The 57,671-nt window shown below is 57.0% G+C and carries 48 protein-coding genes (1 of these 48 only partly in view); 24 read left to right on the forward strand and 24 right to left on the reverse strand.

Going from position 1 to position 57,671, the window contains the following annotated elements:
* From ptsP to JI62_RS16025, 9 genes are all read left to right on the forward strand, one after another.
* The coding region (gene ptsP / locus JI62_RS22955; protein WP_240513269.1) for a phosphoenolpyruvate--protein phosphotransferase at positions 1 to 1,630 on the forward strand (1,630 nt) is incomplete at its 5' end.
* 1 nt (position 1,631) lies between these two features.
* Positions 1,632 to 3,347 (forward strand): N-acetylglucosamine-specific PTS transporter subunit IIBC, encoded by a 1,716-nt coding sequence (nagE, locus tag JI62_RS15990; RefSeq protein ID WP_088701088.1) that lies wholly within the window; start codon positions 1,632 to 1,634, stop codon positions 3,345 to 3,347.
* A gap of 123 nt (positions 3,348 to 3,470) precedes the next feature.
* The gene (locus JI62_RS15995; protein WP_088701089.1) at positions 3,471 to 4,268 is read left to right on the forward strand and encodes a Cof-type HAD-IIB family hydrolase; all 798 of its coding nucleotides are present in this window, start codon (positions 3,471 to 3,473) and stop codon (positions 4,266 to 4,268) included.
* A 116-nt stretch (positions 4,269 to 4,384) separates the two neighbouring features.
* Complete coding sequence (locus tag JI62_RS16000; protein WP_088701090.1) at positions 4,385 to 5,110, forward strand: response regulator; 726 nt, start codon at positions 4,385 to 4,387, stop codon at positions 5,108 to 5,110.
* Positions 5,107 to 6,618 (forward strand): ATP-binding protein, encoded by a 1,512-nt coding sequence (locus tag JI62_RS16005; RefSeq protein ID WP_088701091.1) that lies wholly within the window; start codon positions 5,107 to 5,109, stop codon positions 6,616 to 6,618. Before JI62_RS16000 ends, JI62_RS16005 begins: the two co-directional genes overlap by 4 nt.
* Before the next feature lie 111 nt (positions 6,619 to 6,729).
* On the forward strand, positions 6,730 to 7,989 hold the full coding sequence (locus JI62_RS16010) for an ABC transporter substrate-binding protein (protein WP_088701092.1): 1,260 nt from the start codon (positions 6,730 to 6,732) through the stop codon (positions 7,987 to 7,989).
* 93 nt (positions 7,990 to 8,082) lie between these two features.
* Complete coding sequence (locus JI62_RS16015; protein ID WP_088701093.1) at positions 8,083 to 9,009, forward strand: carbohydrate ABC transporter permease; 927 nt, start codon at positions 8,083 to 8,085, stop codon at positions 9,007 to 9,009.
* Complete coding sequence (locus tag JI62_RS16020; protein ID WP_088701094.1) at positions 9,002 to 9,880, forward strand: carbohydrate ABC transporter permease; 879 nt, start codon at positions 9,002 to 9,004, stop codon at positions 9,878 to 9,880. Before JI62_RS16015 ends, JI62_RS16020 begins: the two co-directional genes overlap by 8 nt.
* 180 nt (positions 9,881 to 10,060) lie before the next feature.
* Positions 10,061 to 11,182 carry an ABC transporter ATP-binding protein gene (locus tag JI62_RS16025; RefSeq protein WP_088701095.1) on the forward strand — a complete coding sequence of 374 codons (1,122 nt, stop codon included), beginning with the start codon at positions 10,061 to 10,063 and terminating at the stop codon, positions 11,180 to 11,182.
* Between the two features lie 92 nt (positions 11,183 to 11,274).
* Here JI62_RS16025 and JI62_RS16030 read toward each other — a convergent pair whose 3' ends face one another.
* The 5 genes from JI62_RS16030 to JI62_RS16050 all read right to left on the reverse strand — a co-directional run bounded on the left by JI62_RS16030 (position 11,275) and on the right by JI62_RS16050 (position 16,612).
* Entirely contained in the window at positions 11,275 to 12,915 is a 1,641-nt protein-coding gene (locus JI62_RS16030; RefSeq protein WP_088701096.1) for a BCCT family transporter, read from the reverse strand.
* A gap of 107 nt (positions 12,916 to 13,022) precedes the next feature.
* Positions 13,023 to 14,060, reverse strand: coding sequence for a YcjF family protein (locus JI62_RS16035; RefSeq protein WP_088701097.1), 1,038 nt, complete (start codon positions 14,058 to 14,060; stop codon positions 13,023 to 13,025).
* Positions 14,057 to 15,460, reverse strand: a complete 1,404-nt coding sequence (locus JI62_RS16040) for a YcjX family protein (RefSeq protein ID WP_088701098.1) — start codon at positions 15,458 to 15,460, stop codon at positions 14,057 to 14,059. Before JI62_RS16040 ends, JI62_RS16035 begins: the two co-directional genes overlap by 4 nt.
* Before the next feature lie 29 nt (positions 15,461 to 15,489).
* Positions 15,490 to 15,681 (reverse strand): hypothetical protein, encoded by a 192-nt coding sequence (locus JI62_RS16045; protein ID WP_022520445.1) that lies wholly within the window; start codon positions 15,679 to 15,681, stop codon positions 15,490 to 15,492.
* 61 nt (positions 15,682 to 15,742) lie between these two features.
* Positions 15,743 to 16,612, reverse strand: coding sequence for a D-hexose-6-phosphate mutarotase (locus tag JI62_RS16050; RefSeq protein WP_088701099.1), 870 nt, complete (start codon positions 16,610 to 16,612; stop codon positions 15,743 to 15,745).
* A gap of 138 nt (positions 16,613 to 16,750) precedes the next feature.
* On the opposite strand from JI62_RS16050, the gene JI62_RS16055 reads away from it, so the two are divergent.
* The 4 genes from JI62_RS16055 (at position 16,751) to JI62_RS16070 (ending at position 21,568) form a co-directional block, all read left to right on the forward strand.
* Positions 16,751 to 16,993, forward strand: a complete 243-nt coding sequence (locus tag JI62_RS16055; RefSeq protein WP_008958536.1) for a GlsB/YeaQ/YmgE family stress response membrane protein — start codon at positions 16,751 to 16,753, stop codon at positions 16,991 to 16,993.
* Between the two features lie 165 nt (positions 16,994 to 17,158).
* Positions 17,159 to 19,624, forward strand: a complete 2,466-nt coding sequence (locus JI62_RS16060) for a YbeU/YbeR family protein (protein WP_088701100.1) — start codon at positions 17,159 to 17,161, stop codon at positions 19,622 to 19,624.
* Between the two features lie 199 nt (positions 19,625 to 19,823).
* Entirely contained in the window at positions 19,824 to 20,351 is a 528-nt protein-coding gene (locus tag JI62_RS16065; protein WP_088701101.1) for a C40 family peptidase, read from the forward strand.
* Between the two features lie 26 nt (positions 20,352 to 20,377).
* The gene (locus JI62_RS16070; protein WP_088701102.1) at positions 20,378 to 21,568 is read left to right on the forward strand and encodes an MFS transporter; all 1,191 of its coding nucleotides are present in this window, start codon (positions 20,378 to 20,380) and stop codon (positions 21,566 to 21,568) included.
* Between the two features lie 10 nt (positions 21,569 to 21,578).
* Here the strand turns inward: JI62_RS16070 and JI62_RS16075 are convergent, their stop codons facing one another.
* Genes JI62_RS16075 through JI62_RS16095 form a run of 5 tightly spaced genes read right to left on the reverse strand, consistent with a single transcriptional unit; the run spans position 21,579 to position 26,389 of the window.
* Positions 21,579 to 22,193, reverse strand: coding sequence for an ABC transporter ATP-binding protein (locus JI62_RS16075; RefSeq protein WP_088701103.1), 615 nt, complete (start codon positions 22,191 to 22,193; stop codon positions 21,579 to 21,581).
* Positions 22,186 to 23,022 carry an ATP-binding cassette domain-containing protein gene (locus tag JI62_RS16080; RefSeq protein ID WP_088701104.1) on the reverse strand — a complete coding sequence of 279 codons (837 nt, stop codon included), beginning with the start codon at positions 23,020 to 23,022 and terminating at the stop codon, positions 22,186 to 22,188. The genes JI62_RS16075 and JI62_RS16080 overlap by 8 nt, the downstream gene beginning before the upstream one ends.
* 9 nt (positions 23,023 to 23,031) lie before the next feature.
* A complete protein-coding gene (locus JI62_RS16085; RefSeq protein ID WP_088701105.1) occupies positions 23,032 to 23,832 on the reverse strand; it encodes an ABC transporter permease in 801 nt (266 codons plus the stop codon).
* Complete coding sequence (locus JI62_RS16090; protein WP_088701106.1) at positions 23,829 to 24,809, reverse strand: ABC transporter permease; 981 nt, start codon at positions 24,807 to 24,809, stop codon at positions 23,829 to 23,831. The genes JI62_RS16085 and JI62_RS16090 overlap by 4 nt, the downstream gene beginning before the upstream one ends.
* On the reverse strand, positions 24,800 to 26,389 hold the full coding sequence (locus JI62_RS16095) for an ABC transporter substrate-binding protein (RefSeq protein ID WP_088701107.1): 1,590 nt from the start codon (positions 26,387 to 26,389) through the stop codon (positions 24,800 to 24,802). The genes JI62_RS16090 and JI62_RS16095 overlap by 10 nt, the downstream gene beginning before the upstream one ends.
* 107 nt (positions 26,390 to 26,496) lie before the next feature.
* Between JI62_RS16095 and nikR the strand changes: the two genes are divergently transcribed.
* Entirely contained in the window at positions 26,497 to 26,898 is a 402-nt protein-coding gene (gene nikR, locus JI62_RS16100; RefSeq protein ID WP_088701108.1) for a nickel-responsive transcriptional regulator NikR, read from the forward strand.
* A 71-nt stretch (positions 26,899 to 26,969) separates the two neighbouring features.
* Here the strand turns inward: nikR and JI62_RS16105 are convergent, their stop codons facing one another.
* On the reverse strand, positions 26,970 to 27,452 hold the full coding sequence (locus tag JI62_RS16105) for an FKBP-type peptidyl-prolyl cis-trans isomerase (protein WP_007111084.1): 483 nt from the start codon (positions 27,450 to 27,452) through the stop codon (positions 26,970 to 26,972).
* A gap of 176 nt (positions 27,453 to 27,628) precedes the next feature.
* Here JI62_RS16105 and JI62_RS16110 point away from each other — a divergent pair, with 176 nt between their 5' ends.
* Positions 27,629 to 27,910 carry a hypothetical protein gene (locus JI62_RS16110; RefSeq protein WP_088701109.1) on the forward strand — a complete coding sequence of 94 codons (282 nt, stop codon included), beginning with the start codon at positions 27,629 to 27,631 and terminating at the stop codon, positions 27,908 to 27,910.
* A gap of 84 nt (positions 27,911 to 27,994) precedes the next feature.
* Here the strand turns inward: JI62_RS16110 and JI62_RS16115 are convergent, their stop codons facing one another.
* From JI62_RS16115 to JI62_RS16155, 9 genes are all read right to left on the reverse strand, one after another.
* The gene (locus tag JI62_RS16115) at positions 27,995 to 28,465 is read right to left on the reverse strand and encodes a glycine zipper 2TM domain-containing protein (protein ID WP_088701110.1); all 471 of its coding nucleotides are present in this window, start codon (positions 28,463 to 28,465) and stop codon (positions 27,995 to 27,997) included.
* A 321-nt stretch (positions 28,466 to 28,786) separates the two neighbouring features.
* A complete protein-coding gene (locus JI62_RS16120) occupies positions 28,787 to 30,385 on the reverse strand; it encodes an isocitrate lyase (RefSeq protein ID WP_088701111.1) in 1,599 nt (532 codons plus the stop codon).
* A gap of 433 nt (positions 30,386 to 30,818) precedes the next feature.
* Positions 30,819 to 31,259 (reverse strand): GNAT family N-acetyltransferase, encoded by a 441-nt coding sequence (locus tag JI62_RS16125; RefSeq protein ID WP_088701112.1) that lies wholly within the window; start codon positions 31,257 to 31,259, stop codon positions 30,819 to 30,821.
* The gene (locus JI62_RS16130) at positions 31,259 to 32,446 is read right to left on the reverse strand and encodes a cupin domain-containing protein (RefSeq protein ID WP_088701113.1); all 1,188 of its coding nucleotides are present in this window, start codon (positions 32,444 to 32,446) and stop codon (positions 31,259 to 31,261) included. Before JI62_RS16130 ends, JI62_RS16125 begins: the two co-directional genes overlap by 1 nt.
* Before the next feature lie 47 nt (positions 32,447 to 32,493).
* The gene (purB, locus tag JI62_RS16135; protein ID WP_088701114.1) at positions 32,494 to 33,879 is read right to left on the reverse strand and encodes an adenylosuccinate lyase; all 1,386 of its coding nucleotides are present in this window, start codon (positions 33,877 to 33,879) and stop codon (positions 32,494 to 32,496) included.
* 65 nt (positions 33,880 to 33,944) lie between these two features.
* Positions 33,945 to 34,586, reverse strand: a complete 642-nt coding sequence (gene hflD, locus JI62_RS16140) for a high frequency lysogenization protein HflD (RefSeq protein WP_088701115.1) — start codon at positions 34,584 to 34,586, stop codon at positions 33,945 to 33,947.
* A complete protein-coding gene (gene mnmA / locus JI62_RS16145) occupies positions 34,583 to 35,755 on the reverse strand; it encodes a tRNA 2-thiouridine(34) synthase MnmA (protein WP_430750724.1) in 1,173 nt (390 codons plus the stop codon). Before mnmA ends, hflD begins: the two co-directional genes overlap by 4 nt.
* 82 nt (positions 35,756 to 35,837) lie before the next feature.
* Positions 35,838 to 36,278, reverse strand: a complete 441-nt coding sequence (locus JI62_RS16150; protein ID WP_088701117.1) for an NUDIX hydrolase — start codon at positions 36,276 to 36,278, stop codon at positions 35,838 to 35,840.
* A complete protein-coding gene (locus tag JI62_RS16155) occupies positions 36,278 to 36,910 on the reverse strand; it encodes a pseudouridine synthase (protein ID WP_088701118.1) in 633 nt (210 codons plus the stop codon). The genes JI62_RS16150 and JI62_RS16155 overlap by 1 nt, the downstream gene beginning before the upstream one ends.
* 244 nt (positions 36,911 to 37,154) lie before the next feature.
* Here JI62_RS16155 and JI62_RS16160 point away from each other — a divergent pair, with 244 nt between their 5' ends.
* The 3 genes from JI62_RS16160 to clpA all read left to right on the forward strand — a co-directional run bounded on the left by JI62_RS16160 (position 37,155) and on the right by clpA (position 42,409).
* Positions 37,155 to 39,392 carry an NADP-dependent isocitrate dehydrogenase gene (locus JI62_RS16160; RefSeq protein ID WP_088701119.1) on the forward strand — a complete coding sequence of 746 codons (2,238 nt, stop codon included), beginning with the start codon at positions 37,155 to 37,157 and terminating at the stop codon, positions 39,390 to 39,392.
* 292 nt (positions 39,393 to 39,684) lie between these two features.
* A complete protein-coding gene (gene clpS, locus JI62_RS16165; RefSeq protein ID WP_088701120.1) occupies positions 39,685 to 39,993 on the forward strand; it encodes an ATP-dependent Clp protease adapter ClpS in 309 nt (102 codons plus the stop codon).
* A gap of 139 nt (positions 39,994 to 40,132) precedes the next feature.
* On the forward strand, positions 40,133 to 42,409 hold the full coding sequence (gene clpA / locus JI62_RS16170) for an ATP-dependent Clp protease ATP-binding subunit ClpA (RefSeq protein ID WP_088701121.1): 2,277 nt from the start codon (positions 40,133 to 40,135) through the stop codon (positions 42,407 to 42,409).
* Positions 42,410 to 42,521: 112 nt separating this feature from the next.
* Here the strand turns inward: clpA and infA are convergent, their stop codons facing one another.
* The 3 genes from infA to aat all read right to left on the reverse strand — a co-directional run bounded on the left by infA (position 42,522) and on the right by aat (position 44,413).
* The gene (gene infA / locus JI62_RS16175) at positions 42,522 to 42,740 is read right to left on the reverse strand and encodes a translation initiation factor IF-1 (protein ID WP_007111068.1); all 219 of its coding nucleotides are present in this window, start codon (positions 42,738 to 42,740) and stop codon (positions 42,522 to 42,524) included.
* A gap of 131 nt (positions 42,741 to 42,871) precedes the next feature.
* Positions 42,872 to 43,606, reverse strand: a complete 735-nt coding sequence (locus JI62_RS16180) for an arginyltransferase (protein ID WP_088701122.1) — start codon at positions 43,604 to 43,606, stop codon at positions 42,872 to 42,874.
* Between the two features lie 60 nt (positions 43,607 to 43,666).
* Entirely contained in the window at positions 43,667 to 44,413 is a 747-nt protein-coding gene (gene aat / locus JI62_RS16185; protein WP_088701123.1) for a leucyl/phenylalanyl-tRNA--protein transferase, read from the reverse strand.
* 131 nt (positions 44,414 to 44,544) lie between these two features.
* Between aat and JI62_RS16190 the strand changes: the two genes are divergently transcribed.
* Positions 44,545 to 47,769: a DNA translocase FtsK gene (locus JI62_RS16190; RefSeq protein WP_088701124.1), complete on the forward strand. Its 3,225-nt coding sequence runs from the start codon at positions 44,545 to 44,547 to the stop codon at positions 47,767 to 47,769.
* Positions 47,770 to 47,948: 179 nt separating this feature from the next.
* Complete coding sequence (gene lolA, locus JI62_RS16195) at positions 47,949 to 48,614, forward strand: outer membrane lipoprotein chaperone LolA (protein WP_088701125.1); 666 nt, start codon at positions 47,949 to 47,951, stop codon at positions 48,612 to 48,614.
* 82 nt (positions 48,615 to 48,696) lie between these two features.
* On the opposite strand, the gene JI62_RS16200 is transcribed toward lolA, so the two are convergent.
* On the reverse strand, positions 48,697 to 50,031 hold the full coding sequence (locus tag JI62_RS16200; protein ID WP_088701126.1) for a replication-associated recombination protein A: 1,335 nt from the start codon (positions 50,029 to 50,031) through the stop codon (positions 48,697 to 48,699).
* Between the two features lie 226 nt (positions 50,032 to 50,257).
* Here JI62_RS16200 and JI62_RS16205 point away from each other — a divergent pair, with 226 nt between their 5' ends.
* From JI62_RS16205 to JI62_RS16220, 4 genes are all read left to right on the forward strand, one after another.
* Entirely contained in the window at positions 50,258 to 50,803 is a 546-nt protein-coding gene (locus JI62_RS16205) for a hemerythrin domain-containing protein (protein ID WP_088701127.1), read from the forward strand.
* A 102-nt stretch (positions 50,804 to 50,905) separates the two neighbouring features.
* Complete coding sequence (locus JI62_RS16210) at positions 50,906 to 51,757, forward strand: glutamate racemase (RefSeq protein WP_088701128.1); 852 nt, start codon at positions 50,906 to 50,908, stop codon at positions 51,755 to 51,757.
* A gap of 46 nt (positions 51,758 to 51,803) precedes the next feature.
* Positions 51,804 to 52,916, forward strand: coding sequence for a tRNA (uridine(54)-C5)-methyltransferase TrmA (gene trmA / locus JI62_RS16215; protein ID WP_088701129.1), 1,113 nt, complete (start codon positions 51,804 to 51,806; stop codon positions 52,914 to 52,916).
* A 158-nt stretch (positions 52,917 to 53,074) separates the two neighbouring features.
* Positions 53,075 to 57,671 carry the 5' portion of an NAD-glutamate dehydrogenase gene (locus tag JI62_RS16220; RefSeq protein ID WP_088701130.1) on the forward strand. Its footprint extends 227 nt past the window's final position, so 4,597 of the gene's 4,824 nt are visible here — the first part of the coding sequence; its start codon is at positions 53,075 to 53,077; the stop codon falls past the right edge of the window.

Here is a 57,671-nt window from a genome sequence, read left to right on the forward strand (position 1 = left end):
GTCCCCACGCCTTAAACAGGCACTGAACCGTATCAGTGACGATTTAGCAAAGGCCGAGGTGCAGGCGACACACCAAGGGCAGGTCGCCGAGGCGGAAATCTTTGCAGCCCATGGCGCCTGGCTTGAAGATCCGAACTTAGTCGCGGCGGCAGAGGCGCGGATTAGTGATGGCCGCAGTGCTGGCCAAGCCTTGCGGGAAGCATTAGACGCTGAAGCAGAGCGGCTTGCTGCTAACGGTAACGACTTGCTGGCTGCCCGTGTCGCGGATCTGCGCGACCTGCAGCGTCGTGTGATGGTGGTGCTGAGCGACGACCATCAAGAGGCAGCTCCTGAGCTGCCTGAAGACGCCATCTTGGTGGCGGAGGACTTAACACCGTCGGAGTTGGTAGCCGTGGCTGACCAGCACCCCGCGGGGCTTTGCCTTGCTGGCGGTGGCACCACTTCTCATGTGGCTATCCTGGCGCGGGCACGGGGTATCCCTTGTCTCGTGGCAATGGGACAGGAGCTATTGGAAGCAGCTCATGAGGTCTCTTCTGAAAGCGTCATGCTAGATGCCGAGGAAGGCTGCTTGGCACTGAAGCCAACGCCGATACAACTGGCCGAGATGGCCGAGCGGATTGAGGTTCGCCGACAGCAAGCCGAGACGGCGCGGGAGGCCGCTCATGAGCCAGCCACCACCCTAGACGGACGCACTATTGAAGTGTGTGCCAATATTGGCGGTGCCGAAGAGGCGCGCTTAGCGGCAGCGTCAGGTGCCGATGGCGTAGGCTTACTGCGCAGCGAGTTCCTGTTCTTGGGACGTGATAGCGCCCCCGATGAGTTCACTCAGCGCGAAGAATACCAGGCCGCTTTAACGGCCTTGGGCGGTAAGCCAGTGATTATTCGCACGCTGGATATCGGCGCCGACAAGCAGCTTCCTTATCTACGTTTGCCAACCGTGCCTAATCCAGCGTTAGGAGTGCGCGGCGTGCGCCTTTGGCAAAGCCAGCCCAATCTCTTGGAGACACAGCTACGAGCGTTACTGGGCGTTACCCCATTGAAAGCGCTGCATATCATGCTGCCTATGGTGAGCGAAGCCTCCGAGCTACGCGAAGTGCGCCAGCGTTTAGAGGCGCTGACCGCTGAGTTAGGGCTGAGTGAACGGCCGCGGTTAGGGGCCATGATCGAAGTGCCTAGCGCCGCACTCTGCGCTGCCAGTCTTGCCGACGAGGCAGACTTCCTTTCCATTGGCACCAACGACTTAACCCAGTACACCCTGGCCATGGATCGTGAAGATCCAGCGCTGTCTAGCCGGGCGGATGTACTGCACCCGGCGGTACTGCGCCTGATCCAAGCGTCGGTCGCTGGCGCCGCCAAGCGCTGTTCCGTCGGCGTATGTGGCAGTGCGGCCAGTGACGAACTGGCTGCTCCTTTGCTAGTAGCTATGGGGGTCGATGAGCTCTCAGTAGAGCCTGCGCGAATTCCGGCAGTCAAGGCTGCTTTGCGCCGTCTGGACACCGCCGCCTTGGCAGCCAACATCCCGGAACTACTGGCCTTACCTGATGCTGTCTCGGTGCGCTTGCGCCTCGGCGAGCTGCTGGCCCTGGATGATGAGGCCTCCCCAATAACAACTCCCTTCGCGAGGTGCTGATATGGCTATTATGACTTTGGGAGCCCGCATGATGGGCGGGCTACAGCAACTGGGCCGCTCTCTGATGCTGCCCATTGCGGTGTTACCTATCGCTGGCCTGCTATTACGTCTGGGCCAGCCCGATCTGCTGGATATTGCCTTTATCGCCAGTGCGGGCGAAGCAATATTCGCTAACCTGGCGCTGATCTTTGCCATTGGTTTGGCGGTGGGCTTTGCCAATGACAGCAATGGCGCAGCGGGCCTGGCCGGTGTTATTGGTTACTTGGTTCTAGATGCAGTGCTGAACTCTCTCAATCCAGATATTAATATGGGGGTGTTGGCGGGCATCATCATCGGCAGTGTGGCGGGCTTGCTTTATAACCGCTACCAAGCAATCCAACTGCCAGACTATTTGGCTTTCTTCGGCGGGCGGCGCTTTGTGCCTATTGTCACCGGCCTTGCCGCTGTGGTGCTGGGATTCGCCTTCGGGGCTATCTGGCCTCCTATCCAGCACGGTATCGATTCGCTGGGCCAATGGCTCATTGATGCTGGTGAGTTAGGTCTGTTCGTCTATGGAGTGCTCAATCGGCTACTGATCGTTACTGGCCTGCACCATGTGCTCAACAGCTTGGTCTGGTTTGTTTTTGGCAGCTTTGAGACAGCCTCTGGGGCGATTATCACCGGCGACCTCAACCGCTTCTTCGCCGGAGATCCTACCGCAGGTCGTTTTATGGCGGGCTTTTTCCCGGTGATGATGTTCGGCCTGCCAGCCGCAGCGCTGGCCATGTACCACGCCGCGCCGAAAGGGCGACGTGCCCAGGTGGGTGGTCTGCTGTTGTCGCTGGCGTTGACCGCCTTCCTTACCGGTGTGACCGAACCCATCGAATTTACCTTTATGTTCCTGGCGCCGCTTCTCTATGGCCTACACGCTTTATTAACCGGTATCTCTGTAGCCCTGCTTCACTGGCTTGACGTTAAACTGGGCTTCACTTTTTCCGCCGGGGCCTTCGACTTCGCGCTCTCGTATGGGCTTTCTACTAACGGCTGGCTGATGCTGCCGGTGGGGCTGGTCTACGCTGGCATCTACTACACAGTATTTCGCTGGGCGATTGTGCGCTTCGACCTGCCAACGCCGGGCCGTGACCCAGAGACAACAGCACCCGTTGGGACGGAAGCTGCTCCCAGTGAGCGAGGCCCAGCCTTTGTTGCCGCTCTGGGGGGCGCAGCAAACCTGCAAAGCGTTGGCGCCTGTACGACTCGGCTCCGCTTAGTATTGGACAACCCTGATGCTATCGACGAGGCGGCTCTTAAGGCGCTGGGGTCACGAGGGCTCCTGCGCCTTCAAGGCGGTGGAATTCAGGTCATTGTAGGGCCTATCGCCGACGCAGTGGTTGATGATATACGCGCCGCGCTAAGCGCCACTGGTGAAGCACCGGTGCAGCCTGCCGAACCACGGTCGCCTAACTCTGTTGCGCCCCCGCCAACCGCCATAGCGCCCATAACACCTCAGCGTCGTCAGGCTTGGCAGCAAGCGCTGGGCGGCGAGCGCAATGTGCATAGTGCGACGGCGGTGGCATCCACTCGGCTGCGTTTGGAACTAGCTAATATCTCTGTACTAGACGAGGCGGCTCTGGCTGGCCTGGGGGCCCACGGCGTGCAGCGACTGCAGCGAGGTGTGGTTCATATAATCTTGGATGAACAAGCAGAGGCGGTCGCCTTGGGGCTTTCATCCCATTGATGTTGCCCAATGGCCGAGCCTGCGAGGTGGAGCGGCCATTGTGCCTGGCATCCTAGCCAGCGACGGCTAGGCGTCCCAGGAATCAATCGGTTAAGCTAAAGCACCATACTCACGGAGCGCGCTATGACACCTCGCCTGATTGTTTCTGACCTGGATGGAACCCTATTAGGAAGCGACCACACCCTGCACGAAAGCACTGTAGAGGTGCTGAGGGCATTGGTGAAGCAAGGTCATCATGTCGCGCTCGCCTCTGGCCGCCACTACTACGATATGAAGGTGTTTCGTGATCAGTTGGATATTCCCGCGCACTTGATCAGCACCAACGGCGCCTATGTTCACGACCCCGAAGATACCTTGCTGGCGGCTAATCACCTTGAGCCTGAACATGCAAGAACGCTAATTGGTCTTCCGCGTCCGCCTCAAGTACGGCTTAACCTTTATCGCGAAAGCGGCTGGCATATTGACTCAGAGGCCCCGTACTTATTATCACTTCACGCCTCCACAGGGTTTGGCTATGAAGTCGTGCCGCCCGCGCAAATGGACACTAACGGGGTAGGCAAAGTGCTCTATCTAGGTGATCCAAACGCGCTAAAACTGCTAGAAGCCCAGGCGCAAGAGGCCCACGGTGACGCGCTGCATATTACCTACTCCACGATTGATTCTTTGGAAATCATGGCCGGTGGAGTCAACAAAGGTGTGGCGCTGTCATCACTGCTGGAACGGTTGGGTTTAACGCCCGCCGATTGTTTAGCGTTTGGCGACAACCTTAACGATACCGAAATGCTTGACCTGGCAGGAGAGGCACAAGTCATGGCCAATGCTCACCCTGATCTATTCGACCGTATAAAAGGCGCCGAACGCATTGGCCACCATGGTGAGGCCGCCGTTGCCGTATGGCTGAAAAAGCGCTTTGGGCTTTAAGCGCCAATAAATACACGGCTAATGCAACCTTGGTCGTAGCGCTATTGCTACTGCCTAGCCCCTCGACCATCATCAAGGCCCAATAACGACAATAGCGTAGGGCTGAACCCGCTGAGATGACGACAACCCCTGCTACTTTGATTGTGGTCGACGATGACCCGGAAATTTGTGAATTGCTCGCTGACTACCTGGGGCGGCACGGTTACCGGGTATTTACGGCGGACGGTGCCCAAGCGCTGCATACCCTGCGGGCGGAACACACGCCTGACTTGTTGATCGTCGATTTAATGCTCCCCGGTGACGACGGCTTTACCATCTGCCGCGACGTCCGCAAGCATAGCGATGTTCCGATCATCATGCTCACCGCCAGTGCCGATGAGACTGACCGTATTCTTGGCCTTGAGCTGGGTGCTGATGACTACTTGGGCAAGCCGTTTAATCCCCGCGAATTGCTGGCGCGCGTCAAAGCGGTACTGCGACGCACCCGCAGTGCTCCACCAGAGTTGCCTGCGGGGCAGGCGCGCTGGGTCAGTTTTGGTAATTGGCAGCTCGACCGCATGACCCGCGAGTTGATTGACCTGCAGGGCGAGCGCGCCGCGCTTTCAGGGGCTGATTTTCAGCTACTGCAGGTGTTTTTGGAGCATCCGGCGAAGGTACTCACTCGGGATGATCTCTACGCGCTTACCCGGGGGCGGGACGCGCCGCCGCTTGATCGCTCCATTGATGTCCACGTTTGCCGCCTGCGCCAACGGCTGGGTGAAGATGCCCAGCACTCGCAGTTGATTCGAACGGTGCGCGGGGCAGGCTATGTGTTAACCGCCCAAGTAGATGCATTAACGTGAGACGCGTGGAGTGGGCAACCATTCGTCGACGCTTATCCCGACGAGCAGCCCGCTGGCTACCGGCTTCGCTGCGTGGGCGTTTTGTGATCATTATGATCGCCGGGGTGCTGGTCGCCCAAGGGGCCAGCTACGCGATCTGGACTTCCCAGGTGCGCTCCAGCCACTTGGCACAGCTGGATGAGCTGTCTACCAATATGGCGTTTAGCATCGCCTCCACCATGAAGTTTTTCCGCTCACTGCCCGTTGACTACCGCCATATTGTGCTCGATCAGCTGCGAAATATGGGCGGCACGCGCTTTTTTGTTAGCGTCAACGAGCGCAGGCTGACCATCGACGATATTGGCTCGGGGCCGGAAAAAGAGGTGGTGGTGAATAATGTGCGTTCGGTGCTCACCCGGCAGCTCAATATCGATGATGTGATTGTCGAGTTCTCCCGCCCGGAAAACCTGCGGGTGCTCAATAACGAAGTGCTTCTCTACGATCTGCCGCCCCGCTGGGGGCAGCACAGCCTGCTGATGGAGCCACTCTCGCCGCCGATTCTAGTGGTTCAGTTGGAACTTGCCCCAGGCACCTGGCTCTATGTCGCCACGCTGCTAGGCGTACCGGATATTTTCAGCGGCTATCGCTGGCTCTCTGAGGAGCGTTTGCTGGTCGGGCTACTGGTGCTGCTGAGCGTGCTGGCGCTTTCGCTATTGGGTATTACCAGCGTGACCCGGCCACTGGCGCGGCTTTCACGGGCAGCGAATCAGTTGGGCGATGATTTGGATATGCCGCCACTCAAAGAGAGTGGGCCGAAAGAGGTTGCCGCCACCGCCGCGGCGTTCAATCGTATGCAGCGGCGTATTCGCGAGCAGATTGAGGAGCGTGAACGGCTGTTTTCGGCGATTTCCCATGATTTAAAAACGCCGTTAACCCGCATGCGCCTGCGCGCTGAGATGCTCGAAGATGACTATCAGCGCGAACGTTTTTGCGCCTCATTGGATGAATTGGATAGCTTGGTAAAGGGCGCCTTGGCCTCCGTGAAAGGCTTGGATCTGCACGAAGAGCCGACGTCCGTTGATCTAACGCACCTGATCGAAGAGTTGGCCGAAGAGCTTAGCCTTCAGGGGGGGAAGGTCACTATTGAGATTAAAAGTGGTTCTCTTATCGCGCCGCTGATTGTCAAACCGGTAGCGCTTAAACGCTGCTTGGCAAACCTGCTTGAGAACGCGGTGTTCTATGGCAAGCAGGCCGATGTGCAGCTAATAGATCACGGTAACGCGGTCACCATGCGTATTCGTGACCACGGCCCAGGTATACCCGAAGAGCAATTGGGGCGGGTGTTTTCGCCCTTTGTGCGCCTGGAGCCCTCACGCAGCCGACATACCGGCGGCAGCGGCCTGGGACTGGGAATTGCTCGGCATATTGCCCGTGCCCACGGCGGCGATATTCAGCTCGCCAACCATGCTGATGGTGGGCTGGTGGTCACCCTCGCGCTACCTCGACAGGAAACTATTACAGGTTTGTAATAAAACCCCAACACTATGCAGTACTCGGTAACTCCCGTTGACGCTCACCTTGGCGTAACCTCTTGGATGTCGCACGTCCGAGAGGACAATAACAATATAAGGAGTTACTCCATGTCGACGTTAAAGAAGACGACCCTCGCGCTTGCTCTGGCAGGCGCCACGCTCGCCACCACCGCTCAAGCGAATGAAGTTGAAGTGCTGCACTGGTGGACTTCCGGTGGTGAAGCTCGCGCTGCCAACGTGCTTAAAGAGTTAATGGAAGCTGAAGGCTACGGTTGGCAAGATTTCGCCGTGGCCGGTGGCGGCGGTGAAACCGCCATGACGGTGCTTAAATCCCGTGCCATGTCGGGCAACCCACCATCTGCCGCACAAATCAAAGGCCCCGAAATCCAGGAGTGGGGTGAGCTTGGCTTGCTCGGTGACCTGAACGGCGTTGCCGATGCGGAAGGCTGGGATGAACTGCTACCGGAAGTCGTGGCCGATATCATGCGTCACGACGGCAAATACGTGGCGGTACCCGTCAACGTGCACCGGGTAAACTGGCTGTGGGCCAACCCGGAAGTGCTTGAAGCAGCAGGCGTAGAGATGCCTACCACGCTGGACGAATTGTTCGAGGCAGGCGAGGCTATCCGCGAAGCGGGTTTCGTGCCGCTGGCTCACGGAGGTCAGGCCTGGCAGGACGCGACGGTATTCGAAAGCGTAGTGCTTGGCGGTCAAGGGAGCGAGTTTTATCAGCAGGCGCTGGTGGAGCTAGACCCTGAAGCACTGGGGGGCGAACAGATGGTCGCTGCTCTTGAGGATTTCAAGCGTATGCGCGAGCTAATGGATGAGGGCATGTCCGGTCGCGACTGGAATGTTGCCACGGCGATGGTGATTGAGGGAGTGGCTGGGTTTCAGCTCATGGGCGATTGGGCGAAAGGGGAGTTTACCGCGGCCGGACTGACCGCCGGGGAAGATTACCTCTGTGCAGCAGCGCCGGGCACCGAAGATGCGTTCACCTTCAACATCGATAGCCTGGCCATGTTCCGCGTCACCGACGACGAGGAGCGCGAGGCGCAGGAAGCGTTAGCCCGCCTCGTGCTTGAGCCTACTTTCCAGGAAGCGTTTAACCTTGCTAAAGGCTCGATTCCTGCGCGGCCTGATCTGGACATGAGCGAATTCGATAGCTGCGCCCAGCAGTCGTTGGCTGATTTCCAGCGCACCGCCGAAGAGGGTGGCCTAGTGCCGAGTATGGCCCATGGCATGGCCGTACGCGCGGATATTCAGGGCGCCATTTTTGACGTGGTTACCAACTACTTCAACGACGCCGATATGCCTGCTGAAGAAGCGGCAGAACGTATGGTGAGCGCCGCCGAAGCGGCCTCTTTCTAGGCTTTTCTAGATATAGCGTTCTTCAGGCGCCGCCGCAACGGCGGCGCCTTCGTTGCTTGGCAAGGATACTTCTCCATGAGAGATTCCCTCCCCATGAAAAATACCTCTGCGACGCCTTTAGGGGCTGGCGCTAAGCGGTCGACGCCATCCGGTGGTTTGCAAGCGTGGCTGCCTCGCCTGGTGCTGGCACCGTCGGTGGCCATTTCGCTGTTCTTTGTTTACGGCTTCATGCTGTGGACGTTCGTGCTCTCGCTAACCAGCTCGCGCATGCTGCCCAGCTATGACTTTGTCGGCTTTGGTCAATATGCACGCTTAATGGCCAATGAGCGCTGGTGGGTTGCCTCGACCAACCTGATGATTTTTGGCGTGCTGTTCGTGGTGATTTGCCTGGTGATTGGTGCGCTGCTGGCGATACTGCTTGATCAGAAAATTCGCCAGGAGGGAGCACTGCGCACGATCTACCTCTACCCCATGGCACTCTCCTTTATTGTTACCGGGGTGGTGTGGAAGTGGCTGCTTAATCCGCAATTGGGCATTCAAGCGATGGTGCAAAGCTGGGGCTTTGAGTCTTTCCGCTTTGACTGGATTGTGGATCCGGATATGGCGATTTATACCCTGGTGATTGCTGCCGTGTGGCAGGCGTCCGGGTTTGTGATGGCGCTGTTTTTAGCCGGGCTGCGGGGTATCGACGACAGCATTATTAAGGCGGCGCAACTAGATGGCGCCAGCTTGCCGCGGATTTATCTGCGCGTGGTGATGCCGTGCCTACGCCCGGTGGTGTTTAGCGCGGTGATGATCTTGGCCCATATTGCCATTAAGAGTTTTGACCTGGTCGTCGCACTCACCGGCGGTGGGCCCGGCTACGCCACCGACTTGCCCGCCACCTTTATGTATGCACACGCCTTTACCCGGGCGCAGATTGGCTTGGGCTCTGCCAGCGCCATGCTGATGTTGGGTGGCGTGCTGGCAATTTTGATTCCGTACCTCTACTCCGAACTAAGGAGCCGCAAGCATGGCTAATGTGATTCGTCGTCAGACGCCCGCTGCGCGGCTGGGCCGTGGCCTGCTCTATGGCGTGCTGATACTTGCCGCACTGTTCTATATTCTGCCACTGGTGGTGATGCTGATGACCTCAGTGAAGCCGCTGAGCGAAATCAGCCCCGGTTCGCTGCTCTCGTTTCCGCAAAACCCGACACTGGCACCGTGGACCAAAGCCTGGGGAGAAGCCTGCACCGGTATGCGCTGTGATGGCGTTGGCGGCTACTTCTGGAACTCCTTTGCGATTGTGATTCCAGCGGTGCTGATCTCAACCACTATCGGTGCCCTTAACGGCTATGCGCTAACCAAATGGCGCTTCAAAGGTTCTGAATTAGTCTTTGCACTAATGCTGTTTGGCTGCTTTATTCCCTTCCAGGTGGTACTGCTACCCATGGCGCAAACCCTCGGCTGGCTGGGTATCTCCAGCTCCCGCGCCGGGTTGATTTTGGTTCACGTAGTCTTTGGCATTGCCTTCACCACGCTGTTTTTCCGCAACTTCTACGTGGGTATCCCTAATGAGTTGGTATCGGCGGCGAAGCTGGATGGCGCGGGTTTCTTCCGCATCTTCTGGCGCATTCTACTGCCGGTTTCCGCTCCCATTATCGTTGTTTCGGTAATTTGGCAGTTCACCCAAATCTGGAACGACTTCCTGTTTGGCGTGGCGTTTTCAGCCCACAACACCCAGCCCGTTACCGTGGCGCTAAACAACCTGGTGAATACCTCCACCGGCGTGCGCGAGTACAACGTGGATATGGCGGCAGCGATGATTGCCGCGCTGCCCACCCTGGTGGTGTACGTGCTGGCGGGAAAATACTTCGTGCGCGGGCTGACAGCAGGCTCCGTGAAAGGCTAATAACAACTAGGTGAGGGGCAACCATTTCTAGAAGGTCAGAAGCAGCCCTCCGTGGGGGCGCTGTGAACCCATCCATGGGCGCTACTTTCGCCATCCATGGCGAAAGACCCCCGCTACGGGCTACTTCTGACCCTCCAAATGAATGGGTTTTGTCAGTCGCTTTACAATAGGATTTTCATTATGGCAGCGTTAGAAATCCACAACGTGCGCAAAGAGTTCGGCAGCGAGCGGGTGCTCAAAGACGTCAGTATTTCGATCGATTCCGGCGAGTTCCTGATTCTGGTTGGCCCCTCTGGCTGCGGTAAGTCCACGCTGATGAATGCCATTGCCGGGCTAGAGCCTGTGACTTCCGGCAATATTTATATTGATGGTGAAGACGTGACCTGGCGCACCCCCGCGGATCGGGATATCGCCATGGTATTCCAGTCCTACGCGCTTTATCCCAGCATGACCGTACGCCAGAACATCAGCTTCGGGCTTGAGATGCGCAAGGTGTCCAAAGCCGAACGGGAAGCGGCCGTGGAGCGGGTGGCCGACTTACTGCAAATTACCCACCTGCTGGAACGCAAACCTGCACAGCTCTCCGGCGGGCAGCGCCAGCGGGTGGCGATGGGGCGGGCGCTTGCCCGTGAACCAAAGGTGTACCTGTTTGACGAGCCGCTCTCTAATCTGGATGCCAAACTGCGCGTGGATATGCGCACCGAGATCAAAAAGCTCCACCAGCGCCTGGGCACCACCATTGTTTACGTCACCCATGATCAGGTCGAAGCCATGACCCTGGCAGACTGCATTGCAGTGATGCGTGACGGTCATATTTTACAGTTGGGCACCCCGGATGAGGTCTACAACAATCCGGTGGATATGTTTGTGGCCGGTTTTATGGGTTCACCCTCGATGAACTTTATCCGTGCCACTTTGGAAGATAATAACGGCGGTTATCAGCTGCGGATTGTCACACCGGGGGAGGAGGAACTGGTGCTGCCGTGGCCTGAAGCGCGCATCGCCCCCGACATGGCCGAGCGGTTGAATCAGTCGGTGATTCTTGGTCTACGCCCGGAGCACTTCAGCGAAGAGGATGAGCGGTTAACCGCCCAAGCCGAAGGCACGCTGCTGAGCGCCTGTGTAGCGGTGGTTGAGCCTACCGGGGCGGATATTCTGCTGCGTTTACCGCTAGGGGAGCAGGAAGTCACTGCCCGCGTTGGGCCTAAATGCGCGGTGGTGGCTGGGGAGCGCTTAGCACTGCGCGTCGATATGGGGCGGGCGATTCTATTTGATGCCGAGACTGAGCAGCGTATTGCGTAAGCGCTTGCGGCTGATCCTATTGAAATAAGAGGCCCCCTGCTAACTTCAGCAGGGGGCCTCTTACCATTGCTTGCAGGTTTCAGTTGCAGGTATCACTTACCAATAAGCCGCAGCTCACCATTGAGCGCCTTGATGATCGAGTAGCACATCAGCAGCATCACAATCGAGAACGGAATCGCCGTGGCGGTGACCCCCGCCTGAAGCGCGGTCAGGCCTCCACCGATAAGCAGCACGATCGCGATGAGGCCCTCGACGATCGCCCAGAACATCCGCTGCGGGCGCGGAGCGTCGATTTTGCCACCGGCGGTGATGGTGTCGATGACCAGAGAGCCGGAATCCGAGGAGGTGACAAAGAAGATCAGTGCCAGGACGATACCCAGGGTCGACATCAGACCCGTCAGCGGCAGTTCGTTCAACATGCCGAACAGCGATAGCTCAGGCCTGTAGTTATCGATCACATACTCTTTAACCAGGCTCGCCGCCGGGTTCGCATAGAGCTGATCAAGCGCGGTTGAGCCGAAGACGCCCATCCAGACAAAGATAAACAGACTGGGAACCAGCAAAACGCAGAGGATAAATTCACGCACCGTGTGGCCCCGGGATACCCGAGCGATAAACATCCCCACAAAAGGTGCCCAGCTAATCCACCAAGCCCAGTAGAAAATCGTCCAGGACTGGCGGTAGGCATCGTCGTCACGACCAAAAGGCGCAGACAGAGGAATAAACTCAGTGACATAGGTGGTAAGCCCCGACCAGAAACCCGTCATGGCCAGCAGAGTAGGGCCAGCGAAAAGCACAAAAAAGAAGAACAGCACGGCCAGGATCATGTTGATCTCTGAGAGCTTCTTCAAGCCGCCCTCAAGACCGCGCCAGACCGACACCAGCGCCACTCCCGTGACTAGAATGATGACGATGACCTGGGTCAGTGTGGTGACCTCCAGACCAAAAACAAAGTTCATCCCCGCATTGGCCTGCTGGGCGCCGAGCCCAAGGGAGGTAGCCAGCCCGAAGAGGGTTGAAAACACCGCCAGAATATCAATCACATGGCCCCACCAGCCCCAGACACGCTCACCGAGAATGGGAAAGAACGCCGAGCGAATCGAAAACGGCAGGCCTTTGTTGTAGGTAAACAGCCCCAGCGCCAGCGCCATCACCACATACACTGCCCAGCCATGAATCCCCCAGTGGAGATAGGTGCCTGCCAGGCCCATGGCGCTGGCATCGGCAATCGCCGCTGGATCCAGTTCACCATCGGCACCGAAGGGCGAGGGAATGCCCAGTGGTAGGGAGACATTGGCGTGGTAAACCGGTTCGAGTACGCCAAAGAACAGCAGGCCGATGCCGATGCCCGCGGTGAACAGCATGGCGAACCATGAGAGGTAGCTGTGATCCGGTCGCGCATCCGCCCCGCCCAGCCTGACTGAGCCATAGGGCAGCACCACCAGCGCTAAGCAGAATAGAATAAAGAAATCGACCAGGATCATGAAATACCAGTCCAATGTTCCCGTCGAGAAGGAGACAACGGACTGGAATATACTTCCTGCACGCTCTGGAAACAGCAGGGTGAGGACGATGAAAATGGCCGAGGCAAGCGCCGATACGACAAAAACGCGGTTGTGGATATCGAAACCGATGGGGCCAAGCTGGCCCTTGATATTATCCTGACCCACCACATAGTCGGTCTGCATGTCGCTGGTTGCCGAAGGCGACTCGGGATTATTGGGAGTGTTCATACACTACGTCTCCTCGCTGGAGGATGCTATGTCAAACACCCATCATGAGGATAAACAGCGTTGAATCCCATCTTTAGCCGAAAACAGGCTTGTGTTTGGTGACTCCATTAGCGATTTTGCGGCACCGTTTCTTTATCGAGTCGTTTGATTTGCCGCCACAGGTCTTGGCGCAGATCCGCGATCCTGGGCTGTTCATCGGCAGTGAAGGGCACCGGGCGGCAGAGCCGCTGGGCGCGTAGCCCCAGGCGTGCGCTAAGCAGCCCGGTAGCCAGGCCCTGGCCTGCACGTGCCGAGAGACGCCCAGCCAAATCCAGCGAGAGCATATCCATACTGGCGTCGGTGGCCAGTTCGCTGGCACCGGCAAAGGCCATATTGTGCAGAACATTGCGAAACAGCCGCAGGCGACTGGCGTAGCCCAGCTCAAGGCCATACAGGCGGCAGAGCCGATCCACCATCGCCAGACTCCTCCAGGCTACCAGCGCCATATCCACCAGGGTTAGCGGGCTGATCGCGACCATAATCGCGGTTTCGCCGGACATACGGGTAATCAGGCGCTGGGCTTCGCGGTCACGCGGGGCCAGCAGGTGGTAACGCAGCAGGGTCTGAATCTCCTCACCGCTATGGTGAGGCTGACTGGCGCGTTGAAAGGCCAGCCAGTGGGGATCATCGTCGGCGAGTTTGAGCTGGCGCCTGAGCTGCTCGGCCATCGCCCGAGCCTGCTTGGGTGAGCGTAGCGGTAGTTCGACAAGGTCGCCGCGCAGCTTGTCGTGGCGTTTCAGACGGCGCAAACGGCCTAGCTCTTTGAGCAGTGAGAGGCCGCCCAAGCCAATCAGGCTGATCCCGAACAGCTGCCAGGCAATGGCGAGCCACTGGGACTGAGCCATTGCATCAGGAATGCCGGTGACCAGTTCAGCGGTGCCTAGTCCGGCCCCGCCTACCAGGGCAAACAGTAACCCCCAGCGGCGTTTACGCGGCGCGCCTAAACTGGCAGCAGGTAGCGCTTTATCTTCAGGTAGAGGCGCTACAGGGTGGTGCTCACTGGCGCCAGTAAAGGCCTCGCGCTGGCGCAGGAGTGTCTCCGCATCAGAGGCCTTTTCGGGTTGATCATCCAGCGTAAAATGTCGGCGTGGCTGTGGGGTGGTCATGTCAGTTTATCTCCAATCAGCCAGTCGATGGCGGCGTCCATACGAATATGATCCAGCGCTTCTGAGCTGGTTGGCATCGGGCGAAAGCCGGGGAAGTCGAAACCCTGTTGCTGCCAGAATTCGGCAGCGGGCAGCCTTGCGGGCACATCACCGGGGTAAACCAGCACCTCTTCGCCTTCCAGGGTGGTGCCGCGTAGCGCGGGTGAGCGCTTACCTTCATGAACCACCTCGCGGGCTTCGGTGGCCCGAATCGCTGCCAGCGAGAGCGCTTTAACCGGTACGTTGGCGAAGCGTAGATCTTTGAGAGGCTCTGCCAGCAGGGCCTCTAACAACTGCACCAAGTGACCGTGTTGATCAGGAGTGACGTGGTCGGCTTTGGTGGCGGCAATCGCCAGACGGTCAATTTTAGGCGCGAAGAGGCGCGTAAGTAGGCTGCGTTGACCATAATCGAAGCTGTGCATTAACTGGCGCAGCGCACGGGAAAGGTCTTCAAAGCGCTCAGGCCCGGCATTGAGCGCGCCCAGCACGTCTACCAGTACAATCTGGCGGTCAAAGCGGCGGAAATGATCGCGATAAAAGGGCTTGACCACCTGCTGCTGGTAGTAGCGAAAGCGTGCTGCCAGGGTAGCGTAAAGGCTGTTGGCAGGCAGTGCTTCCAGCGTTTCTCTCGATGTGTTGTGTTGAGAGGCGTCGAGCTGCGGCAGCGGGAAAAACTGCAGAACCGGCGCACCTTCCAGTTCGCCAGGAAGCAAAAATCGCCCGGGCTGCAGGTCGGAAAAACCGGCCTTTTTGGCGCGCCGTAGGCCCTGAGCGTACTCCTCGGCCAGGGCAGCAAGCTGAGCTTCATCAGCTTCACCAGCAGGGTCGAGTTGCTCCACTGCGGCAAGCCATTCGCTAAACAGGCCGCGGCGCTGTTCGCCCTCATGTAGCGCCTGTGCCTGACTCCAACTGTAAAAGTCGTGTTGTAACAGCGGTAAATCGAGCAGCCACTCGCCAGGGTAGTCGAATAGATCCAGGGTCAGGTGGGCGATTTCAGGGGTCAGCCAGCCGCTGCGGGCAGGGCGGTAGCGCAGCTGTAAGCGTAACTCGCTGATGCCGCGGGTGGGTTCGGGCCAGCGCGGCGGGGTATCACGCAGGGCGACCATACCGGGGTCGTAGGGAAACCGCGGCACGCCCATGTCAGGCTGGTTAAGCCGTTGGGCGCCGAGCAGGCGGCCTTCTCTGGCAGCGGGCAGTAAATCGAGCCGCGCCTCAACGCCTGCGTGACGCAACTGATTGACCAGCGACGTCAAAAACGCGGTTTTCCCCGCTTGGGAGAGGCCGGTGACCGCTAAGCGCAGTTGGCGATCTCTTCCGCGCTCTAATAAATTGCTCAGTTCGCGACTTAACGGCTGGCGCATCCTATCGATCCCTTTGTGGCTCCTAGCCTTTATTGGCTAAACATTAATACCAGTTGCGAAAGCATCGGCAGGGTGGCAATTAAAAAGCCAACCCCTGCCAGGGTGTAGCCTGGCCAGCGGCGGGTCATCTTCTGCGCCAAGGTTAGTCCCACTAAGCACACCACCATACCGATTAAATTAAACGCCAGCGTGGCAGCTTCTAGCCATTGTTGCGGATCCATTGGATCTCCCTAGCTCAAATGCCATTGAGCACATGATAGCAAAGCACTGATGAACCGAAGATTAACCGCGGCTGAGGGTGGTTCCCAGTAGGTGCTGAGCGCCAGGCACCAGCCAGACCGGATCCAGGCGGGTATTGGCAGCTTCAACGCAAATAAAGTGGCGTGCTGCCTCGGCGGGGGTGTCGCTGGGTAGGTCGTTATTGGGGTGCCACACTACCGTGGAGTCACTCGACTGCTTGCCGATGCGCAGAGTGCGCTCGCCATCGTTGAGCAGTACGGCTTCATTGGTATGGTAAATGCGGTCAACGGCGCCTTGAACGGCCAGTGTGCCCTGCTGCTCACTCTCCGCAAAGTCGCGCAGTTTGTCGAGATAGCGCGCGCCGGAGAGACCTTCCAGGCGGCACTGATGGGTATCGGCAACGGCTAAATAGGTGTGCAGCGCGCCGCTGGTTTTGATCGGCGTTTCGCCAATGTTTTCGCTAATCAGCTCCACGTTCAAACGCTGGGCGTTAGCTTGTACCACCAAGCGTGCGGTGAGCAGTGTGTGCAGAGGCTGCGACGGGGAGAGGTGAAGCTCAATGCCCTCGGCGTGCTCATCGACAGCATCCAGGCGCCACTCAGCATGGCGGGCAAGGCCATGGAAGGGGCCATCGTGCTGGGGGCTTTCGTCGGCAAAGCGCTCGTCGGCGAACCACGGCCAGCAGAGCGGAATACCGCCCCGGATAGCGCCTGGCAGCGCCTGGGGCGTAGGCGTCAGCCATAACCAGCCGGTATCACCAGCAGGGCAGTAGTGCAGCACTTGAGCGCCCTGGAGACTAACCACCAACTCGCCCCAAGGCATATTGAAAAGCACCACGTCGCGGCCTTCCCACTGTGTCGTTTGCTGTCCTTGAGTGCTTTTAATCAGTTGATTGAGCGAGTCGGGGATCATGAATTTTCCTTTAAGAGTTGCCAAGCATCGATACCGAATAGGCGCCGAACACTAACGCTGTGTGCTATGGTAGAACAAGCGTGACTCGAAGGTAAAACGCGTAACTGCAACCCGTAATCGAAATAGTAAGGAGACTATATGGGCTTTATTGCATGGTTAATCATTGGTGGTTTAGCTGGTTGGATTGCTGGCAACATCATGCGCGGTGGCGGTTTCGGCATCCTGGGTAATATTGGTGTCGGCATCGTGGGCGCGGTTATTGGTGGTTTTTTATTCAGCCTTTTAGGCCTTTCCTCTGGTGGCTTTATCGGCTCGCTAGTTACCGCGATAGTGGGTGCCGTGGTGCTTCTTTGGGTAATCAGTAAGGTTAAAAAAGCGTAGCGATTGAGTTGCTACCTGTATGTCACCGCCCGGCCTTTTGCCGGGCGGTGTCGTTTTATGCATACCGAGGCCTAAGGCTATCGGTGTTCGCACCACTTTCCGTTACACTAGGCAGCTTTACTTCCGGCTATTTGCTGGTGTCATTGTGCTTTTTCGAGGTGCCTCTTGATCGACGCGTTAAATGCCTGGTGGGCCCAACAGCTGGTGCTGTGTGATTGGGCGTTTACTCCTCATCCGCTGGCGGTCGATGCAGGGGCGGCAGAGCAGCGCCTGCTACAACTGGGCATTACCAATCGAGGCGAGCTGGCCGAACAGCTCTTCCACGGGCTGGGAGCTCCCGCAGGTAGTGCTGACCGTTTGCTAGGCGCTTTGGAGTGGGCCGCGTTGGCGGGAGCGGCTGGCTGGTTAGAGGCTGATCAGGCGCGCAATTGGGCGCACCACCTAACTCGCCGCATCACCAGTGATTACAGCGACCTACGTGCCTGGCTAGCAGATCTGCGCCGTGCGTTAGGCGCGCGGGGCTGGGAAGTGGGGGCCGATGACCGTTTTATTGATGCCTGCCAAGCACTGGCCAAGCTTGAAACTGATGGCGAAGGCATTACCTGGGACGCGCTTGAAAATGCCTTGGCTGAACTCCCAGCACCGGCTTCGCTATGGCCCCAGCAGCCAGAAGCGCAGAGCTGGCGGTTATGCGCGCTGTTTCGGCCGATTATTGTCTATCCCGCCAGCCAAAGCGATTGGCCTGAAGCCTCCGAGTGGCTTGCCCACGTCTGGGATGTCCATGACCGCGACGCACTTATCGGTGTGATGCTATGGTTAGGTGCTCAAGGCGAACGGCAGCGCTGGGATATCGAAGCGCGCGAATTGCTCAGTATGGACAATGCCCAACGCATGGAGTGGCAGCGTAGCGTTGTGGAAGATTCGCCCTATGCGCCGGTGCTGAATAAGTTTGTCACCCAAGGCGAACCGCTTGAGTGGGCGGCTTGGGATTGGCTGCGAATTGTGGAACTCGCCTGGGCCGGTGCCTGCTGTGGTTTGCTTAGCCAAGAAGAGGCCGATGATTTGGCAGGGCACGCCGCCGACTTGATGAGTCGCCGCTACCATGATTGGCACGCTGTTCTTAACGCCTACGGACGGGGACAGAGTCTATTTGACGGCATCGATCGGCGGGGTAAAACACCCAGCGAGCGGCATCAATTGTTGCTGCACAGCGCCTATAGCCCCTGGAAGCGCCCCCCAGGAGAGCTATTGGATGAGCCTACGCGCAAGGCATCCCAAACGCGTATACGGCAATGGCGTAATACCCCTCACCACTGGCTGTTAGCCCTGGCCAGCGTACGCGAACCGGATGCCATGCTGCGCCAGATAGCCCCCTCCGCGGCGCTGCCGGAAGAGCAGCGTGCCGATGCAGCGCTCTATTTGCAGGAGTCACTTGGCCTGCATGCCGATGAAGGCGCTCATGCACTGGCGCGCTATTGGCTACCCGCCCAGGCCCATCATCTTAACCAGTTGGCGGCCGATGCAGTGCACGGCGTTTTACCCCCTTCGCAAAGCTGGTTTGGCCAACCGACCCCAGAAGAGCTTAAGCAGCGCAATGCCGTTAAAGGGGTAAGTCGCCATGCGGCCACAATTCATATGGCCGAAAAATTCGCCTTCTATCTGCATATGTCCCTCGACAGCGGCTTATTCGATCGTGCGCCGTTAATGGAATATGCCAGCGCGCTGCGCAGCTGTCTGTGCCGTTTTTACCCCAATGCCAAGCGCCTGTTAGAAGCCTGGTTCGCTTGGGAGAGCTGTCTGCCTGAGCCTGAGCACGCTTCGTTAGTGAATGAAATTATTTGGCACATTGAAGATCCCGGCAGCCTGTTTCACTGGCTGGATTGGCGTCCCGATGCCTGGCGTGAACCGGGTAGTCGCCCCACCTTGAGTCATTTCACCGCGATGTCGCTGGTGGGCCCCCTAAACAGTGCGGTGTGGAGTGAGCCCCAGCCCGAGAGCGCTCGGGAGTGCGCCGAGATTCGCGAGTGGGTGGAGAGCCATTACCACTTGAGCAATGCAGGTGATATGCAGGAGTTTTTGACCCATATGCTCGAGTCGGGGGATCGCCAGGAGTATCAGATTAACTACGCTCCCTATACCCTCAATACTGAGCGCTTAAGCGCTGAGATCGCCATTCTTGAGTCCGGCGACTGTGCTGAAGATGAACGCCACCACCTGCTGCGCTTACGTCGTGTGCGCGACAACGAAGATGGCTGCAATGAGGTGGATATGGCGGCCTGGGATATTGCCCAACTGGTCGATCTGGCCATCGCCGCGCGGCAGCTAGGCTGGCTCGATAGCGCTGCGTTCGCTAAGGTATTGGATCGTGCTTACCAATTGGCGGCGGATCACTACGCCGGGTGGCAGGAGTATGCCATGGGGATGTATGCCGGCTTCTCATTTTTTATGGGCGAAACCCCTGAACGGGAAAGCTTTCTAGCCGGGTTTCGTCAGGCGCTGGTGGCTTGGATATGTGGTGCGCCGGTCTTGGCTGGCCCATGGGTGAGCTTGGATTTTCCGGGCAATAAACCGCGCCATTTTGCGCCACTGCATATTGATACCCTGCCGGGCGATCAGCGCACGTTACATTGATGCTCGCCAAACATATGATAACTAGCTTATAGTCTTGCCTGGAAAAATTAGATTTGTCATACCGCCTTCTTATCAATGTCACGAGGTTAATCGCATGGTTGCGTTGCCACGCCCCGCTGTGACCGCTGTCCGTGTTGTAAGTGTTTGTTGTGTAGTTACATTGGTCGCTGGCTGCGCAGGTTCTGCGCGACAGAACAATATGCAGGCCCCAGATAATTACTTCTCGATGACGTTGCCGGGAATGGGGGCGAACCCGCAAATGTCCCCAGTTGATCCCATCGATGCGCATCTGCGCAGTTTGCAAGTACCGCCGCCAACAGTGATTCGTGAGGCGCTGCTGGCGCAGCACCAGCGCTGGGCGGGAACGCCTTACCGAATTGGCGGTACCTCAGAGAGAGGAATCGACTGTTCGGCCCTGGTTCGCAACGTTTACCGTGACACTTTCAATTTGGATCTACCGCGTTCCACCCGTGGCCAAGTACACGAGGGACGCCCGATCGACCGCCAAGAGCTGCAGGCGGGCGATCTGGTGTTCTTCCGCCCGCCGGGTCGCTATAACCATGTGGGGATCTACGTAGGCGATGGGTATTTTCTCCACGCCTCGACCTCAAAAGGGGTGATTATCTCCAGCCTGGATAACAGTTACTGGCAGCGCTACTACTGGCAGTCACGTCGTGCTCTGGAGCCAACGCATCTGGCCCAACTGGGCGGCACTGTTTTCCAGTAATCAGACGTTATTGATCTAGGAATGGCATGATAAAAGCCAAAACGCGCGCCTGGTGGCGCGCCACCTTGGCGCTTTGCCTCGGCTCATTTATTGTTTTTATCAACTTATACGCACCGCAGCCGCTGCTGCCAGGGTTAAAGGAGACCTATCAGGTCTCCACCTTGGGCGTCAGCCTGCTTATGTCGGTATCGACCCTCTCCTTAGCCATTGCGCTGCTGGTTTTCGGGCCTCTCTCTGATGCCATTGGCCGCGAAGGCATTATGCGCATCACGCTGCTGTTGGCAGGTGGATGCTCCATTGCCTTGGCCTTTGCGCCCACGTTTGAAAGCTTGCTGCTGCTACGCCTGGTGCAAGGCTTTGTGCTGGGAGGACTGCCAGCAGTGGCGATCGCCTGGATGGGCGATGAGTTTGAGAAGCCTGCGCTGTTAAGCGCGGTGGGGCTCTATATTGGCGCCAACTCGCTCGGCGGAATCAGCGGGCGTATCGTCGGTGGGGGCGCCGCTGAGGTCGGCGGCCCCACAGCGGCATTTCTAGCGGTAGGTATCATGACGCTTGTTGGCTGCGCGGTATTTTGGCGCCTGTTGCCCAATAGCCGCGCCTTTACTCCCCAGCGCTTCGAGCTGCGCAAAGCAGCCAGCGATTTAATCAGTCATGTGCGCAATCCGGTGTTGCTCGCTGCTTACTGTCTGGGTGGTATTAACTTCCTGATTTTTATTAACCAATACAGCTATATCACCTTTCGGCTAGCGGCAGCGCCTTACCTGCTGGCCGCCAGTGGTCTGGGGCTGATTTTTTTGACCTATCTCGGTGGAACCTTCGGTTCGATGATCTCTGGGCGATTGGCCGGGCGCTTTTCTCCCGCGGCTTGCATGATGCTGGGAGTCGTCATTTTAATGCTGGGCACGGCGATTACCTTAGCGGATTCGCTGTTACTGATTATTGTCGGTTTAACCGTTAACGCCTTTGGCTTTTTCCTGGCCCATTCGTTGGCCTCCAGCTGGGTAGGGCGCTATGCCCAGGGGGCACGGGGCAGTGCTTCGGCGCTCTACCTGGTGTTTTATTACGTGGGAGCCAGTTTGGGCGGCTTCTGGCTGGAGCCGTTCTGGCGCTGGGCCGGGTGGGCAGGGGTGAGTGTCGGTTCGTGGCTACTGCTGAGTATTACGCTGATAATTGCTTTCGGCCTATGGCGCTTTGAGCGTCGCCAAGCGATTGGATAACTGGCACTAACTAATATGGCTTCAATTGACCACCGCTTAAGTGCAAACGCTGTGGGCAGAGCCGTTCCAGTAGGGCGGTGTCGTGGCTAATCACCAGCACGCCAAGCTGGCGTAATTGCGCCTCCTGTTTTAGCGCCTGCCAAAGCTCAAGCTGGGTAATCGGGTCGAGCATGGTGGATATCTCATCGGCGACCAGAAAGCGTACCTCCGGCGCGAGCGCCCGCAATACGCATACTCGCTGCAGCTCGCCCCCCGATAGCGATTGTGGAAAGCGAGATAGCCACTTTGGTTTTACGCCAAACGCCTGGCACTGGGCATCAGAAGGCGTCCAGGCTTCGCGCAGTATTTTGGCTACCCGCCAGCGTGGGTTCACCGCCAGTTCCGGCGATTGGGGAAGCCACTGCACGGGCTGCACACCGTTTTTAGGTAGCGCCGCGCCCTCCAGGGTGACATAACCCGTCTGGGGCATTAAGTAGCCTGCCAGCAGTTTGCCCAGTGTGGATTTGCCTGCCCCCGAGTCGCCGCTTAATCCTAACCACTGACCCGCTTTCAGGGTGAGAGAAATGTCTTCCAGTATCGGTGTGTCGGGTGAAAATCGAAAACCAAGCCGGTGCGCGTTAAGCAACGTTCGTCTCCTGTTCACGCCTGCTGATGGTGGTCGTGGCAAAAGCGTTGTCCGGTAGCGCCAGCCACAAAGCCTGAGAATAAGCGCTGGTAAGAGCGGCGCCGCTGCCCTGAAAGGCGCTGGAGGGCGCGGTCTCGATCAACTTGCCACCACGCATAATGGTAACGTGGTCGGCAATCGGCAGGGCATGGCGCAGGTCGTGGGTAATCAGGATCACCGTTTTACCCTGGTCGGCCAGTTCGCGCAACGCGCCCAGTACGCGCTGGCGCTGGTGTGGGTCAAGGCCTACGCTGGGTTCGTCAGCAATCACCAACCTGGCCTGGCTGACGTGGGCCATGGCCGTCAACACGCGCCGGGCCATACCGCCGGAAAGCTCGTGGGCGTAGGCCTGCTGTGCTCGGGCGTCTAGCTGATAGTGAGTAAGGGCTTGTTGGGAGGCGTGCCAAGCATGGGCTGATGGCTGACCTGCGCGCTGGGCCGCCCAGGCCACCTGGCGCTGAGTACGCACCAGCGGGTCTAAGGCGCTTAGCGATTGGGGGATCAGCGCCAGCTCCCGGCCGCGAAGCCGGCGTTGGCGTGATGCATCAAGAGGTTTTCCTTGGTAGTAAAGCTGCCCGTTTAAGCGCGCAGGTGTGGGCAGTAACCCCATGATCGCATAGGCCAACAAACTTTTTCCGGCGCCGGAGGCACCCACCACCGCATGCACCTCGCCTGGGGAAAACGTTAGCGAAAATGCATCCAGACAGGTAGCCCAGCGACGCTTCCACCATGCGGTATAACCGTCTGCATAGTAGGGTAACTGGAGTGTTAAACGGTCGATCGTGAGCATTGCAACCTCCTAAAGAGCCCGCCGTAGCTGGCTGGAGAGGCGCTCGAAACCCAGCACCATCAGTAACAGCCCCAAGCCGGGAAATACCCCCAGCCACCAGTAGCCGCCGCTTAAGTAGCGCATGGCATCCGCCAGCAAAACGCCAATAGCGGGCTGGCTGGGGCTTAGGCCAAAGCCCAAAAAGGTCAGTGCGGCTTCGTGGAGAATCGCGTGGGGGAACAGCAGTAGGGCGCCCACCAGGCAGTGGGGCAATAAATGGGGGAGCAGGTGGCCGTGGAGCACAAACCAGCGCGACTTACCCAGCGCACGCGAGATGCGCACATAGGGCGCCTGGCGCAGTTGCCATAGCTCGGCGCGTAGCACCCGGGCCAGGCTGGGCCAGTGGGTCACGGCCACGGCAATAATGACTGCCTGGGTGCCGCCACCTAGGGCAAAGGCGATCAGCATCAATAAAATCAGGTGGGGCACGCTAAGCAGCGTATCAATCAGCAGACTCACCAGGGCATCCAGCCGCGCTGACAGCGTGGCTAGGGCTGCCAAGCTCAGCGCAATCAGCGTGCTCAGGAGAGCGGCCAGGCAGCCCACCCAGAAGCTTAGCGCCAGCCCGGCAAGGGTTCGTGCCCAGAGTTCACGGCCCAGCGCGTCGGTGCCCAGCCAGTGTTCAACGCTAGGCGGGGCTAGCCGGGCATCAAACTGCATCTGTTGCGGTGAATCACCTAGCAGCCACTGGCTAGCGGCAAGCCCTACGACCAGCAGGGTGGCGACGCCCAGGCTGAAGGCGGCGCGCAGGCGCGGCTGAGGCTGACTCATAAACCACCTGGCTGAATGCGTGGGTCAATAACGGCGTAGAGGCTATCGGCGATCATATTGCCGATGCTGACAAACAGGGCGGTAAATAGCGCGATGCCCAGCAGCAGGGGAACGTCACTGCGTAGGCCTGCGGCCACCGTGGCTTGGCCCAGACCCGGGTAGGTGAACACCTGCTCGATTAGGATCGAGCCGCCAAACAGTTCGCCCAGTGAGGCAAACGCCAGCGTCACTGCGGGTAAACTGGCGTGCCGGAGACCATGGCGCCAGGCCACATCTATTCGACTGGCGCCCTGGGCAAAGGCGTGGGTAGCAACCTCTGAGCGCATTAGCTCAAGCATGCGGGCGCGGGTATGCAGGGTAATATTGGCGATGCCCAGCAGTGCCAAGGTGACGATTGGTAAGAGTAGATGATGTAACCGGGTGACGAGGGTGACGTCTTGATTCAAGACCCCGGCTGGCCCCGCGCAACAGGTAGGTGTCCAGCCTAGCGTTACCGAAAACAGCAGCACCGCAAGTATCGCCAGCCAAAAAGCGGGCGTGGAGGCGGTAATGAGGGCGTAGGTGCTGATGATGCTATCCAGCTTGGAGCCCTCTTTGGCACCTGCCACCACGCCGAGGCTAAACCCCAGCAGCGCCGAGAGCAGCCAGGCACTGCCGAGTAGCGCAATGGAGCGTTGAAAGCGCTGGCCGATCACCTCGCTAACCGGCTGGTTGTATACATGACTCCAGCCCAAATCACCGCTGATTAGCTGACGCAGCCAGTGGCCAAACTGAACGGCAGGTGACTGATCGAACCCCCAGCGCTGGGCAATCAGGGCGCGCTGTTCGGGGCTGACCTGGGCCATTTGCGGGCCCAGGTAGGCATCAACGGGGTCAACCGGTGAGGCCATCATCAGCCCATAAGACACCAGGGCGACGCAGAGGAGTACCAGCGCCAGACGGGCCAAGCGCTTGATGGTAAGCGCAATCAGTCGCACGTCCAGCGCCACTCAAGCAGGTTGGCGGTGATCGGCCAGCCGTGACCGTGGGGTGCCACGCCCAGTTCGCCCATATCCAAGCAGGTGTCAGCAAAATAGATGTGTTCTAGGTTGACCAGCCACGCCCAGCTGCTATCGCCGCGTACGCCGTAGCCGGTGGTGCCGTCCCACTGCGCCGCCTGCCATTCCCGGTTGGCTTGCTCGATACTTGCCGCCGCCTGGGCGTTATCCAAGTGGGCATCTACCTGAGGATTAGCGTAGAAACCGCTGTTGTAGAAACCGTTACCCGCATGCTGGCTGTGGAAGAGGTAGTAGATCTCCTGGGGGCTGTGGCTACCAAAGCCGAACATAATGGCGTCCTGGTGTAGCGCTTCACGCTGGATTTCATCCCAGTGGCGGCCGGTGGGCTGCATCTCAATCCCCAGCGGGCGCACCATGGCAGCGCTTACTTCTGCAAGCAACTGACGAGTGGTATCGTTTGAAGGGTAGGTAAGCCGAAAGCGTGCGGGCAGGCCCTCTTTATAGCGCAGGCCATCGTCACCTAGCCGCCAGCCTGCGGCGTCGAGTGTCGCCTCTGCCTGGGCAAGGTCGGGTGCGGCAAGGTGCTCATCGCTACTGCTCCAGGGGAGACCATCCGCCGGGCCAAAGGCGGGGCGACCGTAACCCTGCAAGGCCACCTCCACCAGCGTATCGCGGTCAACGGCAAGGTTAATCGCCTGGCGGATAGCAATGTCTGCGGTTACGTCGTTGCCAATGGGTGCGCCGGAGGCGGCGTGTTCGCCATTAGCCGTCTGCATGGGAAAAAGAATGCCGCGATTATCGACACTCTCCATAATCACCCGCTGCATATGTGCTGGCACATTGGTCGCCAGTGCAGGAGGAACCGAGGCGATATCCACCTGGCCAGCATGGGCAGCACTTAGCGTGGCGTCTTCACCGGTAAACAGAAACACCAGCTGTTCAAACACGGGCGTAGGGCCGTAGAAGTAAGGATTACGTTCTACAATCAACTGTTCTCCTTCCTGCCACTCTACCAACTGATAGGGCCCAGACCCCAAGGGGTGACGACCATACTGATCACTGTAGCCGTTGGCACGCTCGGCGCTTGGAACAATACCCAGCGTCATTAGCTGATCAATAAAGGTGATGCGAGGGGTACTGAGGTGAAGCGTGACGGTATACTCATCCACAGCTTGCGCATGATCCAGGGCGCTTAGGTCGGCCCGCCCGCCTGCCTTGGCCGCTGCGTTGAAGGTATCGGCCACATCGTCAGCGGTTAGCGGTGTGCCGTCGGCAAAGCGGGCATCGTCACGCAGTGTGAGTGTCCAGGTCAGACGGTCTTCAGAAAGCCGCCACGCAGTGGCCAGCTCTGGCTGCGGCGCAAGATCCTTGCCCCGTGAGAGCAGCGTCGACTGGAACAGTGGATTGCCATACTGACCCCAGCCCAGCAGTGGGTCGAAACCCTGTTCGGGTTCGCCGCCAATGGCAAGCACCAGCTGCTCTTTTGCTTGCACCGCGGTAGCTACGACTAAACAACTTAACGCAATACCCAGTAAGATGGGCCGAGTTGGTTTAGCCATCGCTTTATCCTTTATGCTGTTAGCGTCACGAGTATGATGTTTTTACAAGAACATCATACTACCGGTGGTGGCAGCACATGAAAAGTTTATCACTACAGGGGGCGTGAATGCAGCGTATAACGGTAACGCTTGATGAGGAGCTGGTGGCAGAAGTCGATACGTTGATGCATGAGCGCGGCTATCAAAACCGCTCAGAGGCGATTCGCGACTTGACCCGCAGCGGTTTAAAGCAGGTGCGAGAAGAGGCGGCGCCGGATGCCCCCTGTATGGGTGCGTTGGTATACGTTTATGATCATGCTGCACGCGAGCTTTCCAAACGCTTAACACGCCACTCTCACGACCATCATGACCTAACGCTTTCGACCCTGCATGTGCATATCAACCACGACAGTTGCCTGGAAGTAGCGCTGCTCAAAGGGCAGGGGCGGGTGCTAAAGCAGTTTGCCGACGAAGTCACATCGTCGCGCAGCGTGCGCCATGGGCAGCTGGTGCTAATACCGGGCGAGTAGTGCCGCAAAAGGTTGCGGGCATAAAAAAGGTGACCCGGGGGTCACCTTTTCTGCTTGGTAGCGAGAGCGGCTTAGTGCTCAACGCCGCCTTCGCCGTGCACGTGGCCGTGCTCAACTTCTTCAGCGCTGGCTTCGCGTACTTCAGCGATCTCAACGTCAAAGTTGAGCTGTTGGCCAGCCAGCGGGTGGTTGCCATCGACAACGACCGTATCGCCTTCAACTTTCTTGACGGTGACCATGAGCGGGCCGCCTTGGGTCTGGGCTTGGAACTGCATGCCCGGCTCAATGCTTTCGACGCCCTGGAACGCGTCCCGCGGTACTTCTTGCATTAGCTGCTCTTGCAGCTCGCCATAACCTTCTTCAGGCGATACTGCGACGTTCAGCTTATCGCCCGCAGCACGACCTTCCAGCTCTTTCTCAAGGCCCGGAATGATATTGCCGGCGCCATGGAGGTAGGTAAGCGGCTCACGGCCTTCGGAACTGTCTAGCACTTCACCTGCATCGTTGGTCAGGGTGTAGTGAAACGCGACAACCGAGTTTTGCGCAATTTGCATGGAATAACCTTTCGGTGAGTGCATGTCCCAATATGGTAACGCGTGTGGGCTGGCTTGTCAGGGGGTAGCGGTGCTTTTTCCTACTCACCACTTTTGGCGCTATTGCGCGCCAGGGTGACCAGGGATACCCTACGACCATCACTTATTCCTTTGCCCTATCACTTTTGGAGCATGCAATGACGATCTTGATTATTTGGCTTATCGCTTTTTGCTTGATTGCTTATTTTACCTATCAGCGCTGGAATAGTGGCGTTAGCGCGGGGTTGGACAAGGTGTTGCCCAGTTTTTTGAAAAGCCATGGCGACAACCGCTATCTGTGGGTAATTACGCTGGCAGTGCTGGGCGCCACTGCCCTGGTGCAACCGGTGGAGATGCTGCTGGTCGTTATCCTGCTTGCCCTTATTGGCTGGGCCATCATGGCACTGGCGAGTTGGGCAGGTAATAAGACTCACCGTTAAGCTGGTTGCAGCACAAAAAGCCCGGCCATCAAAGGAGATGGCCGGGCTTTTTTATACTTAACCGCTTTCGACTATCAATGCTGCTTAATAGGGCGCCACGCTCACGTTGGCACCACTGCCGATTAGGCGAACACGCTGGCCAGCTTGGAATTGGCGGTCTGCACGTTGAACGACAACAATATCAGAGCCGTCATCGCGACGAATTTCCATTTCCAGTGCATTGACGCGATTGGTCGCATCTTCAGCGGCCGTACCTGCCACCGCACCGCCCAGAGCGCCTGCCACTGTAGCCAATTGACGACCTGAACCGCCACCTACCTGGTTGCCTAAAAGGCCACCAATAATCGCACCGCCACCGCTACCTAAAAGACCGCCTGCTCGGCTTTCTGCTTGAATCTGCACCGGGCGAACCGCCACGATAGTGCCATAAGTAACGCTTTGGCTTGTTTTAGCCTGGTTACCACTGTAGACATCGCCAGAGTAGCCTGATGTGTTGGCGCAGCCAGCGAGCGTGAGAATACTCAGTGCGGCAATAGGGAGAAGAAGACGTTTCATTACAAACCTCCAGGGTGTCTATTTTGATAGCTGCCATCCATGTGACTGTTATCAATATATCTGTCATCGATAGGGCAGACAAAGGGTGGATTGCAGTTATAGAACAGTGTTCGTTAAGATAGCTGATGCTGACGCGTTTGACCAGCGATCGTTTAAAAAGGTCAAAGCTGATAAAGCCATCGCCAGGAAATAGCTTAATCGAGAGTCTAACAGTGTATTAAGAAAACAGTGTGCAAATACCGGTAGCCAATCAAAAACAGGAGGCCACATGGCCTCCTGTTGTTAGGGTTCGGTAATGAAGTAAACCGTATTGCTTATGAATTAACCGAACTGATTCATGGTGTTGTCTTTGCCGCCGGCTTTCAGAGCTGCATCGCCGTGGAAGAACTCTTTGTGGTCATCACCGATATTGGAGCCAGCCATATCCTGGTGACGTACGGTGGCGATTCCCTGACGAATTTCCTGGCGCTGCACGCCTTTTACGTAAGCCAGCATGCCTTCGTCGCCGAAGTAGCCTTTCGCTAGGTTGTCGGTGGACAGGGCGGCCGTGTGGTACGTCGGCAGCGTGATCAAGTGGTGGAAGATGCCCGCTTCGCGAGACGAGTCGCGCTGGAAATTGCGCGTCCACTCATCGGCCAACTGACCAAGCTCGGTCTCGTCGTACTCGGCGCTCATCAGCTTGTCACGCTGGTAAGCGGAAACGTCTTTACCCTCTTCCTGCCAGGCATCGAAGACCTGCTGGCGGAAGTTGAGTGTCCAGTTGAACGACGGTGAGTTGTTGTAGACCAGCTTGGCATCCGGCACGACCTCGCGAATCCGGTTAACCATGCTGGCGATCTGGCCTACGTGGGGCTTCTCGGTTTCGATCCACAGCAGATCAGCACCGTTTTGCAGGCTGGTGATACAGTCAAGAATAACGCGATCTTCGCCAGTGCCGGGCTTGAATTGGTAGAGGCCTGAAGCGAGACGCTTGGGTTTCACCAGCTTGCCGTTCTGTTTGATGACGACGTCGCCGTTGTTGATGTCAGCAGCGTTCTCAATTACATCGCCATCCAGGAAGCTGTTGTACTGATCGCCTAGGTCACCGGGCTCATTGGTGACGGCAATTTTTTGCGTCAAACCAGCGCCCAATGAGTCGGTACGCGCCACAATAACGCCATCTTCAATGCCGAGTTCCAAAAAGGCGTAACGCACGGCGTTAATTTTGGCCAGGAAGTCTTCATGGGGCACGGTGACTTTACCGTCCTGGTGACCGCACTGCTTCTCATCGGAGACCTGGTTTTCCAGCTGGATGCAGCAGGCGCCCGCTTGAATAAACTTCTTGGCTAGCAGGTAGGTGGCTTCTGCGTTACCAAAGCCAGCGTCGATATCAGCAATGATGGGGACGATATGGGTTTCGTAGTTATCGATTTTGCTGATCAGTTCCTGCTCTTTGCTGCTGTTGCCAGCCTCTTTGGCGTCGTCCAAGTCGCGGAACAGGTGGTTAAGTTCCCATGCATCGGCTTGCTTTAGGAAAGTGTAGAGTTCTTCGATCAGGTCGGCTACGGAGGTTTTTTCGTGCATTGACTGGTCGGGCAGCGGGCCAAACTCAGAGCGTAGCGCGGCCACCATCCAGCCTGACAGGTAGAGGTAGCTACGTTTGGTGGTGCCAAAATGCTTTTTGATCGAGATAAGCTTCTGTTGACCGATAAACCCATGCCAGCAGCCCAGTGACTGGGTGTACTGTGCGGTATCAGCATCGTAGGCGGCCATATCTTCGCGCATGATTTTGGCAGTGTAGCGAGCAATGTCCAGGCCGGTGTGAAAGCGGTTTTGAGCGCGCATACGGGCGGCGTACTCAGGTTTGATAGCTTCCCATTTGCCACCTTGTGCTTCGCGCAGTTGGGCCATGGCTTTGATATCGTCGAGCAGTCCTGACATGAGCTTACCCTCTTTGGTCGTGATAGCAGTTCTTGAATGCTAATGATGATTCGCAAATCAGCGCTTGCTTATGCTGCACCTGCGAAGTTGTATTCAGCATCATCGAATTTGTTCTTTATGTCTCTAAGTCAATCGTCTCTAAGTCCATCGTCTTGGGTACTAGAGACACCAGGGTTAGAGACATCTGATGCAACGTCGCGGACTTGAAGCATTTGCCACATCGCTGCAATGCAACAACTATCCACTAGGAGAGCGTATTCAACAATTGACACTTGGAGGCATAGGGCGTTGTAACCCGACTACAGTGGGGGGAGAAAGCGGTGGGTTTGTGTAGTGATTTTTCGTCAGGAGGGTGTCAAAAACGCATAAAAAAGCACTGCCGAGGCAGTGCTAGCAAAAAGCGCCCTCGCCGAGGGATGATCCGATTCGGTGCCTACTGGGGTTGAAATTCCGTAAGCGATAACGTCATCTCTCGGTGAGGAATGCCCGCATCCATAAACTCATCGCCGTGGGCGATGAAGCCTAGTCGCTCATAAAATGCCAGCGCGTGAACCTGAGCGATGAGGGCCACCGCAGTGTGGCCTGCATGGCGAGCCGCTTCAATCGCGGCCTGCATCAGCAGTACGCCAATGCCGGTGCCACGAGCCTTGGCAAGTACTGCGACACGGCCAATATGCGCGTCGGGCAGCAGGCGTGCGGTGCCGACTGGCTGCCCGTCAAGGAGCGCCAAAAAGTGTTGGCATTCAGGGTCTAAGCCATCCCACTCCTCATCCTGAGGCACGTTTTGTTCTTCAATGAATACCTTGCGCCGGATTTCGCTGGCCGCTGGCCCCAGCGTTTCCCAGTCACCGGTTCTGATGTGGGTGATCGCCATTAATACTCCTCGTCGTCACCTTCATCACTCATAAAACCAAGGCTGCCGGTATTGACCAACTGCGTGATGAGCGTAGCTGCACCGTCAAGCTCGAGGTCTTCGGCGTAGAGCGGCGTGGTGTCGGCAAGTCGCTTGGCTAACTCAGTAGAACAGGCGTGGCCGTCGCCATCGACAAACAGTGTGGTGCCGCTGGCGTCGTGCCGCCAGGCAAAGCGTGAACCGGGCATATGGTAGAGCGGATCGCCCTCTTGTAGTTGAGCAACAAGCGCCGCTTCGTCCATCGGCGTTTCAAGCGGTACCACTTGATCGACATATTTTGGCTGGGTCATTACCCGGCCAAACCACTGGGCTACTTGGGTGGGGTTATCCAGCGTCGATATGATCAACTGGCGCATACGCTCAACGGCGGCGTCATCCAACTCGCCTACCTGCTGGGCAGGCGCCATGCCCGCATCGCTGTAACGCTGGGAGGCGGGAAGCTGTTCGCCCAAATAGTCGGCGTAGGAGGTGATTGCCTCATCGGCAGAAGGGGCACGAAAACCAACCGAGATGGTCATGCAGTCATCGCTTTGGCTCACGCCGTGATGCGCCCAGCCGGGAGGGAGATAGAGCATGTCGCCAGGATCAAGCACCCAGTCGGAGTCGGGCTCTACGGTGAACTCTTTCAGAATGCGCAGATCGATGCCTTGGATGATCGGTGCATCTTCGGTGAGCTTACCGCCCAACTGCCAGCGACGATGGCCGCTGGCTTGGAGTAAAAACACATCGTATTGATCGATATGCGCGCCTACATTGCCGCCAGGCGGCGCGTAGCTGATCATGACGTCATCGAGCCGCCAACGCGGCAGGAAGTCAAATTCGTCCAGTAGCGCCGCCACCGATGGAACGTAGTGGTCAACCGCTTGCACTAAAAGACTCCAGTTCTGTTCCGGAAGGCGTTCAAAGGTGGCCTCATCAAAGGGGCCGTGAGAGACCTGCCAAGGGCCATCCGGGCCCTCTTCTTCGACCAAACGCGCTTCAACGCCAGGTTCGCAGGCGAGACCGGCCAGCTCATCGGCTTCAATCGGGCTGATGAAGTCGGGCATTGCGCCACGGATCAGCAGCGGCTTTTGCTGCCAATAATTGGCCAGAAAGTCTGCGGCGGTAAGGTCGCCCAGCAAGGTTAACGGCTTATCGTGATGGTTCATGGCATGCCCTGGCGTTAGTAAGTTGGCGTAATTAAGTAAAGGTGGCGTTATAAAGAGCTTAGCTGTTGTGTCAGCGCTTCGGCTTGTGCCTGGGCATTACCAATATAGTTGGCCGGGGAGAGCGCCTTCAACTCGGTTTTAACTTCGCTGGGCAGTTCCAGCGTGTCAATAAACGCCGCAAAGCCCTCTTGGTCAATACGTTTGCCACGGGTCAGTTGCTTGAGTTTTTCGTAAGGCTTTTCGATTCCGTAGCGGCGCATCACCGTTTGAATCGGCTCGGCAAGCACTTCCCAGCTGTTATCCAGGTCAGCGTCTAAACGCTCAGGGTTGGCTTCCAGCTTGCTGATACCTTTCAGGCTTGCGTGGTAAGCAATCAAACCATAGGCCAAGCCGACACCCAGGTTGCGCAGCACGGTGGAGTCGGTGAGGTCACGCTGCCAGCGCGAGATGGGTAGTTTCTGGGCGAGGTGGCTAAGGACTGCATTGGCCAAGCCCAGATTGCCTTCGGAGTTCTCGAAGTCAATCGGGTTCACTTTATGCGGCATAGTAGAAGAGCCAATTTCGCCCTCTACCGTGCGCTGCTTAAAGTAGCCCAGTGAGATATAGCCCCATACGTCGCGATCGAAATCGATCAGAATCGTATTGAAGCGGCAAATGGCGTCAAACAGTTCGGCGATGTAGTCGTGGGGCTCGATCTGGGTGGTGTAAGGGTTGAATTTTAGTCCTAAACCTTCCACAAAGGTGCGCGCATTGGCTTCCCAGTCGATCTCCGGATAGGTGGTCAGGTGGGCGTTGTAGTTGCCGACGGCACCATTGATCTTACCCAATACTTCCACTGCTTCAATCTGCTTAAGCTGGCGCTTGAGGCGGTACGCCACGTTGGCCATCTCTTTGCCCAGGGTGGTCGGGGTAGCGGTTTGACCGTGAGTACGCGACAGCATCGGCTGGGCGGCGTGGGCAATGGCCAGCTTGGCGATTTCGTCAGCCACTTCGTGCATCGTCGGCAGCATGGCGTTCAGGCCGTCGCTGAGCATTACGCCGTAAGAGAGGTTGTTGATATCTTCACTGGTGCAGGCAAAGTGAATGAACTCGGTGACCGCATGCAGCTCGGCTTGATCGGCAATTTTCTCTTTTAAGAAATACTCCACCGCTTTGACGTCGTGATTGGTGGTGCGCTCGATCTCTTTGATGCGTTCGGCGTCTTCAAGCGAAAACTCACGAATCAACTGCTCTAAAAACGCAGTTGCTTCAGCGGAGAGTCTCGGTACTTCGATAATTTGCGCGTGTTCAGCCAGGCGTTGTAGCCAGCGAACTTCCACAATCACACGAGCGCGGATCAAGCCGAACTCACTGAAGTGTTCGCGCAGGGCAGCAGCTTTGCTAGCGTAGCGGCCGTCAACGGGGGAGAGGGCAGTTAAAGCAGAGAGTTGCATGGCATTGTTTCCATGAGGTTCGAAAGAAAATTAGTCGAAAGCAAGTTAATCAATTAGGGAGTGGCCTAGCTGAGGCTGTCCAACGCCCGGCGTAGCGCTTTGCGCTGGAATACCAGCTTCCAGCGTCGCCCGCCTTGCTGGTGCCACAGTAGCCCAAAGCGAATGCCGGCCATTAAGCAGGCGCGTACACGCTCGGGCATCATGCGGCTCTGCAGTAGCGACGGGTCGCCCTGAACCACAATGCGGGTTTTAAAGGTGGAGATTGTCTCCTGGTACGCTTCCCCCAGGCTGGCGACCACGTTTTCGTGGGTAGTGCCAAAGTGTTCAGCCTGGCCCTGAATGCGGGTTAATTTTTGCCCCAGCGTATCCATCATGTCGTTATTGGTGCGCAGCTTATTCATCAGCATCAGCAGCGAAAAACCGTAACGTAGTACCACCGGGTTCGCCTGTTTGCGCCCTACCAGGGCTTCCAGGGTATCCAGGCCTCGGCGCAAGTTGTTGGGGTGCCCACCATAAATTGCTTCAAAGCTTGCAGGATTAGTATCCACGGTGGCTTCAATCAGCGTTTCCCAGGCGCGTGGGTCGACCTGGCCGGTGCGGGCGAGTTCGTCAACCAGACTGGCGGCCTGAAACACGCCCGCCAAAGCAAGTGCTTGACGGGCGGCCGGGGAGTCGGGGGCGCGATGAATCGGGGTGGTGGGATTCATGCAGCGGCCTCCGCGGCTCTTTTCCAGGTAGCGCGAATAACGCCACCGCCCAAGCAAATATCGCCATCGTAAAGTACCAGTGACTGGCCTGGGGTAACCGCCCACTGCGGGTCGTCAAACGTCACTTCGACGCCACCGTCAGGTAGCACGCGCATTTCGCAGTCGCAGTCGCTCTGCCGATAGCGGGTCTTAGCGGTAAAGCGCCCCTGCTGAACCGGCGGCTCACCGGCGACCCAGTCCATCACCTCGGTGGCTAACGTATCGGAGTAGAGCAGTTGATCATGCTTACCCTGCACCGCGATCAGTACATTTCGATCAAGATCTTTCGCCGCCACGTACCAGGGCTCTTCCGAGTAGTTGGCGAGTCCGCCAATCCCAAGGCCCTGGCGCTGGCCAAGGGTGTAGTACATCAGCCCCATATGTTGGCCAATCACATCGCCATCCGGCGTTTCAATGGTGCCGGGCTGGGCGGGCAGGTACTGCTGCAGGAAGTCGCGGAAGCGACGTTCGCCGATAAAGCAGATGCCCGTGGAGTCCTTTTTCTTGGCGGTAATCAAATCGTGCTGTTCAGCCAAGGCGCGCACGGCAGGTTTTTCCAGCTCACCCACGGGAAAAAGCGTGCGTGCAATCGCGGCTTCCGGCACCGCGTGCAGGAAGTAGCTTTGATCTTTATTACCATCCAGGCCTTTCAGCAGCCGTGGGCGGCCTTCACGCACGCCCTGACGTACATAGTGGCCAGTGGCGATTTTGCTGGCTCCGAGCATTTCGGCGTACTCAAGGAACACCTTAAACTTGATCTCCCGGTTGCATAGAATATCCGGGTTGGGCGTACGGCCCGCTTTGTATTCGGCTAAAAAGTGCTCAAATACATTATCCCAATACTCGGCGGCAAAATTAGCAGTGTGTAGCTTAATGCCGAGCTTTTCGCAGACCGCCTCGGCATCGGCAAGATCCTCTTTAGCGGTGCAGTACTCGGTGCCGTCGTCTTCATCCCAGTTTTTCATAAACAGGCCTTCGACCTCGTAGCCTTGCTGCATGAGGAGAAGGGCGGAAACGGACGAGTCGACGCCGCCGGACATTCCGACAATCACTTTACCGTTAGCGGCCGTGGCGGATGACTCAGTGGTGGCTGAGCCTGGCGTAGTTGGATCAGTGGATGACATGGGCATCCTCAGTTGAAGTAGGGTGCAAATAAGCAGTGTGCAGTTGGGCGAGGATTATACACGATGGGGGGTAATGGCTTCGAGTGCTTCACTCGCGAATCACCGAGAGGGGATAGCAAGTCCCGCTGAGTGCATCCTCGATACGTTTGAGTACCAGCGGGCTGCGTAGGCGTGCCTGCTGATCGAGCGAGCGTATTTGCTCAATGGTAAGCCAGTGGGTGGCGAAGATATCCGGGTCGAGGGGGAGATCGAGTTGCTGAAGCGGCTCAGCAATGAACCCGTGGCTATGGAAGGTTTCTCCAGTGCTGGTATGAAAAACATACAGGCCCAGGTAACCGGTAAGTGATACCTGCCAGGCAGTCTCTTCCACTACCTCGCGTAGAATGGCCGCTACGGGGCCTTCGCCGGGTTCAATATGCCCAGCGGGTTGATTAAACACACTCTGCGGGCCGCCGCGCTGCTCTTCTACCATCAAAAAACGCTCACCCTGCTGAATCACGCAGGCGGCCGTGCTACGAATAAGGCTCATCAGGGTTTCCTGCGCTTTGTGGTGGGCCGTGCGCGCTGTTTTGTCTGCTGAGCGACTCGCTGGTTTAGGGCCGTTTTAGCAGGCTGGGGGGCGTGCAAGGTCTCTTTTCGCCATTCGCCAGGGGCTAGACCATCCAGCCGCCAGGGGCCAATGGCCACACGAATCAAACGCAGTGTTGGAAAGCCAACGTGGGCGGTCATGCGGCGCACTTGGCGGTTACGGCCTTCGCTGATGGTTAGCTCCAGCCAGCTAGTCGACGGATGGCGTTTGGGGTCGATGACGGGTTGGCGCGGCGCAATCGTCGGGGGGAGTATTCGGCGCGCCTTGGCTGGCTGCGTTGGGCCATCTTTCAGCGTCACCCCTTGACGCAGCGCTTTCAGCGCTGCGTCACTAATCTCACCTTCCACCTGAGCCCAGTAGGTTTTGGGCTGTTTGTAACGCGGGTGAGTGATACGGTGAATCAATTCGCCGTCATCGCTGAGCAGCAGCAGACCTTCCGAGTCGTAGTCAAGGCGTCCGGCGGCGTACACGCCCGGCACAGTAATGACATCGGCTAATGTGGCACGCGCCTGTTTGTCGGTAAACTGAGAGAGCATACGATAGGGTTTATGCAGTAAATATAAAGTACTCATGATCTCTTTATGGGGTTGCCTAGATTTGTCGACAATCTCTCATGCGATTAAAATGCTGCGCTGGTATACTTTTCAAACATCGTTTCAACAGCTATCCCAGTAACCAGCTCAACAACCACCGATCAATAACTTAGAAAGCCAAATAAAACGGCCCCGCCTGCTTCGCGGCATGGTCCCTCGTTGAATGAGTCGCGTTGCTCAGGGTCTTTATAATCACAGCGATAGAAAAAGAGGTTAACGCAAAATGTCTAAAACGCCGAAGATCATTTACACGCTCACCGACGAGGCGCCTGCGCTCGCAACATACTCTTTGCTTCCGATTATTGACGCCTTTACCGACGCTGCTGGCATCGAAGTGGAAACCCGGGATATCTCCCTGGCGGCTCGTGTCCTCGCTCTATTTCCTGATTATTTAACTGAAGAGCAACGTATTGAGGATCACTTGGCTGAATTGGGTGCCCTGGCCAAGGTTCCGGAAGCCAACATCATCAAACTGCCCAATATCAGTGCTTCCATGCCGCAGTTGCGGGCAGTTATCAAAGAACTGCAAGAGCAGGGTTACCCGCTGCCGGAATATCCTGACGAACCAAGCAACGACGAAGAGAAAGATATCAAAGCGCGCTACGACAAAGTCAAAGGTAGCGCGGTTAACCCAGTGTTGCGTGAAGGTAACTCTGACCGCCGTGCGCCGAAGGCCGTCAAAGAGTACGCGCGCAAGTATCCTCATTCGATGGGTGAGTGGAGTCAGGCCTCGCGTAGCCACGTTTCCCACATGCATAAGGGCGATTTCTACGACGGTGAGAAGTCGATAACGCTGGATCGTGCGCGCAATGTGAAGATGGAGCTGATCACCAAGAGTGGCCAGACCCAGGTGCTCAAATCGAATATCCCGCTACTCGAAGGCGAGATCATCGACAGTATGTTCATGAGCAAAAAAGCATTGCTCGAATTCTACGAGCAGGAAATAGAAGATGCTCGCAAGTCTGGCGTGATGTTCTCGTTGCACGTAAAAGCGACGATGATGAAGGTTTCACACCCGATTGTGTTTGGCCACTGTATCAAGATTTTTTACAAAGACGCCTTTGAGAAACACGGCGAGTTATTCAAAGAGTTGGGTGTCGATGTCAACAATGGCATAGCCAATCTCTACGAAAAGATAGAGACGCTGTCAGAATCACAGCGTGATGAAATCATCAGCGACTTGCACGCCTGCCATGAAAAGCGTCCAGAGTTGGCGATGGTGGATTCGGCTCGCGGTATCACCAACTTCCACTCGCCCAGCGATGTGATTGTGGATGCTTCGATGCCGGCGATGATTCGTGCCGGGGGCAAGATGTACGGCGGTGACGGTCGTCTTAAGGACGTTAAGGCCGTTATGCCCGAGTCCACGTTCGCGCGTATTTATCAGGAAATGATCAATTTCTGTAAATGGCACGGTGCTTTTGATCCGGCGACGATGGGCACCGTACCCAACGTTGGTTTGATGGCGCAAAAAGCCGAAGAGTACGGCTCCCACGACAAGACCTTTGAAATTCCGGAAGATGGTGTTGCTAATATCACCGATCTGGACACGGGTGAGGTGCTGTTAACGCAGAACGTGGAGCAGGGCGATATCTGGCGGATGTGCCAAGTCAAGGACGCGCCGATTCGCGATTGGGTCAAGTTGGCAGTAGAGCGCTGCCGTGATTCGGGTATGCCTACGGTGTTCTGGCTCGACCCATACCGCCCGCACGAGAACGAGTTGATCAAAAAGGTCAAAACGTACCTCAAGGATCACGACACTGATGGGCTCGAGATCCATATCATGTCCCAGGTTCGGGCAATGCGTTACACCCTGGAGCGTGTGATTCGTGGCCTCGATACTATCTCGGTGACGGGTAACATCCTGCGTGATTACCTGACGGATCTGTTCCCGATTCTTGAGCTGGGCACCAGTGCCAAGATGCTCTCTATCGTTCCTCTGATGGATGGCGGTGGCCTGTTTGAAACCGGTGCTGGTGGTTCCGCACCTAAGCACGTGCAGCAACTGCTGGAAGAGAATCACCTGCGCTGGGACAGCCTTGGCGAGTTCCTGGCACTGGTAGCCTCTTTGGAACACCTGGCTAAACGCTTTGGCAACGAGCGTGCTAAGCTGCTGGCGAAAGCGCTGGATGAAGCTAACGGCAAGTTCCTCGAAAGCAACAAGTCACCTTCACGTAAAGTGGGTGAGCTGGACAACCGAGGCAGTCATTTCTACCTGGCGCTATACTGGGCAGAAGCGTTGGCCGCGCAAGATCAAGACGCTGAACTGAAAACGCGCTTTGCCCGCCTTGTAGAAACGCTGAAAGCCAATGAAGCGACTATCATTGATGAGCTTAATAGCGTTCAAGGGCAGCCTGTAGATCTTAAAGGCTATTATCACCCGAACGGCGAATTGGCTAGCCAGGTCATGCGTCCGAGCAAAACGCTCAATGAAGCGCTTGCGATGGTGGCAAACGACTAACGCTGGCAAGAAAGGCGTTTCACAAGCACTCTGCGCGGCCCTTGGGCGAGGCGTATGAAAACGCTGTGATATCCCTCGCTCACCCTGGTGGGCGAGGGTTTTTTGTCTTATTGAATGTGTTAATTTTGTACTTTCCATGAACCCTTGCTGATCGGCAGCGTCTGAAGGTAGACAACATCCTTTAGATTTCCATCGGTCAGTGTTGAGACAACCAACCGTGTTGCTTATGCCCAACCAAAATAGACCATGCTTGGCCCTGCGACCCGTATTTGCGGGGATGACACGGCCAAATATGCCTGATGAAGATGGCGATATAGCGGTGCAGTCAGCAGAACCGGCGCTGGCACAACCCCCGCTTTATAAGGTAGTACTTCACAATGACGACTACACGCCTATGGAATTTGTCATTGAAGTGCTGCAAGATTTTTTTAATATGGATAGTGAGACGGCCGTTCAGGTCATGCTCGCTGTACATACCCAAGGAAAGGGCTCTTGTGGCGTGTTTACGCGCGATATAGCTGAAACCAAAAGCTATCAGGTCAATGAATATGCCCGTGAGTGTGAGCACCCGTTGATAAGTGATATTGAGGCCGCCAATTAGAAACGTTGAGAAATAATTGGTGGTGAGGCTTGCAACCGTGCCATTTGTACCCGATGTTGAGAGTGCCGGTCGATTAAACTGATCCGACGCAAGCCCTAGGTGGTTATACGCCCTAGGTAGTAGCGAAAAGGGGACTGCCATGCTGAGCAAAGAACTTGAAATGACCCTGAACACGGCCTTCACCGTGGCGCGTTCAAAGCGCCATGAGTTTATGACCGTTGAGCACCTGCTGCTAGCGTTGCTAGATAATGCCTCAGCGGTAGACGTACTGAAGGCCTGCGGGGCGAACCTCGACAAGCTGCGGTCCGATCTGCAGGATTTTATTAACTCGACTACGCCACTGATCCCAGAAGGCCAGGGTGATCGCGAGACCCAGCCGACGCTCGGTTTTCAGCGTGTTTTACAGCGGGCGGTCTTCCACGTTCAGTCTTCTGGCAAAAGCGAAGTGTCTGGCGCCAATGTGCTGGTGGCGATTTTCTCCGAACAAGAGAGCCAGGCGGTTTACTTCCTTAAGCAACAGAGTGTTGCACGGGTAGATGCGGTCAATTATATCGCCCACGGCATCTCCAAAGTGGCTGGTCACGGGCCTTCTCCCGCCCCCTCTTCATCAGAGAGTGAAGACGCGGAAGAGGGCGGCAATGAGGGCGCTGCGCACCCGCTCACCGGCTACGCTACCAACCTGAATGAACAGGCGCGACTGGGTAAAATTGATCCGCTGATTGGCCGTGACCACGAGCTTGAGCGCGTGGTGCAAATCCTGGCCCGGCGGCGCAAGAATAATCCGCTGCTGGTCGGTGAAGCGGGCGTGGGTAAAACCGCAGTGGCCGAAGGCTTGGCCAAGCGTATCGTTGAAGAAGACGTGCCAGACGTGATTGCCGATGCGGTGGTCTACTCGCTGGACATGGGTGCGTTACTAGCCGGCACCAAGTACCGCGGCGATTTTGAAAAGCGTCTCAAGAGTCTGCTGAGCGAGCTACGCAAACAGCCTAATGCTGTGCTGTTCATCGATGAGATCCATACGGTGATTGGCGCAGGCGCTGCCTCTGGTGGTGTGATGGATGCGTCTAACCTGCTCAAACCCCTGCTCTCTTCGGGCGAGCTGCGCTGCATTGGCTCAACCACCTTCCAAGAGTTCCGAGGCATCTTTGAGAAAGATCGCGCCCTGGCGCGGCGCTTCCAGAAAGTGGATGTGATGGCGCCGTCGGTTGACGACACTATCAAGATTCTCAAAGGGTTGCGTTCACGCTTTGAAGAGCACCACGAACTGAAGTATACCGATGGTGCGCTTGAGAGCGCGGCACGTTTGGCGGATCGTTACATCAACGACCGCTTCCTGCCCGACAAAGCGATTGATGTGATTGACGAGGCGGGGGCTCACCAGCGACTGTTGCCACCCGAAGTTCGCGCCAAGACCATCGATGTCGAGCAAGTGGAAGCCGTAGTGGCATCGATTGCGCGTATTCCGCCGAAGAGTGTATCGAGCTCTGACCGCAAGCTGCTTGAGAAGCTTGATCGTGACCTGAAAATGCTGGTGTTCGGCCAGGATGAGGCAATCGATAGCCTCTCCGCGGCTATTAAACTCTCCCGGGCCGGGCTTAAATCCCCCGATAAGCCCGTGGGTAGCTTCCTGTTTGCAGGGCCTACCGGTGTGGGTAAGACGGAAGTGGCCAAACAGCTTGCGCATATCATGGGCATCGAGCTGGTGCGCTTTGATATGTCCGAGTATATGGAGCGTCACACCGTATCGCGCCTGATTGGTGCGCCTCCGGGCTACGTCGGTTACGATCAGGGTGGCCTGCTGACCGAAGCGGTGACCAAGCAGCCGCACTGCGTACTGCTATTGGATGAGATTGAGAAAGCCCACCCGGAAGTCTTTAACCTGCTGCTGCAGGTCATGGATCACGGTCGTTTAACGGATAATAATGGCCGCGAAGCGGACTTCCGCCACGTTATTCTGATTATGACCTCTAACGCCGGGGCTGAGCAGGCTTCGCGCCGCTCCATTGGCTTCCAGCATCAAGACCACTCCACCGATGCCATGGAAGTGATCCGCCGCACCTTCTCGCCGGAATTCCGCAACCGTCTGGATGGCATCATTCAGTTCCATGCGCTACCGGTCTCGGTGGTACGCAATGTCGTCGACAAGTTCTTGATCGAACTGCAGGCGCAGTTGGATGAGAAGCGTGTTCAGCTGGATGTGGACGATATGGCGCGGGATTGGCTGGCCGATAAAGGCTATGATCCTGATATGGGCGCACGGCCAATGGCACGCCTCATTCAAGAGAAACTGAAGAAGCCACTAGCCGAGATGATTCTGTTTGGCGAGTTGGCAGACCAGGGCGGCATTGTTCATGTCAGCCTGGAAGAGGGCGAGTTGCACCTTTCCACTGAGACTGAAATGGCAGATGCGCCCTGAAAAGGGCGCTAAGCCGCATTGACGCCAATGATCTAATTACATAAAAACGCAGCGCCCTGTCCTTGACGGGGCGTTGTCGTTCTTAGTCAGCCGTCATCAACCCGCTGAGGGCTTAGCGCGAACGGTATACGATGCGGCCTTTGGACAGGTCGTAAGGTGTTAGCTCTACTTTTACCTTGTCGCCGGTCAGAATGCGGATATAGTTTTTGCGCATTTTGCCAGAGATGTGAGCGGTAACGACGTGACCGTTTTCCAGCTCAACCCGAAACATGGTGTTCGGAAGGGTATCGACGATAACGCCTTCCATTTCAATATGATCTTCGCGTGCCATATAGGCATGTCCTCACTTATGAGTTAGTGATGTAATAACCGGTCAATATTTGAGTGCCGCTAGGTGGGCGCTCAAGAAACAGCGCTGTATTGTGCCGTAAGCCCGCCGTCAAGGCAAAAAAGCTCGTGGGTTTAGCGAATTAACGGCCGCCAGTGGCGCCCATCGAGGATTTCCAACGGCGCAAAAGCCTGCTTGTAGCGCATCTTACGGCACTCTTCGATCCAATACCCTAAATAAAGGTGCGGCAGCGCTTTTTCCCGGCTGAGTTCAATAAGCTGTAGAATAGCAAAAGTGCCTAGTGAACGTTTATCCAGTGCCTCGCTAACGGCAAAAAAGGTATAGATTGCCGAGAGTCCATGCTCCAACTGGTCAAAGGCAGCGACACCAACCAGTTCGTCGTCGAGATACATCTCCATCAGATGGGCATAAGGCTCATCTAGGGTGAGAAAGGTGCGGTACTGCTCGCGACTGGGGGGGTACATATCGCCGTCGGCATGGCGCTGGCGAATATAGTTAGCGTAAAGCGAGTAGTGACTGGATGCAAAGTGAGCAGGCACAACACGTACGCGGATGTCGGCATTGCGGCGCCAGATTTTACGCTGAGTGCGGTTAGCCGCAAACTGTTCAACCGGAATGCGCACCGAACGGCAGGCGTTGCAGCCCTCACAGTGAGGGCGGTAAAGGTGTCGCCCACTGCGACGAAACCCTAACAAGGCCAGCGAGTCATAGACACCCGGGACGGGCGACTCCTGAGGGTCGAGAAACAGCGTTGTCGCTTCCCTGCCGGGTAAATAGCTACAGGCATGCGGCACGGTAAGGAAGAAACGTAGATCCCGTACCGGCCGACGCGGAGTGTTACTACTCACGGCCTGCCTCCTATGTAAAAAATGGTTGGAACAGAATAAGTTCGTCACTATGGTTCATTACTACGCATTACCCTCGGTGGCAATCGCCTTAAGCCAGAGTGATGCAGGAACAGTGGGTGTTTCAGTGGATGACGCGCTAAACGTAAATGCCTTATCGGGTAACCAGTTTTTAAGATAGTTGATGAATGCTTCGCGGGCGACTGTAATAGCGCCCAGGCTCGCTAGATGGGGTGTATGCATTTGGCAGTCGATGAGTTTGCCGCCATTCTCACGCATTGCGCTGGCGAGGTGGGCCAGGGCCACCTTTGAGGCATCCGGGGCGCGGGAGAACATTGACTCACCAAAAAATACCGGCCCCATGGCGACGCCGTAAAGGCCACCCACTAATTGCCCGTGTTGATGGACTTCAATGCTATGGGCAATGCCCAGGTCGTGCAGCAGGCAGTAGGCATCGCGCATTTCGTCGGTGATCCAGGTGCCATTGTCTTCACCACGCGGAGCGGCGCAGGCCTGTATCACCTGGTCGAAGTGTTGATCCAGGGTGATATGAAAGCCACCATGGCGTAATCGTTTGGTGAGGCTACGGCGCTGCTTAAATTGCTCAGGTAGGAGTATCATGCGCGGATCTGGGCTCCACCACAGAATGGGGTCGTCGTCGCTGAACCAGGGGAATATGCCCTGCCGGTAGGCTTCGACCAGCCAAACGGGGGAGAGCTCTCCACCCGCGGCCAGCAGGCCATTGGGGGAGTCCAGTGCCGCCTGAGTAGGTGGAAAGTTAGGATGTGGCGAGGAAAGCCAAGGTAGCATTACTTGCTCCTGTTACGACGTTCTTGTACTGAGCGCTTTACAATAGCCTCTGTGACGGCGGAAGGATGCTCGGTATCATGCAAACTCGCAAGTGGATTAAAGACGCCATTGAGGTGTAAAGGGAGAGTCGCTTGAAAGTGAATAAAGCAGTCAACAAGCGAACGCAGCGTAGCGCGCGTCAAACACCATCATCGGCTTCATCTGCGCGCGTTAGCGCCGCAAAGGATAAGGCTCGTCGTTTTGGCCTGCGCTTACAAGGCTCCGTGCGCGAAGGCGTCGTGGTGATTCTGCTGGCGCTGTGTGTTTTCTTATTATTAGCATTGTTTAGTTACCAACCTGCTGATCCCGGCTGGTCGTATCAGGGCCCTGAGACAGAAGTAGGTAACTGGATGGGGCAAGTGGGCGCCTGGCTGGCCGATGTCCTCTATTCTCTATTGGGCGCCAGTGCTTTGTGGTGGCCGGGTATGTTCGGCTTTGCCGCCTGGTGGCTGATTCGCTCACGCCAGGTGCGTTTTGAGCTCGACCCGGTGGCCATAGCGGTACACGCGGGCGGCTTGGTGCTGCTTATTTTCGGTACCACCATGCTGGGAGCGCTGCACTTCTATCACCCAGACAGTATTCTCCCTTATGCCTCCGGCGGTATTTTGGGCGAAGGCCTGGTCGGGGCATTAAGGCCCCTGGTGGGTAGTGGTGGCGTTGGCTTGATTGCTGCGGCGCTCATTTTAAGCGGCTTTCCTCTGTTTAGTGGTATGTCATGGCTGCAGGTGGCCGATGAGCTCGGCAAGCGTCTATGTCGCCTGGGCAGCTGGTTGTCGGCACGTCGGCAAACACGCCGTATGCGCGCCGCTCAGCGTGCGGCTGCTAAAGCCGCTAAGAAGTCTACGCCCAAGCCCCACGTCCCTGAACCTGACACTACGGCGCCAGTAGCGCCTGAGGCTGCACCTGCTGAGACGCAGCCTGCGGCAGAGCCGGTAGGTAAAAGCCCCAGTGGTCGCGAACGCCGTGAGCCAGGCTTCTCTGTGCCACTTTCCAGCAGTGAGGCGAGCAGCGCTTCAGACACGACGCCTTCAAATAGCCGCGAGACAACGGATACCTCGATTCCCTGGGAAGCCGCGGCGTTTTCGAGCAATAAGCACGTGCCTGCTAAAACCCCCGCGCCTATCTCATCGACACCTACTGCGGAGCCGACGGTTACAGCCCCGCCATTGACGCCAGCGGCAAAAACCACAGAAGAGAAGGACGCTGCGGCACCGCCCGCGCCGCGGGAAAACGCTTTTGTCCAGGCTGAGATAACGTCGAAAGCGCCCGAGGTGCAAACACCTGCGTCGGATGATGAGCCTCAGGAAGCCGAAACTTCCTTCCCGCTGCGCGCGACTCGGGAGGAGACGTCCCCGGCACCTGCCACGAGTAACTTCTTTGTCCGCGACGAGCCGCTCGCCGAGAAAGAGCCTGTTCACGCCGCGCCCGATGAACGTCGCAGTGAGCCATCACTCACCGCTGACCCCAGCAGCCAAGCTGAACCACGTGTCGGTGAGCCACATATCGGTGAAGCTGAGGCCGCCTGGAGCCCAGAGCGCGTCACCGCGCCTGAGCCTTTGCGTAAACCTGAACGTGTCGCCGAGGTGGTTCCTGAGCCCGTTTGGGACGATGAAGAAATGGACGATGAGCTGTATGCGCAGGAGCGTGATAGCGAAGCGCGCTCAATTTCACCCATGCCACCCCCAGCAGCGCGCCAGGAACCCAGCTTCACGCCCGAAGAGAGCGCCCCAGAAGCCGATGAAGGCCCCGCGTTATGGACCGTGGAGCATTTGCAGAGCCAGCGGCCAGCCTTTGAAACGCTTGATGAGCCCGAAGGCGAGGTGCCAAGCCTGCAGTTGCTGACACCCGCAGAGCCGCATCAGCCCAACTATAGTGACGAACAGTTAGCGGATATGGCTGAGCTGCTTGAAGTGCGACTGCGCGAATACGGCGTCAAAGCGGAAGTGGTGGATACCTGGCCTGGGCCGGTAATCACCCGCTTTGAGATTAAGCCCGCTGCGGGCGTCAAGGTCTCTAAAATCAGCAACCTTGCCAAAGACCTGGCGCGCTCACTGATGGTGAAGAGCGTGCGGGTGGTCGAGGTGATTCCTGGGCGCCCTACGGTGGGGATTGAAATTCCCAACCCCAATCGCGCCATGATCCGCCTGCGCGAAGTCATCGACTCCGATCGTTACCAGCAGGAGACGTCACCGCTGACCATGGCGTTAGGCCAAGATATTGGCGGCAGCCCGGTGGTCGCCAACCTGGGTAAAATGCCGCACTTGTTAGTGGCCGGTACCACCGGATCGGGTAAGTCGGTGGGCGTTAACGCCATGCTGATCTCGATGCTGCTCAAAGCCAAACCCAGCGAGTTAAAGCTGATCATGGTCGACCCGAAAATGTTGGAGCTTTCGGTGTATGACGGCATTCCTCATCTGCTGGCACCCGTAGTTACCGATATGAAAGAGGCGGCCAACAGCCTGCGCTGGTGTGTGGCCGAGATGGAACGCCGCTACAAGCTAATGGCAGCCATGGGGGTGCGTAACATCGCTGGCTTCAATGGCCGCTTGGATGAAGCGGAGCGCGCTGGTGCTCAAGTGGCAGACCCGCTCTGGGAGCCGCAGCCCTGGGAAGTGCACCAGCCCCATCCCGTGTTGGAGAAACTGCCCTACATCGTCGTGGTGATCGACGAGTTTGCCGATATGTTTATGATCGTCGGCAAAAAGGTCGAAGAGCTGATTGCGCGCTTGGCACAAAAGGCCCGTGCCGCGGGTATCCATTTGATTTTGGCGACTCAGCGCCCCTCGGTGGACGTGGTGACGGGCTTGATCAAAGCCAACATTCCATCAAGGATGGCGTTTCAGGTCTCATCCAGAATTGATTCGCGCACCATTCTTGACCAGGGCGGTGCTGAGAGCCTGCTGGGCCATGGCGATATGCTCTATCTGCCCGCGGGCTCAGGGCCGCCTAACCGCATCCACGGTGCCTTCGTGGACGATGACGAAGTGCACCGGGTGGTCGATGACTGGAAGCGCCGTGGTTCTCCCGAGTATATCGAGGAGATTCTCTCTGGTGGTGTCTCTGCCGATGCCTTAACCGGCCTTGAGGCTGAAGGCGTGGATGGCGACGATGCGGAGCAGGACGCACTCTACGATGAGGCCGTTCAGTTCGTCACTGAAACGCGCAAAGCCTCGATTTCCGCCGTGCAGCGGCGCTTTAAAATTGGCTATAACCGGGCTGCTCGCCTGGTTGAGGCCATGGAGGGCGCCGGTGTAGTGACCTCTATGGGCTCAAACGGTGCCCGTGAAGTGCTTGCGCCGCCCCCGGTGGGGCACTAACCGCGCACAATTATGCAATAAGCGTGGAAGTAGCGCCGCAGGTGAAACCCTGCGGCGTTTTTCGCGTCTTAACGACACATGGACGGTTAAGCCGACCTCACTGCCTAATGTTTGAGCAATAGTTTTGAGCAGCAGTTTTGAACAACAGTTATTTGGCAACGGTTGCCTAGGGAGATCATATGCGCGATACGCAAACAAAACGTCCGTCATCAATCGGTGCGCCACAACTGGCCTTTGCGGCCAGCGCCTTGGGGTTAACATTTGGTGCTCCCGCTTGGGCAGAGGATGCTGCTGAACGTTTGACCGAGCGGTTGGATCCGCTTGAGCGCTATCAAGCAAATTTTGAGCAGCAAATCCTGGATGGCAGCGGCGAACGGCTGCAGAGCGCGCGTGGCGAGATGTGGTTGTCCCGCCCGGGTATGCTGCGTTGGGAGGTGGAGGCACCTTATAGTCAAACCGTGGTCTCCGACGGCGATGATGTGTATATGTACGATCCCGATCTTGAGCAGGTCACCGTTCAAGAGATGGATGATCGAGTAACCCATACACCTGCATTATTGCTGTCGGGAAGCGCAAACGATTTAACCGAAAGCTATGAGGTGTTCTACGAGCAGGAAGGGGGAGAAGATGTCTTTACTCTGGTGCCCATCTCTGCGGATACGCTGTTTGAAGAGTTGAGCATGGTCTTTGAAGGCGAAACGTTAACCGAACTATGGATGATGGACAGCACTGGCCAGCGCACCTCGATTACCTTTAGCAACATTACCCTCAATGGCGATATCGCCCGGGACATGTTTGATTTTGAGATCCCTGAAGGTGCCGATGTAATTCGTGAAGAGCTGTAGGGGTTAATCGTGAAGAGTGAGGGGGTGGAGCGTGGAGTGCTCCTAGTTTAGTAGACTGCCACTGCTTTAAACATCAGGCGCCTTAGGGCGCCTGATCTGCTTCCTGGTCAAGGTTTTCCCGCCAAGCCATGATTTCCCCAAAGCGCTTCTCCTGACCGATGGTGCTCGGCTTGAAAAAGTCGGCCTTAGGCAGCTCTTCAGGCCAGCAGTCGTGGGCGCTGCCCGCTGGATAGCCGTCTGGTTCGTTGTGCGCATAACGATAGCCTTCGCCATGACCCAACTGCTCCATCAGCTTAGTGGGCGCGTTGCGCAGGTAAGTGGGTACTTCCACCTGGGGCTGCTGGCGCACATACTGTTTGGCTTCACTCCAGGCTCGGTCTATTCGGTTGCTTTTGGGCGCCACTGCCAAGTGGATCGCCGCATGGGCAATCGCCCGTTGGCCTTCGTAATCACCCAAACGCAGATAGGCATCCCACGCCGCAATCACCAGCGGTAGGGCGCGGGGATCGGCATTGCCGACATCCTCTGAGGCAATCGCGGTCAGCCTGCGTACCACGTCAAGCGGGTCACCGCCGCCCTGGATAAAGCGGGCCATATACAGCAAGGCCGCATTAGGGCGTGAAGAGCGTATCGACTTATGAATCGCCGAAAGCAGGTCGTAATAGGCATCGCCCTGCTTATCGAAGGCGCTAGCCTGATGGCCGATCACATCGGCAAGCACTTCTTTATGCAGCACTTCGCGATCCGCTTCCTGAGTAGCGAAATCGCAGGCGGTTTCCAGTAATCCCAACGCCCGACGTGCATCGCCAGCGCTGGCGCGGGCCAGTGCAGTTAATACGTCGTCATCCACCTGAATATCACGCTTGCCCAGCCCTCGCTCTTCGTCGCTGAGCGCTTGGCGCATCACCGTGATCAGCTCTTCCTGGGTGAGCGATTTCAGCACGTAAACCCGCGCACGGGAGAGGAGCGCCGAATTGACTTCGAAGGAGGGGTTTTCGGTGGTAGCGCCAATCAGCGTCAACAGTCCCGACTCCACATGGGGCAGCAAAGCGTCCTGTTGACTCTTGTTCAGGCGGTGAATCTCATCTAAAAAGAGAATAACCGTGGAGGACATTTGTTGGGCGCGCTCCACCACGGCGCGAATCTCTTTTACGCCAGCCATAACCGCGCTGAGGTGTTCTAGATGCGCTTGGGAAGCTCTGGCTAACAGCTCAGCCAGCGTGGTTTTGCCAACCCCTGGTGGCCCCCATAAAATCATTGAGCGCACTACGCCCGATTCCGCCATGCGACGGAGAGGTTTATCTGGCCCCACCAGTGCCTGTTGGCCGACGTAATCCTCCAGCTGGCGTGGACGCATACGAAAGGCTAAGGGGGCATCGTCAGCGGGTATTGCCTGAGCGCTATCGAAAAGATCCATGTAAGCTTCCGTTATAAATCAGTATGTTGAGCAACAAATTGTCAACAAATATGGGTGGTAAATCGCGTCTTGGCGAACTACCTTTGGCGTAACCTATCAGAAAGATACACTTGCTAGGATAACGCTAGAGGGGCATTGTTTATGATAACCCCACGCGCTTATGATCGCATGCCGTCAATCATCCAGGCTTCGACGGTAGGCATGACATAATAAAGGAGACAGTTCGATGTTAAACCAACTGCGTCTAGATCATGCCAACATGGCGAGATTACTCCATGTCCTGCAGCTTAAGCAGAAAACCCTGGCCCAAGGTGAGCGGCCCAACTTTCAGCTTATGCGCGAGGTCGTTGACTATATTTTGTCCTATATGGATGGTTTTGCAGCCCCTCTGGAACGCGTCTGCGTGGAGCGATTGCAAACCCAGGCCCCAGAGCATATTGCCCTTACCGAGCAGATGGCTAATGACTATCGTGAGTTAAAGCCGCGCTTACTGCGCTTATCCAACGACATTGACATGGTGTTGATGGATAACATCATTCCGATGGATCGTTTTGCCGATGACTTAAAAGATTATTTGGAAGCGCATCGTGCCTATTTGCGTCACGAACGCGAGGGGTTGTTCCCGCTGATTGACGAGCATTTTAGCGAGGAAGATATGGAAGAGCTGCGTCAGGCGCTCCCCGAAGGCGCAGAGAAAGAGCTGGAGCGCCTACAGGACGCTTATCCCGAGCTCTACGCCGAACTGCGTGGGGCTGACGTGCCCGTGGTATAGCGCTAGCGGATATCCGGCTGTAACGGGGTCATCAATAAAATGACGGAGCATGCTAAAATAGCGGCTCCGTTTTTTTCAGGCAGAGCCATGATAGGCAGAGTCATGAAAGGCCCCGTGTTAATTTTTGATTCCGGTGTCGGCGGCCTGTCGGTGGCGCAGTCGCTGCGCCAACACTACCCTGATGCTGCCCTGTGCTATGCCTGCGACAACGCTTGGTTGCCCTATGGGCTGCGCGAAGATGCAGCTCTGACCGAACGTATTGTGGCAGTGTGTCGTTCCGCTGTGGAAGCGTGTCAGCCGAGTGTTCTGGTCGTCGCCTGCAATACCGCGAGTACCCTGGCACTGGAAAATTTACGCGAGCAGTTAGCGATCCCTGTCGTGGGTACGGTGCCCGCTATCAAACCTGCCGCAGCGATTAGCCAGACACGCCATATTGGACTGTTAGCCACCAAGGCTACGGTAGGGCGCCCCTACACCCAGCGCTTGATTGAGAATTTTGCCAGCGACTGTGTCATTACCCGCGTCGCTGCCGATGCCTTAGTGGTTGAAGCGGAAGCATATCTGGCTGGTGTCACCCCCAATATTGATCGTATGCAGGTGGCGCTGGCGCCGTTATGGCACGCCGTTGCACCTCCATCGTCTGCGCATTGTTTATCGTCTGATCATCAGGCGCTGGATACCCCAGAGCTAGATGCCCCACAGCTAGATACAGTGGTACTGGGCTGTACTCATTTCCCGCTGTTAAAGCCTTGGCTGACGCAGCTTGCCCCCGTGCCGCTACATTGGGTCGACTCCGGTGATGCTATTGCCCGGCGGGTTGGGCAAGTTGTCGCTGAGCTAAACAGCGATCATCAGGATGGCCGCTGCTTTACCACTGCCCCTGCTGCCAACCTGACCGCTGGCTTAGCCCGCTATGGGTTTAAGGCGTCCCAATTGCTTAATGTGGGCGACTGAACACTATTGACTACTATTGCTGATCGAATTATTCAAAGGAGCAGCCTTGGCTATCCCCGTTGTAGAACCTGAACGCTATGCTGAGCAGTTAGCCGCCAAACGCGACTACCTGGAAAGTACCTTTGCCGCTTTTCAGCCACCGGCGTTAGAGGTGTTTGAATCGCCGCCGGGCTACTACCGTCAGCGCTGCGAGTTTCGCATATGGCATGAAGAGGATGACCTCTTCTACGCTATGTTCGAGGTAGACCCTGAGAACCCGAAGAACAAGCGAGTGATTCGGTTAGATCAGTACGCAGTCGCCAGTGAACGAATCAATCAACTGATGCCGCAGTTGCGTGAGGCCTGCCTGCGCTCTGACGAGCTGCGTCGGCGGCTGTTCCAGGTGGAGTTTTTAACCACGCTATCGGGGGAGGCGCTGGTAACGCTGATTTACCACCGTCCATTAGGCGAGGGGTGGGAGCGCGAAGCCCGTGCTCTGGAAGTTGAGCTAGGCATTATGATTATTGGCCGCTCCCGCAAGCAGCGCATCGTGCTGAGCCGTGATCACGTATGGGAGCGCCTTGAAGTAGACGGTCGTACGCTGCACTACCAGCAGGTAGAAAACAGCTTTACCCAGCCCAATGCCCACATCTGCCAAAAAATGCTCAGTTGGGCGCGGGAAGTGACCGCTGGTCATCAACAGGCGGATCTGGTCGAACTCTACTGCGGTAACGGCAATTTCACCATTGCCCTGGCGGATAACTTCCGCCGCGTACTGGCCACCGAAATCTCTCGCACCTCGGTGGCCAGTGCCAACGTCAACCTGGAAGCTAATGGGGTAACCAACGCCCAGATTGGGCGCATGTCAGCCGAGGAGTTTTCTCAGGCGCTGAAGGGCGAAAAAGCCGGGCGGCGCGTGGCGGAAATGGCCTTGGATGAGTACGATTTTTCTACCGTGCTGGTTGATCCGCCGCGTGCCGGTTTAGACGCGCAGAGCTGTGAGCAACTCAGCGAGTACGCTCAGATCGTCTATATTTCATGCAATCCAGCCACGTTAGCTGAAAACTTGACCATACTGACCAACACTCATCGGATAGAGCGCTTTGCGCTATTTGACCAGTTTCCGTTTACCGACCACTGTGAGTGTGGGGTGCTGTTGAAGCGGCGGGTGGTCGAGTAAGTATACGACCTAATGCGTAAACGGTATGTGCCATGAACAACACGTCAGGTGATTAGGGACGCGACGATAGGTAGCGTAAGCTAGCCGTTATGTTGGCCTAAAGGCCTATTGTCCTTCGTTTTTTGGCCGTTTAATGGCCCAGGCAGTCGAGGTGATGGATGCACTACGTTGCGATTGAAGAGAGTCGGCAAGATCTTTTGAAGCAGCTCCATGAGCGGTTAAATGCGCGGTTAGACCCCGCTCGCGCTGCTACTGTGGATGCTTTTGCTCGGCACTTTTATGCCACCGTGCCGGTGGAAGACCTAGTGGATCGTCGCCTGGACGATCTGTATGGCGCAACGCTGTCGGTCTGGCAGTTTTTGCAGCATCATGACCCGCGAAGCCCCAAAGTACGGGTATTTAATCCAGATTTTGAAGAGCATGGCTGGCAGTCGACGCATACCTTTGTCGCCGTTCTCCACGAAGATATGCCGTTTTTGGTCGACTCGGTGCGTATCGAGCTCAACCGCCGCGGCTTGACCGTGCACGCTATTCAAAACGCCGTGCTGGCGGTCGCCCGTGATGAGCGCCATCAGTTACAGGCGCTGGCCTCGCCCAGGGCAGAAAACGCGCCAGAAGCGCGCGAGTCGCTCATTGTCATCGAAGTAGACCGGCACACTGATGTGGCGTTGCTGGAAAAAATCGAAAGCAATCTAAATGACGTGCTTCGCGATGTACGTACCGCCGTGGGTGATTTCGACGCCATGTGTTCGCAAATCACCGCATCGATTCAAGAACTCGAGAAAAACTGCCCGCCGCAGATTGACCCAGATGACCACGAAGAGGCGATTGCCTTTTTGGAGTGGATGCTCAAGGATAACTTTACGTTCCTGGGCTATGACGAGTATCTGCTCGAAGGTGGCGAGTTAAAGCGTGACGCGGATAGCGTGCTGGGCGTGTTCCGCCTGGATCAGCCGCGCTACTGCGAGCGGATTCGCACCGAGGAGGGGGTGGATGAACATAACGACTATGTGCTGGTGCCTCAGCTACTGTCGTTTGCCAAAAGCGCCCACCACTCCCGGGTACACCGCCCTACCTACCCTGACTACATCACCGTTGACCGTTACGACGATGACGGCAATGTAATTGGTGAGCGGCGCTTCTTTGGGTTGTTTACCTCCACGGTGTATAACGAGTCACCGCGTAATATTCCGCTGCTGCGCCGCAAGCTCAAAGCCGTCATGGATATCGCTGGGTTTAATCCCCAGGGCCACAACGGCAAGCAGCTGTTACAGGTGCTGGAAGTCTACCCCCGGGATGATCTGTTCCAGATCGATACCGAGTCACTGGCCAGCACTGCGCTGGGCATTCTCAATATCCGCGAGCGCCGCCAGGTGCGGCTGTTTATCCGCGCCGATATCAGCGGCAAATTCTACTCCTGCCTGGTATTTGTTCCCCGTGACGTGTTCTCCACAGATCTGCGTCAGCGGATTCAAAACGTGCTGTGCGACGAGTTAGACGCTCACTTTGGCGACTTCAATACCTATTTATCCGAGTCGGTGCTGGCGCGTATTCAGTTGATTCTGCGCTTTAATGGCGATGCGCCCAGCGACTACGACCTCAAACGTTTGGAAAGCAAAGTGGCACGGTTGGCGCGCAGTTGGCGCGATGAGCTGCAGAGCGCCATGATCGAAGGCTTCGGTGAAGAGCGCGCCAACAACCTGATGGATCAGTTCCGCGAGGCGTTCTCGGCCAGCTACCGTGAAGACTTCTCCGCCCGCACTGCGGTATTTGATGTTCAGCACCTGCTGACACTGGATAGCGAGAACGACCTCTCGCTGTCGCTCTATCGGCCACTAGAAGAGCAGGGCGGTGGCGTTAACCTGAAGCTGTTCCACCGTGAATCGCAGATACCGCTCTCTGACGTGCTGCCGATGATGGAGAATCTCGGCCTGCGCGTGATCGGTGAGCGCCCCTACGATATTAACGCTCCTGAACAGCGCTACTGGATTCACGATTTCGAGCTTGAGCACAGCGGCGCGGATGTCAGCCTGGGCGATATGCGCGATGTATTCACGGAAGCCTTCAAACGTATCTGGAGTGGCGAAGCCGATAACGATGCGTTTAACCGACTGATTATCGGCGCGGGGCTGGACTGGCGAGAAGTGGCCATGCTGCGCGGCTATGCCCGCTATCTCAAACAGATCCGCTTCGGCATGTCCCAGGATTACATTGCAGCTACGCTGGCCAACTATCCTGCCATTACCCGCGAGCTGGTTGAGCTATTCCGCCTGCGCTTTGATCCTGAGCAGCAGAACCACGCCACCGACGAGTGCATCACGAGCTTAAATGAGCGCTTGGAAGGCGTCGCCAGCCTTAACGATGACCAGCTGCTACGCCGCTTTATGGAGCTGATCCTCGCCACCCTACGTACCAACTACTACCAGCTGGCAGAGGGTGGGCGCTTTAAGGATTACATCGCCTATAAGCTGGAGCCTTCAAAGGTCACCGGCATGCCCAAGCCGCGGCCCATGTTTGAGATTTTTGTCTGCTCTCCCCGGGTGGAAGGTGTCCACCTGCGTGGCGGCAAAGTGGCCCGTGGTGGCCTGCGCTGGTCGGATCGGTTTGAAGATTACCGCACCGAAGTGTTGGGGCTGGTGAAAGCGCAGCAGGTGAAGAACGCCGTTATCGTGCCAGTGGGCGCTAAAGGTGGCTTTGTCTGTAAACGCATGCCGGAAAATGCTAGCCGCGACGTCGTCCAGAAAGAGGGTATTGCCTGCTACCAGATCTTTATCCGTGCGCTGCTGGATGTCACCGATAACCTGGTGGGGGGCGATGTTGTGCCGCCGGAAAATGTTGTCCGCCATGATGAGGACGACGCTTACCTCGTCGTAGCCGCCGACAAGGGCACTGCTACCTTCTCGGATATCGCCAACGAGATTTCCATTGAGTATGGGCACTGGCTGGGCGATGCCTTTGCCTCTGGCGGTGCCAACGGCTACGACCATAAAAAAATGGGTATCACCGCACGGGGTGCCTGGGAGTCGGTTAAACGCCACTTTAAAAATCTCGATGTGGATACCCAGCGCGATCTGTTTAGCGTGGTGGGAATCGGTGATATGGCCGGTGATGTCTTCGGCAACGGCATGCTGCTTTCCGACAAGATCCAACTGGTGGGTGCCTTCAATCACCTGCATATCTTTGTCGATCCCAACCCGGATGCAGAGGCGTCGTTTGCCGAGCGCAAGCGGTTGTTCGCTCTGCCGCGCTCCAGCTGGGAAGACTACAGCCAGGAACTGATCTCCTCCGGTGGCGGCATCTTTAGCCGTAGCGCCAAGTCGATTGCCATCACGCCTGAGATGCAGCAGGTCTTTGGAATCAAGGAGGAGCGCCTGTCGCCTAATGAACTGATCCGCGCCATGCTCAAATCCAAGGTGGACTTGATCTGGAACGGCGGTATCGGTACCTACGTGAAGGGCTCTGACGAAACCGACGCCGATGTGGGCGACAAAGCCAACGACACCCTGCGCATCAACGGCAACGACTTGAACTGCAGGGTGGTCGGCGAGGGCGGCAACCTTGGCTTGACCCAGCGCGGACGTATGGAAGCCGCCGCCAAAGGAGTGCGCGTCTACACTGACTTTATTGACAACGCGGGCGGGGTGAACTGCTCAGACCACGAGGTCAATATCAAGATCTTGATCGATGAAGTGGTCAAGCGCGGCGACATGACCGACAAGCAGCGCAATCAGCTGCTGGCGGAAATGACCGATGAGGTGGGCGATCTGGTTATTCTGGATAACTACCGTCAAAGCCAGGCGCTGGATCTGTCGGCCATCCTTTCCGATCATTCGATGGGCCCTTACCGCCGATTTATCAGCGAGCTGGAGGCATCCGGACAAATTGACCGAGAGCTGGAGTTCCTGCCCACCGATGATGTGCTAAAAGAGCGCGCCAGCAACGCTCAAGGCATGCGCCTGCCGGAGCTATCGGTGCTGATCTCCTACGCCAAGAGCACCCTGAAAGGCGACTTGATCACCTCGGATGTGCCGGACGATCACTATATTCATCGGCATCTTGAGCGGCTGTTCCCATCAGTGCTGGTGGAGCGCTTTAAAGACGAGATGTACGAGCACCGTCTTAAGCGCGAAATCGTCGCCACTCAGGTAGCGAATGATCTGGTTGATCACATGGGTATCGTCTTTGTACGCCGCCTGATGGACTCTACCGGAGCGGGACGTGCCGACATTGCCCGAGCCTACATCGTGGCCCGTGACAGCTTTAACTTGCCTAGCCTCTGGGCGCAGATCGAAGCCCTCGATAATCAGGTGCCCAACCGCATTCAGTACTCGATGATGCTCGATCTGATGCGCTTGATACGTCGTGCCACACGCTGGTTTGTGCGTCAGCACCTGGGGCTCTCGACCCAGGACACCATTGAGTACTTTGCTCCCCGCCTGGCGCAGTTGCAGGAAGGCATAGGTGAGCTACTCAGTGGTGAAGAGCTTAGCGCCTGGGATAGCCGCCGTGACGAGCTGCTGGAAGCGGGGGTGCCCGAGGCCCTGGCGTCGACTGTCGCGGCGTCATCGAGCCTTTACGCCGGGCTGGGTATTATCCAAGCGGCGCGCCTGACCAATGAAAAACCCCAGCGGGTAGCGGAAGTGCTGTACGAAATTGGCAGCCGCCTTGAACTGCCGTGGATGATTCAGCAGGTAACCCAGCTGGAAGTGCGCGACGCTTGGCAGGCTCAAGCGCGGGAAACCTTCCGTGACGATA

The sequence above is a fragment of the Halomonas campaniensis genome (assembly GCF_002211105.1).
Classification (GTDB): domain Bacteria; phylum Pseudomonadota; class Gammaproteobacteria; order Pseudomonadales; family Halomonadaceae; genus Vreelandella; species Vreelandella campaniensis_A.

Excerpts from the sequence above, each read along its gene's own strand:
- hflD (WP_088701115.1), bottom strand. The coding sequence starts at position 34,586 with ATGAATCCCACCACCCCGATTCATCGCGCCCCCGACTCCCCGGCCGCC.
- JI62_RS16055 (WP_008958536.1), top strand. The coding sequence starts at position 16,751 with ATGGGCTTTATTGCATGGTTAATCATTGGTGGTTTAGCTGGTTGGATT.
- JI62_RS16155 (WP_088701118.1), bottom strand. The coding sequence starts at position 36,910 with ATGAGTACTTTATATTTACTGCATAAACCCTATCGTATGCTCTCTCAG.
- JI62_RS16040 (WP_088701098.1), bottom strand. The coding sequence starts at position 15,460 with ATGCGCCAGCCGTTAAGTCGCGAACTGAGCAATTTATTAGAGCGCGGA.
- nagE (WP_088701088.1), top strand. The coding sequence starts at position 1,632 with ATGGCTATTATGACTTTGGGAGCCCGCATGATGGGCGGGCTACAGCAA.
- JI62_RS16025 (WP_088701095.1), top strand. The coding sequence starts at position 10,061 with ATGGCAGCGTTAGAAATCCACAACGTGCGCAAAGAGTTCGGCAGCGAG.
- JI62_RS16030 (WP_088701096.1), bottom strand. The coding sequence starts at position 12,915 with ATGAACACTCCCAATAATCCCGAGTCGCCTTCGGCAACCAGCGACATG.
- JI62_RS16105 (WP_007111084.1), bottom strand. The coding sequence starts at position 27,452 with ATGCAAATTGCGCAAAACTCGGTTGTCGCGTTTCACTACACCCTGACC.
- clpS (WP_088701120.1), top strand. The coding sequence starts at position 39,685 with ATGCCTGATGAAGATGGCGATATAGCGGTGCAGTCAGCAGAACCGGCG.
- JI62_RS16015 (WP_088701093.1), top strand. The coding sequence starts at position 8,083 with ATGAAAAATACCTCTGCGACGCCTTTAGGGGCTGGCGCTAAGCGGTCG.
- JI62_RS16080 (WP_088701104.1), bottom strand. The coding sequence starts at position 23,022 with ATGCTCACGATCGACCGTTTAACACTCCAGTTACCCTACTATGCAGAC.
- JI62_RS16010 (WP_088701092.1), top strand. The coding sequence starts at position 6,730 with ATGTCGACGTTAAAGAAGACGACCCTCGCGCTTGCTCTGGCAGGCGCC.
- JI62_RS16200 (WP_088701126.1), bottom strand. The coding sequence starts at position 50,031 with ATGGATCTTTTCGATAGCGCTCAGGCAATACCCGCTGACGATGCCCCC.
- nikR (WP_088701108.1), top strand. The coding sequence starts at position 26,497 with ATGCAGCGTATAACGGTAACGCTTGATGAGGAGCTGGTGGCAGAAGTC.
- JI62_RS16125 (WP_088701112.1), bottom strand. The coding sequence starts at position 31,259 with ATGGCGATCACCCACATCAGAACCGGTGACTGGGAAACGCTGGGGCCA.
- JI62_RS16110 (WP_088701109.1), top strand. The coding sequence starts at position 27,629 with ATGACGATCTTGATTATTTGGCTTATCGCTTTTTGCTTGATTGCTTAT.
- mnmA (WP_430750724.1), bottom strand. The coding sequence starts at position 35,755 with ATGCCCATGTCATCCACTGATCCAACTACGCCAGGCTCAGCCACCACT.
- JI62_RS16020 (WP_088701094.1), top strand. The coding sequence starts at position 9,002 with ATGGCTAATGTGATTCGTCGTCAGACGCCCGCTGCGCGGCTGGGCCGT.
- JI62_RS16210 (WP_088701128.1), top strand. The coding sequence starts at position 50,906 with ATGAAAGGCCCCGTGTTAATTTTTGATTCCGGTGTCGGCGGCCTGTCG.
- JI62_RS16085 (WP_088701105.1), bottom strand. The coding sequence starts at position 23,832 with ATGAGTCAGCCTCAGCCGCGCCTGCGCGCCGCCTTCAGCCTGGGCGTC.
- JI62_RS16000 (WP_088701090.1), top strand. The coding sequence starts at position 4,385 with ATGACGACAACCCCTGCTACTTTGATTGTGGTCGACGATGACCCGGAA.
- JI62_RS16070 (WP_088701102.1), top strand. The coding sequence starts at position 20,378 with ATGATAAAAGCCAAAACGCGCGCCTGGTGGCGCGCCACCTTGGCGCTT.
- JI62_RS16130 (WP_088701113.1), bottom strand. The coding sequence starts at position 32,446 with ATGAACCATCACGATAAGCCGTTAACCTTGCTGGGCGACCTTACCGCC.
- JI62_RS16045 (WP_022520445.1), bottom strand. The coding sequence starts at position 15,681 with ATGGATCCGCAACAATGGCTAGAAGCTGCCACGCTGGCGTTTAATTTA.
- JI62_RS16120 (WP_088701111.1), bottom strand. The coding sequence starts at position 30,385 with ATGTCAGGACTGCTCGACGATATCAAAGCCATGGCCCAACTGCGCGAA.
- JI62_RS15995 (WP_088701089.1), top strand. The coding sequence starts at position 3,471 with ATGACACCTCGCCTGATTGTTTCTGACCTGGATGGAACCCTATTAGGA.
- JI62_RS16035 (WP_088701097.1), bottom strand. The coding sequence starts at position 14,060 with ATGACCACCCCACAGCCACGCCGACATTTTACGCTGGATGATCAACCC.
- aat (WP_088701123.1), bottom strand. The coding sequence starts at position 44,413 with ATGCTACCTTGGCTTTCCTCGCCACATCCTAACTTTCCACCTACTCAG.
- JI62_RS16050 (WP_088701099.1), bottom strand. The coding sequence starts at position 16,612 with ATGATCCCCGACTCGCTCAATCAACTGATTAAAAGCACTCAAGGACAG.
- infA (WP_007111068.1), bottom strand. The coding sequence starts at position 42,740 with ATGGCACGCGAAGATCATATTGAAATGGAAGGCGTTATCGTCGATACC.
- JI62_RS16160 (WP_088701119.1), top strand. The coding sequence starts at position 37,155 with ATGTCTAAAACGCCGAAGATCATTTACACGCTCACCGACGAGGCGCCT.
- JI62_RS16150 (WP_088701117.1), bottom strand. The coding sequence starts at position 36,278 with ATGAGCCTTATTCGTAGCACGGCCGCCTGCGTGATTCAGCAGGGTGAG.
- clpA (WP_088701121.1), top strand. The coding sequence starts at position 40,133 with ATGCTGAGCAAAGAACTTGAAATGACCCTGAACACGGCCTTCACCGTG.
- JI62_RS16115 (WP_088701110.1), bottom strand. The coding sequence starts at position 28,465 with ATGAAACGTCTTCTTCTCCCTATTGCCGCACTGAGTATTCTCACGCTC.
- purB (WP_088701114.1), bottom strand. The coding sequence starts at position 33,879 with ATGCAACTCTCTGCTTTAACTGCCCTCTCCCCCGTTGACGGCCGCTAC.
- JI62_RS16095 (WP_088701107.1), bottom strand. The coding sequence starts at position 26,389 with ATGGCTAAACCAACTCGGCCCATCTTACTGGGTATTGCGTTAAGTTGT.
- JI62_RS16065 (WP_088701101.1), top strand. The coding sequence starts at position 19,824 with ATGCAGGCCCCAGATAATTACTTCTCGATGACGTTGCCGGGAATGGGG.
- JI62_RS16205 (WP_088701127.1), top strand. The coding sequence starts at position 50,258 with ATGTTAAACCAACTGCGTCTAGATCATGCCAACATGGCGAGATTACTC.
- lolA (WP_088701125.1), top strand. The coding sequence starts at position 47,949 with ATGCGCGATACGCAAACAAAACGTCCGTCATCAATCGGTGCGCCACAA.